General features: G+C 71.0%; 55 protein-coding genes (1 of these 55 only partly in view). 31 read left to right on the top strand and 24 right to left on the bottom strand.

What is annotated here, in order from left to right; translation table 11 throughout:
- On the top strand, nucleotides 1-564 hold the 3' portion of the coding sequence (locus ACILSK_RS17110; RefSeq protein WP_395728388.1) for a DNA polymerase domain-containing protein. It extends 519 nt beyond the left edge of the window; the window shows 564 of its 1,083 coding nt (coding positions 520-1,083); its start codon lies off the left edge, out of view; the stop codon is at nucleotides 562-564.
- A gap of 25 nt (nucleotides 565-589) precedes the next feature.
- On the opposite strand, the gene ACILSK_RS17105 is transcribed toward ACILSK_RS17110, so the two are convergent.
- Nucleotides 590-1,441, bottom strand: coding sequence for a DUF1206 domain-containing protein (locus tag ACILSK_RS17105; protein ID WP_395728387.1), 852 nt, complete (start codon nucleotides 1,439-1,441; stop codon nucleotides 590-592).
- 191 nt (nucleotides 1,442-1,632) lie between these two features.
- Between ACILSK_RS17105 and ACILSK_RS17100 the strand changes: the two genes are divergently transcribed.
- The 3 genes from ACILSK_RS17100 to ACILSK_RS17090 all read left to right on the top strand — a co-directional run bounded on the left by ACILSK_RS17100 (nucleotide 1,633) and on the right by ACILSK_RS17090 (nucleotide 3,888).
- Nucleotides 1,633-2,220 (top strand): maleylpyruvate isomerase N-terminal domain-containing protein, encoded by a 588-nt coding sequence (locus ACILSK_RS17100; RefSeq protein ID WP_395728386.1) that lies wholly within the window; start codon nucleotides 1,633-1,635, stop codon nucleotides 2,218-2,220.
- A 100-nt stretch (nucleotides 2,221-2,320) separates the two neighbouring features.
- Nucleotides 2,321-2,917, top strand: a complete 597-nt coding sequence (locus tag ACILSK_RS17095) for a TIGR03086 family metal-binding protein (RefSeq protein ID WP_395728385.1) — start codon at nucleotides 2,321-2,323, stop codon at nucleotides 2,915-2,917.
- Between the two features lie 176 nt (nucleotides 2,918-3,093).
- Nucleotides 3,094-3,888, top strand: a complete 795-nt coding sequence (locus tag ACILSK_RS17090; RefSeq protein WP_395728384.1) for a hypothetical protein — start codon at nucleotides 3,094-3,096, stop codon at nucleotides 3,886-3,888.
- A 37-nt stretch (nucleotides 3,889-3,925) separates the two neighbouring features.
- Here ACILSK_RS17090 and ACILSK_RS17085 read toward each other — a convergent pair whose 3' ends face one another.
- On the bottom strand, nucleotides 3,926-4,990 hold the full coding sequence (locus ACILSK_RS17085) for an ATP-dependent DNA ligase (RefSeq protein ID WP_395728383.1): 1,065 nt from the start codon (nucleotides 4,988-4,990) through the stop codon (nucleotides 3,926-3,928).
- An 80-nt stretch (nucleotides 4,991-5,070) separates the two neighbouring features.
- Between ACILSK_RS17085 and ACILSK_RS17080 the strand changes: the two genes are divergently transcribed.
- Nucleotides 5,071-5,358, top strand: a complete 288-nt coding sequence (locus ACILSK_RS17080) for a hypothetical protein (protein ID WP_395728382.1) — start codon at nucleotides 5,071-5,073, stop codon at nucleotides 5,356-5,358.
- A 194-nt stretch (nucleotides 5,359-5,552) separates the two neighbouring features.
- Here ACILSK_RS17080 and ACILSK_RS17075 read toward each other — a convergent pair whose 3' ends face one another.
- Nucleotides 5,553-6,152 carry a M15 family metallopeptidase gene (locus tag ACILSK_RS17075; protein ID WP_395728381.1) on the bottom strand — a complete coding sequence of 200 codons (600 nt, stop codon included), beginning with the start codon at nucleotides 6,150-6,152 and terminating at the stop codon, nucleotides 5,553-5,555.
- Nucleotides 6,153-6,406: 254 nt separating this feature from the next.
- On the bottom strand, nucleotides 6,407-6,928 hold the full coding sequence (locus ACILSK_RS17070) for an RpiB/LacA/LacB family sugar-phosphate isomerase (RefSeq protein WP_395728380.1): 522 nt from the start codon (nucleotides 6,926-6,928) through the stop codon (nucleotides 6,407-6,409).
- A gap of 587 nt (nucleotides 6,929-7,515) precedes the next feature.
- Between ACILSK_RS17070 and ACILSK_RS17065 the strand changes: the two genes are divergently transcribed.
- A complete protein-coding gene (locus ACILSK_RS17065) occupies nucleotides 7,516-8,058 on the top strand; it encodes a sugar O-acetyltransferase (RefSeq protein WP_395728379.1) in 543 nt (180 codons plus the stop codon).
- Nucleotides 8,059-8,078: 20 nt separating this feature from the next.
- Nucleotides 8,079-8,933, top strand: a complete 855-nt coding sequence (locus ACILSK_RS17060; protein WP_395728378.1) for a metal-dependent hydrolase — start codon at nucleotides 8,079-8,081, stop codon at nucleotides 8,931-8,933.
- 82 nt (nucleotides 8,934-9,015) lie between these two features.
- Here ACILSK_RS17060 and ACILSK_RS17055 read toward each other — a convergent pair whose 3' ends face one another.
- Both ACILSK_RS17055 and ACILSK_RS17050 read right to left on the bottom strand, forming a co-directional pair.
- Nucleotides 9,016-10,197, bottom strand: a complete 1,182-nt coding sequence (locus ACILSK_RS17055; RefSeq protein WP_395728377.1) for a dipeptidase — start codon at nucleotides 10,195-10,197, stop codon at nucleotides 9,016-9,018.
- A complete protein-coding gene (locus ACILSK_RS17050) occupies nucleotides 10,194-11,396 on the bottom strand; it encodes a pyridoxal phosphate-dependent aminotransferase (RefSeq protein WP_395728376.1) in 1,203 nt (400 codons plus the stop codon). The genes ACILSK_RS17055 and ACILSK_RS17050 overlap by 4 nt, the downstream gene beginning before the upstream one ends.
- A 312-nt stretch (nucleotides 11,397-11,708) precedes the next feature.
- On the opposite strand from ACILSK_RS17050, the gene ACILSK_RS17045 reads away from it, so the two are divergent.
- From ACILSK_RS17045 to ACILSK_RS17015, 7 genes are all read left to right on the top strand, one after another.
- On the top strand, nucleotides 11,709-13,064 hold the full coding sequence (locus ACILSK_RS17045; protein ID WP_395728375.1) for a DUF445 domain-containing protein: 1,356 nt from the start codon (nucleotides 11,709-11,711) through the stop codon (nucleotides 13,062-13,064).
- Nucleotides 13,065-13,220: 156 nt separating this feature from the next.
- Nucleotides 13,221-13,604, top strand: coding sequence for a VOC family protein (locus ACILSK_RS17040; RefSeq protein ID WP_395728374.1), 384 nt, complete (start codon nucleotides 13,221-13,223; stop codon nucleotides 13,602-13,604).
- 74 nt (nucleotides 13,605-13,678) lie between these two features.
- Nucleotides 13,679-14,665 carry a GNAT family N-acetyltransferase gene (locus tag ACILSK_RS17035; protein WP_395728373.1) on the top strand — a complete coding sequence of 329 codons (987 nt, stop codon included), beginning with the start codon at nucleotides 13,679-13,681 and terminating at the stop codon, nucleotides 14,663-14,665.
- Nucleotides 14,666-14,765: 100 nt separating this feature from the next.
- Nucleotides 14,766-15,401, top strand: a complete 636-nt coding sequence (locus ACILSK_RS17030) for a uridine kinase (protein ID WP_395728372.1) — start codon at nucleotides 14,766-14,768, stop codon at nucleotides 15,399-15,401.
- A gap of 144 nt (nucleotides 15,402-15,545) precedes the next feature.
- The gene (locus ACILSK_RS17025; protein WP_395728371.1) at nucleotides 15,546-16,025 is read left to right on the top strand and encodes a helix-turn-helix domain-containing protein; all 480 of its coding nucleotides are present in this window, start codon (nucleotides 15,546-15,548) and stop codon (nucleotides 16,023-16,025) included.
- Nucleotides 16,012-17,352 (top strand): hypothetical protein, encoded by a 1,341-nt coding sequence (locus ACILSK_RS17020; RefSeq protein WP_395728370.1) that lies wholly within the window; start codon nucleotides 16,012-16,014, stop codon nucleotides 17,350-17,352. Before ACILSK_RS17025 ends, ACILSK_RS17020 begins: the two co-directional genes overlap by 14 nt.
- Nucleotides 17,353-17,496: 144 nt before the next feature.
- Nucleotides 17,497-17,808, top strand: coding sequence for a DUF2516 family protein (locus ACILSK_RS17015; protein ID WP_395728369.1), 312 nt, complete (start codon nucleotides 17,497-17,499; stop codon nucleotides 17,806-17,808).
- A 138-nt stretch (nucleotides 17,809-17,946) separates the two neighbouring features.
- Here the strand turns inward: ACILSK_RS17015 and ACILSK_RS17010 are convergent, their stop codons facing one another.
- Nucleotides 17,947-18,483: an inorganic diphosphatase gene (locus ACILSK_RS17010; protein WP_395728368.1), complete on the bottom strand. Its 537-nt coding sequence runs from the start codon at nucleotides 18,481-18,483 to the stop codon at nucleotides 17,947-17,949.
- Between the two features lie 256 nt (nucleotides 18,484-18,739).
- Between ACILSK_RS17010 and dacB the strand changes: the two genes are divergently transcribed.
- From dacB to ACILSK_RS16960, 10 genes are all read left to right on the top strand, one after another.
- Nucleotides 18,740-20,131: a D-alanyl-D-alanine carboxypeptidase/D-alanyl-D-alanine-endopeptidase gene (dacB, locus tag ACILSK_RS17005; RefSeq protein WP_395728367.1), complete on the top strand. Its 1,392-nt coding sequence runs from the start codon at nucleotides 18,740-18,742 to the stop codon at nucleotides 20,129-20,131.
- Between the two features lie 49 nt (nucleotides 20,132-20,180).
- Nucleotides 20,181-21,173 (top strand): zinc-dependent metalloprotease, encoded by a 993-nt coding sequence (locus tag ACILSK_RS17000; protein WP_395728366.1) that lies wholly within the window; start codon nucleotides 20,181-20,183, stop codon nucleotides 21,171-21,173.
- Complete coding sequence (gene tilS, locus ACILSK_RS16995) at nucleotides 21,152-22,135, top strand: tRNA lysidine(34) synthetase TilS (RefSeq protein WP_395728453.1); 984 nt, start codon at nucleotides 21,152-21,154, stop codon at nucleotides 22,133-22,135. Before ACILSK_RS17000 ends, tilS begins: the two co-directional genes overlap by 22 nt.
- Nucleotides 22,136-22,413: 278 nt before the next feature.
- Complete coding sequence (gene hpt / locus ACILSK_RS16990) at nucleotides 22,414-22,962, top strand: hypoxanthine phosphoribosyltransferase (RefSeq protein WP_395728452.1); 549 nt, start codon at nucleotides 22,414-22,416, stop codon at nucleotides 22,960-22,962.
- Nucleotides 22,963-23,217: 255 nt separating this feature from the next.
- Entirely contained in the window at nucleotides 23,218-25,515 is a 2,298-nt protein-coding gene (ftsH, locus tag ACILSK_RS16985; RefSeq protein WP_395728365.1) for an ATP-dependent zinc metalloprotease FtsH, read from the top strand.
- A 5-nt stretch (nucleotides 25,516-25,520) separates the two neighbouring features.
- A complete protein-coding gene (gene folE / locus ACILSK_RS16980; RefSeq protein ID WP_407077049.1) occupies nucleotides 25,521-26,174 on the top strand; it encodes a GTP cyclohydrolase I FolE in 654 nt (217 codons plus the stop codon).
- Between the two features lie 55 nt (nucleotides 26,175-26,229).
- Nucleotides 26,230-27,132 carry a dihydropteroate synthase gene (gene folP / locus ACILSK_RS16975; protein ID WP_395728364.1) on the top strand — a complete coding sequence of 301 codons (903 nt, stop codon included), beginning with the start codon at nucleotides 26,230-26,232 and terminating at the stop codon, nucleotides 27,130-27,132.
- Between the two features lie 3 nt (nucleotides 27,133-27,135).
- Entirely contained in the window at nucleotides 27,136-27,549 is a 414-nt protein-coding gene (gene folB, locus ACILSK_RS16970) for a dihydroneopterin aldolase (RefSeq protein WP_395728363.1), read from the top strand.
- Between the two features lie 91 nt (nucleotides 27,550-27,640).
- A complete protein-coding gene (folK, locus tag ACILSK_RS16965) occupies nucleotides 27,641-28,132 on the top strand; it encodes a 2-amino-4-hydroxy-6-hydroxymethyldihydropteridine diphosphokinase (RefSeq protein WP_395728362.1) in 492 nt (163 codons plus the stop codon).
- 42 nt (nucleotides 28,133-28,174) lie between these two features.
- Complete coding sequence (locus ACILSK_RS16960; protein ID WP_395728361.1) at nucleotides 28,175-28,654, top strand: DUF3180 domain-containing protein; 480 nt, start codon at nucleotides 28,175-28,177, stop codon at nucleotides 28,652-28,654.
- Nucleotides 28,655-28,704: 50 nt separating this feature from the next.
- Here the strand turns inward: ACILSK_RS16960 and ACILSK_RS16955 are convergent, their stop codons facing one another.
- Both ACILSK_RS16955 and ACILSK_RS16950 read right to left on the bottom strand, forming a co-directional pair.
- A complete protein-coding gene (locus tag ACILSK_RS16955) occupies nucleotides 28,705-29,139 on the bottom strand; it encodes a hypothetical protein (RefSeq protein ID WP_395728360.1) in 435 nt (144 codons plus the stop codon).
- A 6-nt stretch (nucleotides 29,140-29,145) separates the two neighbouring features.
- A complete protein-coding gene (locus ACILSK_RS16950; RefSeq protein WP_395728359.1) occupies nucleotides 29,146-30,780 on the bottom strand; it encodes a glycoside hydrolase family 13 protein in 1,635 nt (544 codons plus the stop codon).
- Nucleotides 30,781-30,957: 177 nt separating this feature from the next.
- Between ACILSK_RS16950 and ACILSK_RS16945 the strand changes: the two genes are divergently transcribed.
- Complete coding sequence (locus ACILSK_RS16945; RefSeq protein WP_395728358.1) at nucleotides 30,958-31,989, top strand: LacI family DNA-binding transcriptional regulator; 1,032 nt, start codon at nucleotides 30,958-30,960, stop codon at nucleotides 31,987-31,989.
- Between the two features lie 74 nt (nucleotides 31,990-32,063).
- Here the strand turns inward: ACILSK_RS16945 and ACILSK_RS16940 are convergent, their stop codons facing one another.
- On the bottom strand, nucleotides 32,064-32,954 hold the full coding sequence (locus ACILSK_RS16940; RefSeq protein WP_395728357.1) for a 3-methyladenine DNA glycosylase: 891 nt from the start codon (nucleotides 32,952-32,954) through the stop codon (nucleotides 32,064-32,066).
- A gap of 64 nt (nucleotides 32,955-33,018) precedes the next feature.
- Here ACILSK_RS16940 and lysS point away from each other — a divergent pair, with 64 nt between their 5' ends.
- The 3 genes from lysS (at nucleotide 33,019) to ACILSK_RS16925 (ending at nucleotide 38,147) form a co-directional block, all read left to right on the top strand.
- A complete protein-coding gene (gene lysS / locus ACILSK_RS16935) occupies nucleotides 33,019-34,533 on the top strand; it encodes a lysine--tRNA ligase (protein WP_395728356.1) in 1,515 nt (504 codons plus the stop codon).
- A gap of 234 nt (nucleotides 34,534-34,767) precedes the next feature.
- Nucleotides 34,768-35,127 carry an Lsr2 family protein gene (locus ACILSK_RS16930; RefSeq protein ID WP_395728355.1) on the top strand — a complete coding sequence of 120 codons (360 nt, stop codon included), beginning with the start codon at nucleotides 34,768-34,770 and terminating at the stop codon, nucleotides 35,125-35,127.
- A gap of 479 nt (nucleotides 35,128-35,606) precedes the next feature.
- Nucleotides 35,607-38,147, top strand: a complete 2,541-nt coding sequence (locus ACILSK_RS16925) for an ATP-dependent Clp protease ATP-binding subunit (protein WP_395728354.1) — start codon at nucleotides 35,607-35,609, stop codon at nucleotides 38,145-38,147.
- 445 nt (nucleotides 38,148-38,592) lie between these two features.
- Here ACILSK_RS16925 and ACILSK_RS16920 read toward each other — a convergent pair whose 3' ends face one another.
- Together ACILSK_RS16920 and ACILSK_RS16915 are read right to left on the bottom strand one after the other, a co-directional pair.
- On the bottom strand, nucleotides 38,593-39,489 hold the full coding sequence (locus ACILSK_RS16920; protein WP_395728353.1) for an A/G-specific adenine glycosylase: 897 nt from the start codon (nucleotides 39,487-39,489) through the stop codon (nucleotides 38,593-38,595).
- On the bottom strand, nucleotides 39,473-40,018 hold the full coding sequence (locus ACILSK_RS16915) for a beta-class carbonic anhydrase (protein ID WP_395728352.1): 546 nt from the start codon (nucleotides 40,016-40,018) through the stop codon (nucleotides 39,473-39,475). The genes ACILSK_RS16920 and ACILSK_RS16915 overlap by 17 nt, the downstream gene beginning before the upstream one ends.
- A 59-nt stretch (nucleotides 40,019-40,077) precedes the next feature.
- Between ACILSK_RS16915 and ACILSK_RS16910 the strand changes: the two genes are divergently transcribed.
- Nucleotides 40,078-40,926: a hypothetical protein gene (locus tag ACILSK_RS16910; protein ID WP_395728351.1), complete on the top strand. Its 849-nt coding sequence runs from the start codon at nucleotides 40,078-40,080 to the stop codon at nucleotides 40,924-40,926.
- A 33-nt stretch (nucleotides 40,927-40,959) separates the two neighbouring features.
- Here ACILSK_RS16910 and disA read toward each other — a convergent pair whose 3' ends face one another.
- From disA to ACILSK_RS16895, 3 genes are all read right to left on the bottom strand, one after another.
- Nucleotides 40,960-42,048: a DNA integrity scanning diadenylate cyclase DisA gene (disA, locus tag ACILSK_RS16905; RefSeq protein ID WP_395728350.1), complete on the bottom strand. Its 1,089-nt coding sequence runs from the start codon at nucleotides 42,046-42,048 to the stop codon at nucleotides 40,960-40,962.
- A 268-nt stretch (nucleotides 42,049-42,316) separates the two neighbouring features.
- Nucleotides 42,317-43,741: a DNA repair protein RadA gene (gene radA / locus ACILSK_RS16900; protein ID WP_395728349.1), complete on the bottom strand. Its 1,425-nt coding sequence runs from the start codon at nucleotides 43,739-43,741 to the stop codon at nucleotides 42,317-42,319.
- Between the two features lie 93 nt (nucleotides 43,742-43,834).
- The gene (locus ACILSK_RS16895; RefSeq protein WP_395728348.1) at nucleotides 43,835-44,434 is read right to left on the bottom strand and encodes a hypothetical protein; all 600 of its coding nucleotides are present in this window, start codon (nucleotides 44,432-44,434) and stop codon (nucleotides 43,835-43,837) included.
- A gap of 331 nt (nucleotides 44,435-44,765) precedes the next feature.
- Between ACILSK_RS16895 and ACILSK_RS16890 the strand changes: the two genes are divergently transcribed.
- Together ACILSK_RS16890 and ispF are read left to right on the top strand one after the other, a co-directional pair.
- A complete protein-coding gene (locus ACILSK_RS16890) occupies nucleotides 44,766-45,248 on the top strand; it encodes a CarD family transcriptional regulator (RefSeq protein WP_395728347.1) in 483 nt (160 codons plus the stop codon).
- Nucleotides 45,249-45,288: 40 nt separating this feature from the next.
- The gene (ispF, locus tag ACILSK_RS16885) at nucleotides 45,289-46,497 is read left to right on the top strand and encodes a 2-C-methyl-D-erythritol 2,4-cyclodiphosphate synthase (RefSeq protein WP_395728346.1); all 1,209 of its coding nucleotides are present in this window, start codon (nucleotides 45,289-45,291) and stop codon (nucleotides 46,495-46,497) included.
- 51 nt (nucleotides 46,498-46,548) lie between these two features.
- Here the strand turns inward: ispF and ACILSK_RS16880 are convergent, their stop codons facing one another.
- The 9 genes from ACILSK_RS16880 to ACILSK_RS16840 form a co-directional block, all read right to left on the bottom strand.
- Nucleotides 46,549-47,760, bottom strand: a complete 1,212-nt coding sequence (locus ACILSK_RS16880) for an MFS transporter (protein WP_395728345.1) — start codon at nucleotides 47,758-47,760, stop codon at nucleotides 46,549-46,551.
- An 81-nt stretch (nucleotides 47,761-47,841) separates the two neighbouring features.
- The gene (locus ACILSK_RS16875; protein ID WP_395728344.1) at nucleotides 47,842-48,774 is read right to left on the bottom strand and encodes a hypothetical protein; all 933 of its coding nucleotides are present in this window, start codon (nucleotides 48,772-48,774) and stop codon (nucleotides 47,842-47,844) included.
- Between the two features lie 102 nt (nucleotides 48,775-48,876).
- Nucleotides 48,877-49,845 (bottom strand): NADPH:quinone oxidoreductase family protein, encoded by a 969-nt coding sequence (locus tag ACILSK_RS16870; RefSeq protein ID WP_395728343.1) that lies wholly within the window; start codon nucleotides 49,843-49,845, stop codon nucleotides 48,877-48,879.
- Nucleotides 49,846-49,875: 30 nt separating this feature from the next.
- Entirely contained in the window at nucleotides 49,876-51,105 is a 1,230-nt protein-coding gene (locus tag ACILSK_RS16865; protein ID WP_395728342.1) for an acyl-CoA dehydrogenase family protein, read from the bottom strand.
- Complete coding sequence (locus ACILSK_RS16860; RefSeq protein WP_395728341.1) at nucleotides 51,102-52,010, bottom strand: 3-hydroxyacyl-CoA dehydrogenase family protein; 909 nt, start codon at nucleotides 52,008-52,010, stop codon at nucleotides 51,102-51,104. The genes ACILSK_RS16865 and ACILSK_RS16860 overlap by 4 nt, the downstream gene beginning before the upstream one ends.
- A 1-nt stretch (nucleotide 52,011) precedes the next feature.
- A complete protein-coding gene (locus tag ACILSK_RS16855) occupies nucleotides 52,012-52,815 on the bottom strand; it encodes an enoyl-CoA hydratase/isomerase family protein (protein ID WP_395728340.1) in 804 nt (267 codons plus the stop codon).
- A gap of 5 nt (nucleotides 52,816-52,820) precedes the next feature.
- Nucleotides 52,821-54,065 (bottom strand): acyl-CoA dehydrogenase family protein, encoded by a 1,245-nt coding sequence (locus ACILSK_RS16850; protein ID WP_395728339.1) that lies wholly within the window; start codon nucleotides 54,063-54,065, stop codon nucleotides 52,821-52,823.
- 125 nt (nucleotides 54,066-54,190) lie between these two features.
- Complete coding sequence (gene pcaF, locus ACILSK_RS16845) at nucleotides 54,191-55,390, bottom strand: 3-oxoadipyl-CoA thiolase (RefSeq protein ID WP_395728338.1); 1,200 nt, start codon at nucleotides 55,388-55,390, stop codon at nucleotides 54,191-54,193.
- A partial coding sequence (locus tag ACILSK_RS16840) for an AMP-binding protein (protein WP_395728337.1) occupies nucleotides 55,387-56,418 on the bottom strand: 1,032 nt, incomplete at its 5' end. The genes pcaF and ACILSK_RS16840, both read right to left, overlap by 4 nt.

The raw sequence follows: 56,418 nt of genomic DNA, 5'->3' as shown, positions 1-56,418 counted from the left end.
CGGGAATTGCTCGCGGAACTGGGCCTGCGCGGCTACCCGAAGACCAGTGGCAACCGAGGCGTGCACATCTACGTGCGGATCCAGCCGCGTTGGTCCTTCGACGCGGTGCGGCACGCGGCGATCGGCCTGGGCCGGGAACTGGAACGGCGGGACGGCGGAGTGACCACGGCATGGTGGAAGGAGGAACGGGGCACCCGGCTGTTCCTCGACTACAACCAGAACCTGCGGGACCGGACCATCGCGAGCGCCTGGAGCCTGCGGGCGCGGCCCGGCGCCCCGGTCAGCACCCCCATGTCGTGGGCCGGGTTGGCCGCCGTCACCGATCCCCGCGAGTTCAACCTGACGACGGTGCCGGACCTCCTGGCCGACGGGGACCCGTGGGCGGACATGGACGACGAGTCCTACTCGCTCGAACCCCTGCTGGACCTGTGGCACGACCTGCCCGGCGGGGAGTTGAACTGGCCGCCGGACTACCCCAAACAGCCCGGTGAGCCGCCGAGGGTCCAGCCGAGCAAGAAGGTCGCCGACCACTGGGACGACGCGGGCAACCGGATCGAGAAGTAAGCACCGGCCGCGGTCCGGCTGGTGGTCAGCGCCGGCGGTTGGCCGCCCAGGCGAAGCAGTAGACGCCGAAGAGAGCCAGCCCCACAGCCTTGAGGAAGAGCAGCACGCCGCCCGCGGGCGACAGGTTGAGCAGCCGGAAGACCGTCTGCAGGCCCGGTGGGCCGGTCCGGCCGTCGATCGCCGTCCAGATCATCATCCCGCCGACGATCGCATACGTGATGCCCTTGCCGACGTACCCGGCCTGCCCGAGGATCACGACGCCGGGATGGGTGCCGTCCTTCAGATCACCGACGAAGCGCCGGCGGATCCCTCGGTAGACCGACCGGACGGCGAGCACCAGCAGCACGATGCCGGCGATCGCCACCGCCACCCGCACCAGGGCCTCCTCGAAGGGGGTGGGGGTGCTGTCCGGCACCGCGCGGCCCTCGCGAGCGGCGCGGCCGGCCAGCGCGACCCGCACGGCACTGACGCCCAGGGTCAGGTAGCCGATGGCGCTGAACAGCGAGCCGGTGCGGCCGAAGGCCTTGCCGATCGGGTTCTCGTCCGGGTTCCGCCGCCAGACCGTCTCGAAGATCTGCCACAGGGTCAGCGCAGCCAGGCCGAACGCGGTGACCCACAGGACGGCCTCGCCGACCTGGGTCTGCGCCATCGCGTCGAGCGCGGAGTATTCGGAGTCGCTGCCATGCCGCCCGGTCACGGCCAGCCGGATCGCGATCCCGGCGATCAGCAGATAGACGAACCCGTAGGTGACCAGGCCGATGCCGACGGTGACGTCGAAGGTGGCGCTCTTGTGCACCCGGCGTCCGCGTTCCCCGGCGACCCGGAGCATCGCCGATCGGCGGCTGTCCGCGGGGCCTGCCTCGCTCGCCTCGCCCATACCTCGCTCCCATCGGGGCGCTCGCCGGCTCCGCGCCCGCGGGGAGGCGATGGGCACCGTGTCCAGGATTTCGCTCGGCCGACCGCACTCAGTTCCCCCGAGTCCGGTGCCCGTCGGCGGGCGTACGTCTGGCGCCACAATAGTTCGCGGCAGGCGCGCCCGACCGGCGAACGATGGTCGACAATCGGGTCGTGGACGGAACCAGCATCGGCCAGGCAATTCGATCCGGCACGGCCTTCCTGGCCGGCACCGTCGACATGGACTGGGACCGACCGATCCCCGAGATGACCTGGTCGGTCCGCGAGGTGGTCGCCCACGTCGGCGACACCCTGCTCTGGTATGCGACCGACCTGGCCGGGGGGCCGCGCGAGCTGTCGACCATGGATCTGCGGGTCCGACCGACCGAGGACCCGGCGCGGCTGATCGACACGCTCACCGTCTTCGGCTCCGTCCTGGCCCACGTGGTGGACGGCGTCACCCCCGGTCAGCGGGGATTTCACCCCGACGGGGCCGCCGACAGCACCGGCTTTGCCGCCATGGGGTGCGACGAGATCCTGGTCCATACCGCCGACGCCGCCCGGGGCCTCGGGCTGGACTACGAACCGTCCGAGGTGCTCAGCCGCGCGGTCGTCCGCCGGCTGTTCCCGTGGGCCCCGCCGGACGAGGACCCCTGGGCGTCGTTGCTCTGGGCGAACGGCCGGATCGCTCTGCCGGGCCGGCCCCGGCAGGTGGGCTGGCACCGGCATTCGGCGCCCCTGGGGGAGTCGCCGGCGCCGTGACGGTGCCGACGGCGCGGCCGGGGACCAGGTCTTGGACAGGGCGCTGTCGGACCCTCGGCGTACGGTCCGGTCAACAGTGGTCGGATGCACGGAGGCGGACATGACGGAGCCGGGGTCATCGGCGGTGGGGGCGTTGCGGCGAGCCCTCGACGGGATGGGCGAGCTGGTCGCCGGGGTGCGGCCGGAGCAGTGGGCGTATCCGTCGAATTGCCCGGATTGGGACGTTCGCGCCCTGGTCAACCATGTGGTGTTCGGCAACCGGACGTTCACCGGGATCCTGGCCGGCGACGCCGGACCCCCGCAGGAGCAGATCCGCGCGATGCGCGATCAGGATCAACTCGGCGACGACCCGGTGGCGGCCTGGCGGGGCAGCGCGGCCGGTCTGCTGGCCGCCTTCGAGGTGCCCGGCGTGCTGGAGCAAACTTTCCGGTCGCCGCTCGGGTCGATGCCCGGTGCCGGCCTGGCAGGCCTGCGGATCACCGAGACCCTGGTGCACGGTTGGGATCTGGCCCGGTCCACCGGCCAGCCGGTGCCCTTCGACGACGACGTCGCACAGACTGCATTGGATTTCACGCAGAACCAGTTGCCGGCCGGGGCCGATCGGTCGTCGTTCCCGTTCGCTCCCGAGCAGCCAGCGCCGGCGGACGCGCCGGCCATCGATCGGCTGGCCGCGCATCTGGGTCGCCAGGTCGGCTGACGCGGTCGACCGGAGCCGAGCCGCTGAGCCCGAGGCCGGCCAAAGACCACGACCGACCCCGGAACCCCGACTCCAGAACCCCGACTCCAGAACCCCGACCCCGGAACCCCGCCTCCGGGACCGGCCCTTGGGACGGAACCTCCGGGACGGAGTCCCGGCCGGTAGCGTGAGCCGGCGTGACGACCCCGACCGCCGAGGACTTCCGGGCACTGGCCCGGTCATCGCCGTGGCTGTGGCGCACGGTGCGGTTCAGACTGCGGACGCCGACCCCCGAGCCGCACGGCGTCGACCGGCTCCGGGCCTGGGTGAGCCGTCCGCACGGGCTGCGGGCGGAGGACCTCGACGGCCGGCTGATCGAGGCCGGTTGGTGGCCTCGGCCGGATGAGGGCCTGCCGGAGCTGACCGGCGGGCCGATGCGGCGGCCGGACGGCCTGGTGGCCCGCCGTCCCGATGACTGGACCGGGCCCCACCGGTTCGACGACCCGATGCTGAGCAACTACCGGTGGGTGGCCATGTTGCACCCGTTCGAGCTGGCCGACGGCGTGGAGCGGGACGAGGACGGCTCGCCGAGCGGCGACTGGTCGCCGGGGCGTCCGCCGATCGAGGTTGTCGACGGCCCGCGGGCGGTCGAGCACGCCGGCCGCCTCGCCTGGGAGGCGGAGGTCGTCACGACGCCGGCCTACGCCGCCCGCTGCTCGTGCTGCCCCGTGCTGGCCGGGGACGAGGCGGCGGGGCAGCTCGCCCGGGAGGGCTGGGCCCGGTCGGAGGTCGGCCGTCCGAGGTCCTGGATGCTACGGCTGGACCGGGGGACCGGCGTGCTCGTGCAGCTCATCGAACTCGGCGGGACCAGTTTCTCCGGTGGGTGGACGATGGAGATCGAGGCCGTCGACGAGCCGATGCCGCGGGAGCTGTTCGGCCCGGACCGCGGTGGCGGCCCCAGGTCGGTCACTCTCTTCGGCGTCGGCCCCTGATCGGCCGCGCGACCGGGCCCGCCCACGGCCGCGGCGTTCACGCCCCCAGGATGTCGGCCAGGTCGTACCTCACCGGCTCCTCGAGCTGCGCGTAGGTGCACGAGCTGGGGTCCCGGTCCGGCCGCCAGCGGTTGAACTGGGCGGTGTGCCGGAACCGGGTGCCCTCCATGTGCTCGTAGCGCACCTCGACCACGCGCTCGGGGCGGAGCGGCACGAACGACAGATCCTTGCCGACGTTCCACCGGCTGTACTCGGAGCTGCGTGGGGTCCGGGCGGTTGACTCGTCCGGTTTGGCCCAGTTCCACGGGTGGTCGTCGAACGTCGTGACCAGCGGCTGCAACTCGGTGAACAGTGCCTTGCGGCGGGCGGCCGGGAAGGCGCCGATGACGCCGACCGACGCCAGCGCGCCGTCGTCGTTGTACAGCCCGAGCAGCAGCGAGCCGATGCTGTCCGGGCCGCTCTTGTGCACCCGATACCCGGCGACGACGCAGTCCGCCGTGCGCTGATGCTTGATCTTGAACATCGTCCGCTTGTCCGGCTGGTAGGTGCCGGCGAGCGGCTTGGCCACCACCCCGTCCAGGCCGGCCCCCTCGAACTGGGCGAACCACTGCGCGGCCAGCGCAGGGTCGCGGGTGGCCGGGGTCAGGTGGATCGGTGCCGCCGCCGAGGCCAGCGCGCCCTCCAACGCGGCCCGCCGCTGCTCGAACGGGCGCCCGGTGAAATCGTCGTCGCCCAGGGCCAGCAGGTCGAACCCGATGAAGCTGGCCGGGGTCTGCCCGGCCAGCAGCCGCACCCGGCTCGCCGCCGGGTGGATGCGCTGCTGCAGGACCTCGAACTCCAGTCGCTCGCCCATCACGACCACGATCTCGCCGTCGATCACGCAGCGTTCCGGCAGGTTCGCCTTGATCGCCTCGACCAGCTCCGGGAAGTACCGCGTCATCGGCTTCTCGTTGCGGGAGCCGATCTCGACGTCGTCGCCGTCCCGGAACACGATCGAACGGAACCCGTCCCACTTCGGTTCGTAGGACAGGTCGCCGATCGGGATGTCGGGCACCGACTTGGCCAGCATGGGCGCGACGGGTGGCATCACCGGAAGCTGCATGCGGCCCATTCTGACCTGCTCGGTGTTCCGGTGAGTGGATCACGATGCCGCGGGAGCAGTCGGGTCCGGATACTGGGCGGGTGACCTCGAAGAAGAAGCGGTACGCGCAGCCGGCCCCGGCCGCCCCGGCGCAGCCGGCCGGCCCGACCCGGCGGGACTGGATGATCCGGTCGGTCGCCGTGCTCGCCATCGCCGTCGGGGCCTCCATGACGCTGATCGGGGCCACTCCGGACATCGCCGGCGGCTGGGGCAAGCTCGTCCTGATGGTGCCCGGGATGGTGATCGCGGCGGCCGGTCTCGTCGCATTCGTCGAGACGACCGGCATGGCCCGCAGCCAGCGCGGGACCCGGCGCCGGATGCTCCGGTAGGAGGGCACCGGCAGCAATCCGGCTCCCGCAGTCCGGGTCGCGGCTGCTGCCCCTCCGCCGCAGCGCGTGCCCGCGCCGGCTCGGCCGGCAGCGTGAGCGGGCGTCCTGAACGATCCGGCTCCTCCGTCGCCGAATCGTCTCGAGGGTGCCCCTCCGGTATTCGATGATGGCCCTCGCGAGCTCGGCCGACCGCGCTACCGGCCCGACACGGAGAAGTGCTGGTAGTCGACCGGGCCGGTCCAGTCGCCGCCCCAGGAGAACCCGTGAGCGGCGAAGGCCGTCACCACCGCATCGCCGTGATGGATCACCCCCGGCGCGTCCGGTCGGTCGACGTACTGCCGGCCCGCGGCCGGGAGCACGGTCGAACCGCTCAGATAGGGATTCTGCACCGGGTTGACGTCGATCGCGGTGCCGTAGGAGTGCTCGGAGAACCCGCCGCCGCCGGTCACCGGCCGGCAGTTGAACGCGGAGGTGTTGTTCGCGTCCATCGACGCATCGTCGTCGCCGCCGAAGTCGTCGACCAGTCGCATCGATGCGATCGGGTAGCCGTCCTCGTACAGCTGCCGGAAGGTTGCCACCGCCGCGTCGGCTACCGAGGCGGCGACGACCAACTCGCCGTCGTGGTCGGCCCCGTCGAAACCGCGGTAGGTCAGCGTCAGGTAGCGCAGGTCGGCCAACGGCACCGGACAGCCCGCGCGCCAGCTGGACGTCATCCGCGCGGCCGTCGCGGGATCGATCGCGGCGACGGAGCCGGTGAAGCCGCCGGTGGGGGTGGTCGGCTCGGCGGCCGTCACCGGTTCGGTGTCCGGTGCCGGGTCGGTCGCCGACCCGGGCGGGGCGACCTCGGGTTGTTCGGTCGGGACGGTCGATGGGGTCGGGCCGACCGACGGCCCCGGGGAGCTCGCCGGCGTCGATCCGGTGCCGGTTGCGGTGGCGCCGGAGGGGACCGGGCCGGACTGCTCCGGCGGGCCGGCCGACGGCGACGGTCCGCCGCAGGCGGCGGCGAGCACGAGCGCCGCCGCGGTCAGGACGACTGAAATCCGGCGGGTCAGCGTGGCGGGACCGCCGCCGGGGCGCCGTCGGCCGCCTCGTCGAGTTCGCGCAGCCCCTGGGCGTCGATCGCGACGACCTTCTCCACCCGGCGCCGGTACTTCTCGTCGCCGCCCGGCGCCCCCGGTTCGCCGAGCCAGCCGGTCGTCATCCAGACCCGGACGATCTCCATGGCCAGCACCGGGCCGATGATCTTGCCGCCGAGGCAGAGCGCGTTCGTGTCCGAGTGCGATCGCGCCAGCTCCGCGCAGAACGGGTCCTGGCAGACCGCGGCGAACACCCCGCGGACCTTGTTGGCGATCATCGCGCTGCCGTAACCGACGCCGTCGACCAGGATGGCCCGGTCGACCTCGCCGCGACCCAGCGCCACCGCCGCGGGATAGGCGAAATCGGGCAGGTCGCAGGCGGCCTCGTCGTGGGTGCCGAAGTCGACCACCTCGTGACCCTGCTCGGTCAACCATTGCTTGATCTGGGACTTCATCGGGTACCCGGCGTGGTCGTTGGCCATCGCGATACGCATCGGTCGCACTTCCTGTTCCGGCTGGCTCGGTGGGCGCTGTACCTCCCACTGTGCTCGATCGCGGCACCGCCCGCGCGCCGGCCCCGCCTCGATCCCCCCACCCCGAGTTGATCATGGCGTTCTCTGCGCGACACGCCGACGACACGCCGACAATCGAACAGAGAACGCCATGATCAACTTCTGGGAAGGGCGGGGGGCCGGAGCGGGGCCCGGCGCAGCTGAGCTGCGGGGCCCCGCCGGTGCGGTGGGGGACCCGGGCGACGATCGTGCCCGGACGCCGGTGTGACCGCCGGGTCGGTCGCGGCGGGCCGGGAATCCGGCCGCGCGACATCCACCACCGCGCCGAGAAAGGACCCGGACCCGCGTCCGATGTCACCTCGGGGGAGCGCCGGTTGCCCGTCGCCGCACCGTCCGGTCCATTCCTCGGCCGCGCCCGGCGTCGCGGACCGGTCCGGTTCGAGACCTTCCGGCGCAACGGCCTGGCGCGCAGAACGTGTCTACTCCGGGTGCGGCCCGCTGGCAAGTGACTTGGCGCCGGATGGAGGTCGCGCGAGTGAGTGACCAGCGGCCGGCGGGAGGATCAGGGGATGCCGAACGAGTTGCTGATGCGCATCCACGGACCCGAGTTCCAGGCGATGGCGGCCCGGGTGCGGCGGGCCACCGAGTTGACCTCGCGGCTGAACGTGCTGCCGTTCGACGACGAGACGGCCAAGGCGGAGCTGTTCGAGCTGATCCTGGGTCGTCCGCTGCCCGCCCGGGTGACGATCTATCCGCCCTTCTTCACCGATCACGGGCTCAATCTGACGCTGGCCGACGGAGTGTTCATCAATCAGAACTGCACGTTCCTGGACTACGCCGGTGTCTCGCTCGCATCGCGAGTGATGATCGCGCCGAAGGTCACGTTCATCACCGTCGGCCATCCGGTGGACACCGCCGACCGGCGGGTGTGGTTGACCGGCGGTCCCATCGACGTCGAGGAGAACGTGTGGGTCGGCGCCGGCGCGACGATCCTGCCCGGGGTGCGGATCGGGCGGGACTCGGTGATCGCCGCCGGCGCGGTCGTCGCCGATGACGTGCCCGAGCGCAGTCTGGTGATGGGCACCAAGGCCGCCGTCCGGCGCACCTGGTGAGGCGCCTGACAATGACGGGCATGACGGACACCCTGGTCACCTTCCCGAGCGGCTCGCTCACCGAGCGGGCGACGGTCCGGTTCGTGGACGTCGATAGCGGGCGGCAGCGGGTGTTGACCGACCGGACCCCGTTCCATCCGGTCGATCACGGCTGGCCCGACCAGGGACCGGACCGCGGCACGCTCGACCGGGGCGGCCGATCGGCGGCGGTGCTCGACTGCGTCGTGGGGGCGACCGACGGCACCGATCTGTTCGTCGGAGCGGACGTCCCGGTGCGGCGCGGTGAACCCGGGTGGTCATTCGTCGTCGTGCACACCGTCGACGCCGGTGTGCTCGAGCTCGCCGCCGGTGACGAGGTGACCCTGACGGTCGACGGCGAGTACCGAGCTGCGTTGTCGGCCGGTCACACCGGGTGCCACCTGGCTGCGCTCGCGCTCAACGCCGCGCTGGCCGGGCGCTGGCGCAAGACGCCCCGGACCGACGGCCTGGGCCGGCCCGACTTCGACGGAGCCGCGATCGTGTCCTCCCGGATCGAGCCGTTCGGGTCGGTGGACGAGTACCGGCTCGGACGCAGCCTGCGCAAGAGCGGCTTCGACGCGGCCGGGCTGGCCGACGAGCTGCCCGCGCTGACGGCTGCGGTGAACGCGACCCTGGCCGGCTGGGTCGGCACCGGCGGTGCGGTGCGGGTCGAGACGGCCGGGCCGGCGCTGATCGACCGGCGGGAGTGGGTATGCGAGTTGCCCGACGGCACCGCCCGCATCGCGTGCGGCGGCACCCACGTCACCGGGCTGACCGAACTCGGCGCCGTCGGGGTTTCGCTTGAACTCGGTGACGAGGGTCAGCGGCTGACCATGCGCACCGCCACCGGCGGCTGAGCCGGGCCCCGATCGAGGAAAAGCAGCGAACGGTGGGCCCCGCCCGCAACGGCCGACGGCCCCCCGTCGACGCCGGACGCAGTCAGGCGCCGAACCCCGGATCGGCGACGTCGTGCGCGGTGTCCAGCGCGCGCAGAATGTTCCCGCAGGTCAGGGCGGCCAGCTCGGCATCGGACCAGCCGCGGTCGACCAGCTCGGCCAGCAGCGCCGGGTAGGTGGAGACGTCCTCCAGGCCGACCGGCAGGCTCGACACGCCGTCGTAGTCACCGCCCAGGCCGATGTGCGCCGCACCGGCCACCTCCCGGGCGTGCTCGACGTGATCGGCCACCTGGCTCAGCGTCGCGACCGGCGCCGGGTTTGCCGCCCGCCACCGCTCCAGCTCGGCGACGGCGGCGGGGTCCAGATGCTCGCCCTCGTGTTCGGTGTAGACCGTCACCTGATCCAGACCGAGCTCGTGCCGGCGGGCATCCTCGGCCGCGTCGTGGTCGGCGCACGCCTGGGAGACGAAGTACGGCACGAACGTCACCATCTGCACGCCGCCGTTGCCGGCCAGCCGGGCCAGCACGTCGTCCGGGACGTCCCGCGGATGATCGGTCAACGCCCGGCAGGACGAGTGCGAGAAGATCACCGGCGCCGACGAGACGTCCAGCGCGGCGTGCATGGTGGCCGGCGCGACGTGCGACAGGTCGACCAGCATGCCGATCCGGTTCATCTCCCGGACCACGTCCCGGCCGAAGTCGCTCAACCCGCCGACCGCAGGCTCGTCCGTCGCCGAATCGGCCCACGGCACGTTCTGGTTGTGGGTGAGCGTCATGTACGCCACGCCCAGCCGGCGCAGCATCCGCAGCACGCCCAGCGAGCAGTCGATGCTGTGGCCGCCCTCGGCCCCCAGCAGGGCGGCGATGCGGCCCGAGGCGATGATCCGACGGACGTCGGCGGCGGTGCGGGCGGCGGCGAAGGTGTCCGGGTAGCGGGCGACGATCCGGTTGACGCAGTCGATCTGCTCCAGGGTCGCGGTGACCGCGGCACCCCCGGTCATCGTGCCGGGCACGTACACGGAGAAGAACTGGGCGCCGACCCCGCCGGCCCGCAGCCGCGGAATGTCGGTGTGCAGGGTGGGCTGGGGCCCGGCGATGTCGCGTCGGTCGAGGTCGTAGGCGACCTGCCGGCGCAGCGCCCAGGCGAGGTCGTTGTGCCCGTCGAACACCGGGGCGTCGGCCAGCACGGCCGTCACCCGCTCGGCTGCCTGATCGCTTGCGGTCACGCCATCCCCGCCAATCGCTGCACGGCCGCGTCGATGACCTCGTCGCGCTTGCAGAACGCGAACCGGACGAACGGCTTCCCGTCGGCCGGATCGTCGTGGAACACCTCGTCCGGGATCGCGACGACCCCGGCCCGCGCCGGCAGGTCCAGGCAGAACCGCATGCCGTCGGTGGCGCCGAGCGGCCGGATGTCGGTCATCACGAAGTACGTGCCCTGCGGCCGCAGGACGCCGAAGCCGGCCGCGGCCAGCCCGGCGCACAGCCGATCCCGCTTGCGCTGCAGGCTGTCCCGCAGGCCGGCGACCCACGCCATCTCATGGCGCAGCGCGTACGCCACCGCCGGCTGGAACGGCGCGCCGCCGACGTAGGTCAGGAACTGTTTGGCGGCCCGCACCGCGGCGATCAGGGGTGCCGGGCCGCAGGCCCACCCGATCTTCCAGCCGGTGGTGCTGAACGACTTTCCGGCACTGGAAATGGTGACGGTCCGGTCCGCCATCCCGTCGAACGTGGCCAGCGGCCGGTGCCGCACCCCATCGAAGACCAGGTACTCGTACACCTCGTCGGTGAGCACGACGAGGTCGTGCTCGACGGCGAGCCGGGCCAACCCGGCCAACTCGTCGACGGTGAGGACGGTGCCGGTCGGGTTGTGCGGGGAATTGACGATCATCATCCGGGTCGCCGGGGTGATCGCCGCCGCCACCTCGTCGACGTCGAGGCCGAACCGGCCGGTCCCGTCCGGTCGCAGCGGCACCGACCGGTGCCGGGCCCCGGCCATCGCCACGATCGGCGGGTACGAGTCGTAGTGCGGCTCGATCAGCAGCACCTCGTCCCCGGGACCGACCAGCCCCAGGACCGCGGCCCCCAGTGCCTCGGTCGCCCCGACCGTGACCAGCACCTGGGTGTCCGGGTCGAACGATTGCCCGTGGTCCCGTTCCCGGGCGAACGCGATCGCCTGCCGCAGTTCGGGAATGCCCGGCCCGGGCGGGTACTGATTGACGCCGTCGGCGATCGCCTGCCGGGCGGCCTCGAGGACGGCGGGCGGACCGTCGGTGTCCGGGAAGCCCTGGCCGAGGTTGATCGCCCCGGTGCGGACCGCGAGCGCGGACATCTCGGCGAAGATCGTCGTCGTGTACGGGCGCAGCCGGTCCACCAGGGGGTCCGCCCAGCGGCCAGGCGGGGCGGGATGCGGGGCGACCGTCATGGCTCTATTCCTACCGTCTGCGGGATTCCTCCCGTGTGCAGGCCCGGCGCACATCACGGACTCCTGGCCGCGGCCGTCCGGACGGCGCTCACCCGGGCGAGGTCGGGGAACAATGACGACCATGAGCGAGGCTTGCCGAGCGACGAATAGGCATTCTCATCGGGGCGACCGATCCGGGGCGGCCGAGCGTGCGAGGCGCTCCGGAAGGGCGGCATGGGTGAGCGAGGCTTGCCGAGCGACGAATAGGCATTCTCATCGGGGCGACCGATCCGGGGCGGCCGAGCGTGCGAGGCGCTCCGGAAGGGCGGCACGATGAGCACCACCGAATCGACGTCGACCGGCCCGGCCCCGTCGAGCCCGCCGGGCCGGCCGAGGCCGTCGAGGACCGGTCCGGTCCCGGCGACGCCCGCCGATCAGGTGCTGAGCGCGTCCGACGAGATCAAGCGCCGCGGCCTGCGGAAGATGAAGACGATCGCCACCGGCGCGCTGGTGCTGATGGCGGTCATCTTCGTGGTCGCGTTCTCGCTGGAGGATCGCTACCCGTGGTTGGGCTACGTCCGGGCGATGGCCGAGGCCGGCATGGTCGGCGCGCTGGCCGACTGGTTCGCCGTGACCGCACTGTTCCGGCGTCCGCTGGGGCTGCCCATCCCGCACACCGCGATCATTCCGAATCGGAAGGACGCGATCGGCTCGTCGCTGTCGGAGTTCGTGGCGACCAACTTCCTGTCCGAATCGGTGGTGCGGGAGAAGCTCGCCGCCTTCTCGGTGGCCCAGCGGGTCGGTGAGTTCCTGGCCCGGCCGGAGGCGGCGAAGCGGGTGACGGCCGAGCTGGCGTCGGCGGTGCGCGGCATCAGCAACGTGTTGTCCGACGACCAGGTCGCCGACCTGCTCGAGAAGATGGCCCGGCGGAAGATCGACGAGACCAAGATCGGCCCGCCGCTCGGCCGGATCGCCGCCGAGGTCTTCGCCCGCGGGGACCACCGTCCGTTCGTCGACATGGTGGCCGACCGCTGCTACGAGTGGATCCGGGACAACTACACCTCGGTGTCGCGGGTGGTGTCGCAGCGCGCGCCGTCCTGGTCGCCCCGCTTCCTGGACGACATCGTCGCCGATCGGATCTACAACGAGGTGCTCAATTTCGCCCGGGCGGTCAAGGACGATCCGCAACACCAGTTGCGGTTGTCGCTGGACGTCTTCCTGGGCGAGTTCGCCCAGGACCTGCAGCACGACGAGGCCACCATCGAGCGGGCCGAGTCGATCAAGGACCAGGTCGTGGGCAACGCCGAGGTGCGCTCGCTGGCGACCAGCTTCTGGCAGTCGGTCAAGGACTCGCTGTTGCGCGCCGCGGAGGATCCGGACTCGCCGCTGCGCCGGTCGGTGACCGACGGGCTGATCGGCTTCGGTCGCCGGCTCCAGGACGACCCCGAGCTGACCGCCAAGGTCAACGGCTGGGTCGCCGACGTGGCCGGGTACATCGCCCGCAACCACGCCCGCAACATCACCGGGATCATCGACGACACCATCGCCCGGTGGGACGGGGAGGCGACCAGCCGCAAGATCGAGCTGCAGGTCGGCCGCGACCTGCAGTTCATCCGGATCAACGGCACCGTGGTCGGCGCCCTGGCCGGCCTGGTGATCTACACCCTGGCCCAGCTCCTGCTCACCTGACCCGCGCGGATCATCTGCGCCGGCGCGGCGCAAGTCGCACACTTCCGTCCCGCCCGTCACATTCGGCGTCCGTTCCTCCGCGCACCGATCATCTGGTATCGGCGATCGGGCCGGACGCCGACGGGCACTGTCACAGCATCATGCTGGGATGCGGGCATGACATCGACACAGACGGACGGATCGATCGCCCGGTTCGACCTCGTCGTCCTGGACACGCCCGAGCCGCGCCGGATGGCCGACTTCTACTGCTCCTTGCTGGGCTGGCGCATCGTGCAGGAGGACGACGACTGGATCACCATCCGACCGGACCAGTCGTCGCCGTACGGCATGGCGTTCCAGCTGGCGCCCGACCTCGTCGCACCGACCTGGCCCGATCCGGCGGTGCCGCAGCAGTCGCACCTGGACGTCACGGTGGACGATCTGGACGTGGGCGAGGCCCGGGTGTTGGGTATCGGCGCCCGACCGACCGGAATCGCCGGATCGGGTTTCCGGGCCTACCTGGATCCGTCCGGCCACCCGTTCTGCTTGTGCCTGCCCTGATCGGACCCGATCGCCCGACCGGCCGGTCCGGAATTCGGCTGCGGACGGGGTCGCGGTCTGGTTACCGTGCGCCGATGACGACCTCATCGGCGATCGCACTGCCCCGTGGCTTCACGGCCCGCCCGCTGGTGATGGACGACGCGCCCGCCGTGACCGAACTGCTGGCCGCGTGGGAACGGGCCGATCCCACCGACCACGGGTACTCCGAGGCCGATATCAGGGAGGAGTTCACCGCTCCGGTCGCCGCGCTCGACGCGGGCGGGGTGGCGGTCCTGCTCGGTGACCGGTTGGTCGGATACGGATTGCTCTACGTCATCGCCCGGCGGCCGAGTTGGCTCGCGTACGCCGGCGGCGGGGTGCATCCGGATGTGCACCGCCACGGCGTCGGCGGGTGGTTGCTCGAGCGGCAGGCCGAGCAGCTGCGACGAATGCGGGACGAGCAGGCCCCGGACCGCCCCGCCGAGCTGCGGGTCGGGGTGGCCGAGAGCCGAACCGGTGCCATCGCCGCGCTCCTCGCGGCCGGGTTCCGGCCACGCCGGTACTTCTTCCGGATGCGGGCCGACGTGCGCGAGCAGGCTTCGGCGCCGGTGGTCGATCCCCCGGGGATTCGGATCCGCCGCTTCCGGGAGGCGGACGACGAGACCGTTCGCCTCGCCTCCAATGCCGCGTTCGCCGACCATTGGGGCTCGGTCCCGCGCGAGCCCGCGGCCTGGCGGTCCGAATATCTGGAATCCGCCGGCTTCCGGCCCGGAACGTCGTTCGTCGCCGAGGATCCGAGCGGGATCCTGGGGTTCGTGCTCGCCGCCGAGTACGACGCCGACACCGCGATGAGGGGGTATCGAACTGGCTATGTCGCCCGGGTGGGCACGCTGCGGGCCGCCCGCGGCCGCGGGGTCGGCTCCGCTCTGGTGGCGCGGTCGATGGCGGCCATGCGGGAGTCGGGTTGCGCCGAGGCGGAACTTGACGTCGACGCCGATTCGCCGACCGGGGCCGGTCGGCTGTACGAGCGACTCGGATTCTCCGTCTTCGCCCGCGAACAGTTGTACAGCCGGGCACTATAATTGTTGGGAAGTGTCGTTCCTCTGCGGTCGGTGCCCGACCGCACCCGCGGAAGTGCGATCCGATCGCGGTGCCCGAGGGTGCCATGCCAGGCTGGAGCAGGTGCGCTACCGCCCGTTGACCCCGGCTCTGCTCGTCCGCGACCTGGCCGTGCACGTGGATCGGCGTCCGGAGACGCGACCACGGGTCGGCTTCGACGGATTCGCCGAGGCCGGGGCGGCCCACCTGGCCGACGCGGTGGCCGAGCAGTTGCGGGAGTTCGGCCGCCCGGTGATCCGGGCGTCGACCCGCTGGTGGTGGCGGGCCGCGTCGCTGCGGCTGGAACTCGGTCGAACCGATGCCGACATGTTGCTCTACGGCTGGGTGGACGGCCCCGCGCTGCGCCGCGAACTGCTCGACCCGGTCCGCGCCGGCCGGGTGGACGGGTACCTCCCGCGGCTGCGGGACCCGGGGACCGACCGGGCGGTCCGGGATGATCGGTTGGCCATTCCGGACCGCGTCGTGGTGCTCCTCGACGGGCCCTTCCTGCTGGCCGACCCGGCCGGCCTCGACGCCGTCATTCACCTGCAGCTTTCCCCGGCCGCGCTGGCCCGGGCGATGCCGGACGAGCATCAATGGTGGGTCACCGGTTACCGGAGGTACCTGACCGACGAGCACCCCGTCGACCGGGCCGACGCCGTGATCGCCTACGACCACCCGACGACGCCGGCGATCGCCTGGCGGGCCGGCTCGTCCTGACCGGGTCGCGCCGACGTTGCCGGCAACAAAGCGGCCGTTGTCCCTCGTGTGAATCGCACCACCTGCGCTAACAGCCTGCTTGCAATTGCAAGCAGGGCTGCTAGCGTGGATTCGGAGCAGCACGACCACGCCGGAGGAGGGCATATGGACCTCGATCTGAACCCCGTCCTCGCCCCGGTCCGCGACCTCGGTGAGTTCATCCGCGAGCAGCGGCTCGCCGCTCAGATCTCGCTGCGGGGGCTCGCGGTCAAGGCGGGGGTGTCCAATCCCTACCTCTCCCAGGTGGAGCGGGGCCTGCGTCGCCCCAGCGCGGAGATCCTGGCGCAGATCGCGCGCGGGTTGTCCATCTCGGTCGAGACGATGCTGGCCAAGGCCGGCATTCTCGAGGCGGCCGAGGCGCCGGAGGTGGTGACGGCGATCCATGCCGACCCGGTCCTGACCGAGCGGCAGAAGGCCGTACTCGTGGACATCTACGCGGCACTGCGCAAGGAGGCCGAGGCCGGAGCGGATGCGATCGCCCCCCGCCCGCCGGACACCACCGCGCCCGCCGCCGAATTGCCGTCGACCTCAACACCCACAGGCATCACGCCGATGCCGGAAGGAGAACATCATGCAGCTCACTGATATCCGGAGCGTGTCCGACACGGTCGTGGATCAGCTCGCCGACCGCTTCAACGACCTGCCCCGGCCGCTGCTGGCCGCCATCGGCGCCGGCGACATGGCCGTCGAGCAGTTGGCCGCCCTGCGGGAATCGCTGATCGAATACCTGTCCGACCCGGCGAATCTCCCCGACGCCGATGCGGTCGCCGGCCTACAGGGCAAGGCCCAGCAGGCCGCCACCGACTACGTCGGCAAGGTGCAGCAGACGGCCGGTGACTACCTGAACAAGGCCGGCGAATACGTCGGCCGGGTCCAGCACACCGCTGGTGTCTACGCCGGGCTGGCCCAGCAGGCCGCGCAGGACTATGCGCAGAAGGCCCAGCAGGCCGCGGCCGAGTACGTCGGCAAGGTGCAGGAGGCGGCGAGTGACTTGCCCGGCAAGGCGCAGCAGGCCGCGGCTGAGTTCCCGGCCCAGGCCCAGCAGACGCTCGCCGATCTGCCGGGGAAGGCCCAGCAGGCAGCCGCCGAATTCCCGGGCAAGGCCCAGCAGGTGATCGCCGACTGGACCGATGCCACCGGCACGTTCGTCGCGACCGGCACCGAGCTGCCGCAGCGGGCGGCCAAGATCGCCGCGGAGGTCGCCGATGAGATCCAGTCCCTCGCCGCCCAGATTCCGGACAAGGCCAACGACCTGGTCGGCCAGTTGCCCGGGAAAGTCGCCGAGTTCACCCCGGACCTCACCCCCGAGACGGTCCGCGACACCCTCGACGCCTACGTCGAGCTGGTCGGATCGATCTACGGAAGCCTGGTGGAGCGCGGCGACAAGACCTGGTCGAAGGTCCGGTCGGCATCCTCGCGCCCGGGCACCGTCGTGGACGCCGATCCGACGTCCACGCCCGAGCGTCCCAGCACGCCGGCCAAGGTTGCGAAGGCGGCCGCGAAGTCCGCTGCTTCGGACACCACGACCGTGACCAAGTCGGCGACCAAGACCGCGACCAAGACCGCGACCAGGACGCCGACCAAGACCGCGACCAAGACCGCGACCAAGACCGCGACCAAGACCGCGACCAGGACGGCAGCCCGGGCGACCGGCCGGCCGAGCACCAAGGCCGGCAGCAGCAAGGCCGGCACGGCGCACAAGACGGGCACCAAGCTGACCACTGCCGGCCCGGAAACGGCGCGCGCGGCCAAGTCGGCGAGCCCGCGGGCCGCGGCCAAGCCGCGGACGAACGCGAATCGCGCCAACGCCGCGGCCGCCACCCGGGGTGCCGAGGCGACGACGCCCGCCGGGTCCGCCAAGCCGACCACGCCCGCCGGGTCCGCCGAGCCGACGACTCCCGCCGAGCACTGACCGGACGGTAGCCGGGCATCGGTCAACACTCGGTGCTCGACACCCGTCGCCCCACGACGCCGAACGAGGCGGCCGGCCGTGCCGGTCGTCTCGTTTTGCGCCCGACGGTGTCGGCCGACGACCGATCCCACGTACCCTGGACACGTGGATTTGGTTGCGCCGGTCATCTATATCGTGAACCTAGTCCTGGCCGTCGGGGGCGCGGGCCTGGGCATCTTCGCCGCGGTTGACGCCGTCAGTCGGCGGTCGGACGCGTTCGCCGCAGCCGACAAGCAGACCAAGGGGACCTGGGCGGGCATCACCGTCGGGTGCGCGGTCGCGCTGGGACTCGGCTTCTTCGGTGGTGCGTTCGCCCCGCAGAGCCTGCTGTGGCTGGCCGGCCTCACCGGCAGCCTGGTCTACCTGCTCGACGTGCGCCCTCGGCTCCGCGAGGTCCAGCGCGGCGGCCGCTGGTAGAGCGCGCCGATCGGTCCGGCCGAGCCGGACCGATGGGATCGGGCCGATCAGACCGGACAGATCAGAAGTGCCGTGCGTCACAAAAGCGGGGCCCGAGTTGCTCGGGCCCCGCTTCTGACCGCCGAGTCGGCGGGTGCCTCAGCCCTCGCGGTGCGTGTGCCCGTCGCCGGTCGCCAGCGCATGCTCAGCGGCCAGTCGCTTGGTCTCGCGGTCGAAGGAGACGCGGATCTCCTCCTCGGCCTCCTTGCGGCCGACCCAGTTGGCGCCCTCGACGCTCTTGCCCGGCTCCAGGTCCTTGTAGACCTCAAAGAAATGCTGGATTTCCAGCTTCTCGAAGATGCTCAGATCGCCGATGTCCTGCAGGTGCGACTGCCGCGGGTCGTTCGCGGACACGCAGAGCACCTTGTCGTCCGGACCCTTCTCATCGGTCATCCGGAACATTCCGATCGCCCGAGCGCTGATCAGGCAGCCCGGGAACGTCGATTCCGAGAGCAGGACGAGCGCATCCAACGGATCACCGTCCTGACCGAGGGTGTCGTCGATGAAGCCGTAGTCGGCGGGGTACTGGGTCGCCGTGAACAAGGTCCGGTCCAGCCGGATACGGCCGGAATGATGATCGACCTCGTACTTGTTGCGGCTTCCCTTGGGGATTTCGATGGTCACGTCGAATTCCACGTGCTGTCACCTTTCAACCGGAAGGACGGCAGCGGCAGCCCTCACCTGAACTGAACGCCATTACCGCCTGATCCGCATGGGTCGCGGCGCATGATCTGGATCAGGACCCAACAGACTCTAGTCTGGACCCGGTACAAGGGCTCGCGATGCGTCACCGGATGCGAGTGTGGCCCTCCCGACAGTGACAGGTGACGCGGCCGCCCGGACCTCCGGATGGCTCGGCACCAGCGGCGCAGGAGGAAGTGCAGTGGCCCCAGTGACCAGATCCCGGCGGGTCGGGATCATCGCTGCCGCCGTCGTCGTGGCGTTGGTCGCGGTCGGTGTCGTCGTCTTTCTCGGCACCCGGGGATCCAGCAGCGCGTCCTCGAGCACCCAGAGCACCGCCGAGGTGGTGGACCCGCCGGTCACGGCGCCGCCGCCGCGGATCGCCCCGCTGGCAATTTCGGACAAGGTGCCCAGCACGACCGGCATCGAGGCCCAGCTCGCCGCCCAGTTGGGGAACCCCGATCTCGCGCAGTTCAGCGGCGTGATCATCGACCCGGAGAGCGGGACGGTGCTGTGGAACAAGGATTCGACCGCGCCGCAGCTCCCGGCATCGACGGCCAAGCTGCTCACCGGAACCGCACTGCTCACCTCGGTCGATCCGACCAGTCGATTCGTTACCAAGGTCGTCAAGGGGGACCAGGAGGGCGACATCGTGCTCGTCGGCGGCGGTGACGTCACTCTGTCGGCCCGTGGCGAGGGCGTCGACACCGTTTACAAGGGTGCCCCGCTCATGTCCGACCTGGCCGCGCAGGTGCGGGCCAGCGGGGTCGACGTCAAGCGCATCGTGCTGGACACCGACTACTGGTCGGGGCCCGAACTTGCCGACGGTTGGCAGACCGGCGACATCCGGGGCACCCCCGCGGTGGCCCAGGGGTACATCACGCGGATGTCTGCGTTGATGGTCGACGGTGACCGGGAGGACCCGGCCAACGAGAACTCCATTCGCACCGGTGACCCGGCGAACACAGCCGGCAAGGCGCTGGCCCGGTTGATCGGCCAGCCGGATGTCACCCTCGTCGACGGCACCGCCCCCGAGGGCGGTGAGGTGCTCGGCCAGGTCTCGTCCCAGCCGATGTCGGTGCTGCTGGCCCAAGCCCTGGAGAACTCGGACAACGTGCTGGCCGAGGCGTTGGCCCGGCAGGTGGCGATCGCCCGGGGTGCGCCGCCCAGCTTCGACGGCGCGTCCGCCGCCACGCTCGAGGCCCTCGAGGACCTCAAGATCGACACCATCGGCATCGAGCTCAAGGACGGGTCCGGCCTGTCCACCAACGATCGGGTCCCGCCGGCGGTGATGGGCCAGGTCGTCGCGCTCGCCGTCAAGGGTGATCCGCCCGCCCTGCGCAACCTGCTGACCGGCCTGCCGGTGGGTGGCGTGTCGGGCAGCCTCGCAGATCGCTTCCAGGACGACGCGTCCAAGGCGGGCGCCGGCTGGGTCCGGGCCAAGACGGGATCGATCGAGGTCACCTACGCATTGGCCGGGTACGTGCCCGACGTGGACAACCGCATCCTGGTGTTCGCGTTCGTCTCCAACGGGGTCGGCTCGGGGACCCGGCCCGCCCTGGATGCGCTCGCGGCCGGCCTGCGTGGCTGTGGTTGTGCCTGAATCGGCCGGTCCGATCGACTGGGCGTCGGCGGTTCGATCCGGGCGCCGGATGGCGCCGATCGGTCCGACGATCAGCCCCGCCGAGGCCGCCCGGGCGGTCGCCGACCTGCGCGAGTTCTCCGGTCGGGCGGAACTGATCGTCCGGGATACCACCGAGTTGGGCCACGGGCTTGCGGTGGACGACGCCGAGGTGCTGGACCGGCCCGGCTGGATCGCGGCGACCGCCGAGGGCATGGAGCGGTTGGCCGCGCCGGCCGTGGCCAAGCTGGCGGCGGCTGCCGATGGCCGGATGGCCGGCCAGTTGACCCGGAGCGTCGCCGGGCAGCAGGTCGGGTTCATCTTGGGATTCCTGTCCGGCAAGGTGCTCGGTCAGTTCGATCCGCTCGGTGGGGACCCGGCCCGGCCCGGCCGCCTGCTGCTGGTCGCACCGAACATCGTCAAGGTCGAACGCGAACTCGGGGCCGATCCCACCGACTTCCGGCTGTGGGTCTGCCTGCACGAGAGCACTCATCGGCTGCAGTTCACCGCGGTGCCGTGGTTGCGTGACTATTTCACCTCGCTCGTCGCCGAGTTCGCCGACAAGGCGGACACGGACCCGACCCAGATGGTGCGACGGGCGGTGGCGGCCATCAAGGGCGAGGCGACCGCCGGCCAGGGCCGGACATCCTGGGTGGAGGGCATCCAGTCACCCGAGCAACGCGAAGTGTTCGACCGGGTGATGGCGCTGATGAGCGTGCTGGAAGGGCACGCGGACTTCGTCATGGACGCGGTCGGCCCTGCGGTGGTGCCGTCGGTGGCCACCATCCGGACGTCCTTCACCGAGCGCCGGCGCAAGGGGGCCGGCCCGATCGATCGGTTGATCCGGGCCCTGTTGGGAATGGAGATGAAGCTCGCCCAGTACGTCAACGGCGGCGCCTTCGTCCGGGAGGCGGTGAATGCGGTCGGGATGACGCGGTTCAACGCCATCTGGCAATCGCCGGAAACGCTGCCGACCCGCGCCGAGATCGCCGATCCGGCGGCCTGGATCCGGCGGGTGCACTGACCGGCCACCTTCGCGGACCCGACGCGGTCCGGGCGGCGTGCCGGTCCTGGCTGGCCCGGCACTCCACGGCGGGTCCGCTGATCGTGGCCTGTTCGGGCGGGGCCGACTCCCTCGCCCTCGCCCTGGCGCTGCGGGCGGTCGACCCCGACCGGCCGCTGGTCGGCGCCACCGTCGACCACGGACTGCAGGACGGGTCCGCCGCCCACGCCCGGACCACGGCCGACCTGCTGCGCCGCATCGGGTGCGACCAGGTCGAGATCCTGACGGTGACGGTCGGCCGGGCCGGCGGCCCGGAAGCGGCGGCTCGGCACGCGCGCTACGCGGCCCTGACCGAACTGTCGTCCGGCTGGCCGGGGGCCCCGGTGCTGCTCGGTCACACGGCCGACGATCAGGCCGAGACCGTGCTGCTCGGGTTGGCCCGCGGCTCGGGGCCCCGGTCGGTCGCCGGCATGCGTCCGTGGCGGGCGCCGTGGGGTCGCCCGTTGCTCGGAGTCACCCGGGCGGACACCGAGGCAACCTGCGCCGAAGCCGGTGTGCAGCCGTGGCGCGATCCGCACAACGCCGACCCGGCGTTCACCCGGGTGCGGCTGCGGACCGAGGTGCTACCGCTGCTGGAGGAGGTGTTGGGCGGGGGAGTGCGGCCCGCGCTCGCCCGGACCGCCGAGTTGATGAGCGACGACCTGGACGCCCTGGACCGGATCGCCCAGGATGCGCTGGATCGGGCTCGGACCGGGGACGCGCTGTCCCGGTCCGCGCTCGCCGACCGCCCGGCCGCCGTCCGCCGGCGGGTGCTGCGCCGGTGGCTCGCCTCGACCGGGGCGGGCGCCCTGACCCACGATCACCTGGTTCGGTTGGATGCCCAGCTGGTCGACCGGCGCGGTCCGGCCCAGGTCCGGCTGCCCGGTGGGTTGGACGTGTGGCGCCGCGGCGACCTGCTCCGGGCCGAGCGGAACCCCGGTTGATCATGGGCGGGGGGCCGCTTGGATCGCCTCAGAACGGCCCCCAGCCCATGATCAACCGGAGGGGAAGGGCGGGGCACCCGAAGAGACGGGGGGCCGCGAGGGGTGGCAGGCTTTGCAGCAGACCGTGAGGACCCGCCACCGCCCAGCTGGGAGAGCCCGTGAACGGCAGTAGCCACGCACAGACGCCGACCGGACCCGGCGCCGCCGTCGCGTCGCTGACGACCGTGGTGACCAGCACAGATGCCGCCGCCGCCGGCGAGGGGTGGGACCCCGGGGCGGTGCACGGGTACCCGGGAGAGCTCGCCGCGGTGCTGATCGGCGAGCAGGCGCTGCAGGCCAAGATTGCCGAGTTGGCTCGGGCGGTGGCCGCTGACCATACGGTCGACACCCCGCCGCTACTGATCTGCGTGCTGAAGGGGGCGGTGATGTTCGTCACCGACTTCGCGCGGGCCATGCCGATCCCGTCCGAGCTCGAGTTCATGGCAGTGACCTCGTACGGCTCGGCGACGTCGTCCTCCGGTGTGGTGCGCATCCTCAAGGACCTGGACCGGGACATCACCGGGCGCCGCGTGGTGATCGTCGAGGACATCATCGACTCGGGACTGACGCTGTCCTGGCTGGTGAAGAACCTCGCCACCCGAGGTCCGTCGGCGATCGACGTGGTCGCGCTGCTGCGCAAGCCTGAGGCGGTCAAGGTCGAGGTCGAGGTGCGGTACGTCGGGTTCGACATCCCCACCGAATTCGTGGTCGGGTACGGGCTGGATTACGCCGAGCGGTACCGGGACCTGCCCTTCGTCGGGTTGCTGGGCGAGCACATGTACCGCTGAACCACCCCGATCGGGTGGACCGTTCCGGTTCGCCGACGTCCGGGGGAACCACCGGGCGTCACCGGGCGTTCAATCGGGCGGCCGGCGACGAATCGGGACTGTCCGGGTGCGGCGGTAGGCTGAAACGCACTGGTCGTGCCGTTGCGCCGCCCGGATGTGCGAGGCCGCCCGACTCCGACGGGTGAACCGTCGGTTCGCCGGCCCCGTACCCGAGAACCGTCAGGGAGGTCGAGGCCGATTCCGGCCCGGAGCGATATGGACAAGAAGCGACTTCTCCGCTCGCCGCTGGTGTGGATCGCACTGGTGCTGGTGCTGTACCTGACGTACAGCTACTTCGCCGACGACACCCGCGGCTATGTACAGCAGGACACCTCCGTCGCATTGGCGCAGCTCAAGGACGGCAAGGTCACCGAGGCCACGATCGACGACAAGGAGCAGCGGCTCCGGCTGACGCTCAGCGAGCCGATCGACGGGTCCACCCAGATCTACACCAACTACCCGGCGTCGGCCGGTGAACAGATCTTCGACGACGTACAGACCGCCAACGTCTCGGGCGGCTACAACACCGTCGTGACCAGCGAGTCGACCCTGTTCTCGCTGCTGATCTACCTGATCCCGGTGGGCCTGATCATCCTGTTCCTGCTGTGGATGATGAACAACGCGCAGGGCGGCGGGAACCGGGTCCTCTCGTTCGGCAAGTCCAAGGCCAAGCTGCTGACCAAGGACATGCCGCAGACGAAGTTCACCGACGTCGCCGGCGCGGACGAGGCGGTCCAGGAGCTCGATGAGATCCGGGACTTCCTGCAGAACCCGGCGCGGTACCAGGCGCTCGGCGCCAAGATCCCCAAGGGCGTGCTGCTCTACGGCCCGCCGGGCACCGGCAAGACGCTGCTGGCCCGGGCCGTCGCCGGTGAGGCCGGGGTGCCGTTCTACACGATCTCCGGCTCGGACTTCGTCGAGATGTTCGTCGGCGTCGGCGCCAGCCGGGTGCGGGATCTGTTCGAGCAGGCCAAGGCCAACGCGCCGGCCATCATCTTCGTCGACGAGATCGACGCCGTCGGCCGGCACCGCGGCGCCGGCATGGGCGGCGGTCACGACGAGCGCGAGCAGACCCTGAACCAGCTGCTGGTGGAGATGGACGGCTTCGAGGCCAAGGGCGGCATCATCCTCATCGCCGCGACCAACCGGCCGGACATCCTGGACCCGGCGCTGCTGCGGCCCGGCCGGTTCGACCGGCAGATCCCGGTCGGCCAGCCCGACCTGAAGGGCCGGCAGGCGATCCTGGCCGTGCACGCCAAGGGCAAGCCGTTCGCCCCGGACGTGGAGTTCCTCCCGCTGGCCAAGCGGACCGTCGGCATGTCCGGCGCGGATCTGGCCAACGTGATCAACGAGGCGGCGTTGCTGACCGCCCGCGAGCACGGCACGGTGATCACCAACGCGGCCCTGGAGGAGTCGGTGGACCGGGTGGTCGGCGGCCCGGCGCGGCGCGGCAAGGTCATCTCCGAGAAGGAGAAGAAGATCACCGCCTACCACGAGGGCGGGCACGCTCTCGCGGCCTGGGCGATGCCCGGACTCGAGCCCGTCTACAAGGTGACCATCCTGCCCCGCGGCCGCACCGGCGGGCATGCCCTGGTGGTGCCCGAAGACGACAAGTCGCTGATGACGCGGTCGGAGATGATCGCCCGCCTGGTGATGGCCATGGGCGGACGCGCCGCCGAGGAACTGGTCTTCGCCGAGCCCACCACCGGCGCCTCGTCGGACATCGCGCAGGCCACCAAGATCGCCCGGGCGATGGTCACCGAGTACGGCATGTCGGCCAAGCTCGGCGCGGTCAAGTACGGCCACGGCGACGACGAGCCCTTCCTGGGCCGGACCTACGGCAGCGGCCCCGAGTACTCCATCGAGGTCGGCAGCGAGATCGACGGCGAGGTGCGGGCCCTGATCGAGACAGCGCACACCGAGGCCTGGGCGGTCCTCAACACGTATCGAGACGTGCTGGATTCGTTGGCCAGCGCCCTGCTGGAGAAGGAGACTCTGGAGCGCAAGGACCTCGAGGTGATCTTCGCCGAGGTCGAGAAGCGCCCGCGGATCACCGCCTTCGACGAGTTCGGGACCCGGCTGCCGTCCGATCGGCCGCCCATCAAGACCCCCGGTGAGTTGGCCATCGAGCGGGGTGAGCCATGGCCCCCGCCGGCGCCGGACGAGCCCAAGCGTCAGCCGGAGCCGGTGTCGGTCGGGGTGGCCGCTGACCATCCTGGACAGGGCGGATACACCACGACCAAGCCCGAAGCGCAGCTCGGCGCATCGACCGGACCGAACTGGACCGGTGGCGTCCTGCCGGGTCCGCTCGGCCCCTACGATCCGGGTCCGCACCAGCGGCCGCCGAACGGAAATAGCGCCGGCCCGCAGAACGGCGCCCACGGCGGCCCGCCGGGCGGTCAGCCGAACGGCCACCACGGGTGGGGACAGAACCCGCCGCCCCCGCCGGCCGGGCCGATCGATCCGCAGGATCCCTGGGCACCGCCGAAAGATCAGCGGGACCGCACGTCGTGACGTCCGTGCAGACCGGGTCGATCGGCCGGACCGACGCCGCCGAGGACGGTTCGGCCAACGGATCGGCCGATCGGCCGGCGGGGTCCGCGCCGCCCTTCGACGCCGCCCGGGCCGAGGCGGCCGTGCGCGAATTGCTCATCGCCGTGGGCGAGGACCCGGATCGGGACGGCCTGCAGCAGACGCCGGCCCGGGTCGCCCGCGCGTTCGCCGAGCAGTTCTCCGGCCTGCACATCGATCCGAGCACGGTGTTGCAGACCTCGTTCGACGAGAATCACAACGAGATGATTCTGATGCGGGACATCGATCTGTACTCGACCTGCGAGCACCACCTGGTGCCGTTCTTCGGTAAGGCCCACGTCGGGTACATCCCCGGCGCGGACGGCCGGGTCACCGGTCTGTCTAAGCTCGCCCGCCTGGTGGACGGTTTCGCGAGGCGGCCTCAGGTGCAGGAGCGGCTCACCACCCAGATCGCCGACGCGCTCGTCCGCCGGCTGCAGCCGGCCGGTGCGATCGTGGTCATCGAGGCCGAGCACCTGTGCATGGCGATGCGGGGAATCCGCAAGCCGGGCGCGGTCACCACGACGTCCGCGGTCCGCGGCATCTTCCAGTCCCAGGACCGGACCCGCGCGGAGGCGATGAGCCTGATCACGGGCCGATGAGCGCCGGGGTGGCGGTGGCGGAGGCCACCGACGCGGGCCCCGGTCGGGTCCGCTCATGACGACCTCCGCCGTCGACCGGCCGATGGGCCGGGCCATGATCATGGGCGTGGTCAACGTGACCGCGGATTCCTTCTCGGACGGCGGCCGGTACATCGACGCGGTCGCCGCGGTGCGTCGGGGTCGCGCGCTGGTCGCGGCCGGCGCCGACATCGTCGATGTCGGGGGCGAGTCGACCCGTCCCGGCGCCCACCGGATCCCGGCCGAGGTCGAGGCCGACCGGGTGGTTCCGGTGATCGCCGAGCTGGCCGCGGCCGGGGTGGTCTGCAGCGTGGACACCACGCGCGCGACCGTCGCCCGCGCCGCGTTGGACGTGGGCGGGCAGGTCGTGAACGACGTCTCCGGCGGCTTGGCCGACCCCGAGATGGCCGGGATGGTCGCCGACGCCGGTGTCCCCTGGATCCTGATGCACTGGCGGGGCCACAGCGCCGACATGGACGCGCTGGCCGTTTACGACGACGTGGTCGCCGATGTGCGGGCCGAGCTGGCCGCCCGGGTGGACGCGGCGCTCGCGGCCGGGGTCGACGAGCGGGCCATCGTGCTGGACCCCGGCCTCGGGTTCGCCAAGACCGCCGAGCACAACTGGGCGTTGCTCCGGGCGCTGCCGTCGATGACCGGACTCGACGGCCCGGGTTGGGGTTTCCCGATCCTGGTCGGCGCCTCCCGCAAGCGATTCCTGGGGGCACTGCTGGATGACGGGTCCGGCCCCCGGCCGCCCGACGGCCGGGAAGCGGCAACCACCGCCATCTCGGCCCTCGCCGCGGCCGCCGGCGCCTGGGGGGTCCGGGTCCACGAGGCCGCCGATTCCCTGGACGCGGTGCGGGTCGCCGCCGCGGTCACCGGTCGGGGGCCGACCCGGACCCTGCCGCACCGTCCGGTCGACCGTTCCGGAATGGTATGAGTCGTGGCTGACCGGATTACCTTGACCGGGTTGGAGCTGTACGGGTACCACGGCGTCTTCCCGGACGAGAAGCGGGACGGGCAGCTGTTCGTCGTCGACATCACGGTGTGGCTGGATCTCACCGCGGCGGCCGCCTCCGACGACCTGACCAGGACGGTGCACTACGGCGAACTCGCCGAGCTGGCCGCCGGCATTGTCACCGGGCCGCCCCGGGATCTGATCGAGACGGTCGCCGCCGAGATCGCCGACACCATCATGAGCCGGTATCCGGTGCACGCGGCGGAGGTCACCGTGCACAAACCGTCCGCGCCGATTCCGTTGACCTTCGCCGACGTCGCCGTGACCATCCGGCGGTCCATCCGCCGCGAGGGTGGGGCTCGCCCGGGCCGAGCGATTGAGGGGGCGACGCCATCATGAGCGAGGCTTGCCGAGCGAGTCTTCGTGGTGCGAAGGGTGTCGGTCGCGTCGGGGTGTCCGAGCGGGCGAGGAGCCCCGAGGGGGCGACGCCATGAGCCGGGCGGTGCTGTCCCTCGGGTCGAACGTCGGCGACCGGACCGCGCATCTGCAGACTGCCGTCCGCAGCCTGGGGCGGGTCGTCCGGGCCGTGTCGTCGATCTACCGGACCCCGCCCTGGGGCGGGGTCGAGCAGCAGGACTTCTACAACATCGTGGTGATCGCGGAGGACGACGGCGCCGATCCGCACGCCTGGTGGCGGCGGTGCCAGGCCCTGGAACAGGAGGCCGGGCGGGAACGGACCGTCCGCTGGGGGCCGCGCACCCTGGACGCCGACGTCATCCTCGTCGAGGTGCACGGCCACGCGGTGATCAGCGACGAGCCCGACCTGATCCTGCCGCACCCGCGGGCCGCCGAGCGGGCGTTCGTGCTGATGCCATGGGCCGAAGTCGATCCCGGTGCCGAGCTGCCGGGCGGTGGACCGATCGCCGACCTGCTGGACGGCCTCGACACCGCCGGCATCACCCGGGTGGGCCATGTGCACTGAAATCGTTGCCCGCACCGATCGTCGGCCGTCGCGACGGCCGCGGTGACCACCGACGACGGCCGGCTGGGACTGACCAGGTGGCGGGACATTGCCGTGGTCTGCCTGATCGCCGGGGTGGCCGGCTACCTGTTGGTGCGGGTCAGTTACTCGCGGATTCCGCCGGTGCCCCGGTTGGCGGGTCTGCTCGCGGCCTTGCTCGGCATCGGGGAGGCGGTGGTCGGGTTCGGCCTCCGCCGGCGGATCCGGCCGCCCGCGCAGACGGCCGGGGCGCCCGCCCGGCGGCCGGTGGACGCGCTGACCGCCGCGCGTGCTGTCATGGTGGCCAAGGCCACCGCGTTGGCCGGGGCCGCCCTCGGGGGATTGTGGCTGGGCCTGCTCGGCTATGTGCTCCCGTCCTGGTCGGAGTTCGCGGCCGCGCAGTCCGACGGCATCACCGGGTTCATCGGCGTGGCCGGCGCGGTCGTCATGGTGGCGGGTGCGCTGTTCCTGGAACGCAGCTGCCTGGTGCCCGAGGACAAGTAGCGGACGACGGTGTCGTCGGTGCCCACGGTCGGGTCACGGCCGGCTCCGCGTCACCCGCTCGCCTGCACCAGCTTCCGCAACGCCGGCGATTGGTACGGGCTGGCCCGGTCGGCGCGCAGCATCGTTCGTCGGACGTGCGGCTCGCCGAACCTGCGGCGCGCCGGTTCGTAGAAGGGAACGTGCAGCCGCCGGATCAGGTCGACGAACTCGTCGACGTCGGCAACCGTCAGCCCCGGCTCGGGGCGCCGGCCCGGGCCGGCGCTGAGAAAGCCCAGCAGCAAACTGAGCCCATCCCGGTCCAGGCAGGCTTCCAGCCGGACGGTGGCGAGCTCGGCATCGTCCGGCTCCCGGCACGACACGTGCAGGATCCGGAACCCGCCGGCCGCGTACGGAGCGTGCGGCTGCGTCCGGAAGGCCAGCAGACCCCCGTCGGCGGCCACCGCTGCCGCGCACTCGTCGCACCGCCATGAGGTCGGTCCGGACACGCCCGATCAGCTCGCCGACAGCCACACGGTGCAGTTCGCCGCGAGTCGACCGGCATCGTCGACGGCGCCAGGAGTGCTGGTGATCAGCCGGCGATGATCGGCGACCTCCTCGGGCAACGGCAACGGCCGGTCGGTGAAGTTCACGGCGCAGACCAGATCGCGCCCGCGTCGGAAGGCCAGCATGCCCTCCGGGGCCGGCAGCCAGACCAGGCCGTCCGCGTGGAGCTCCGGGCGATCCCGGCGGGCGGCCAGCGCGGTGCGGTAGAAGTGCAGGGTCGAGGCCTCGTCGGCCAATTCGCCGTCGACGGTTCGGTCGGCCCAGCTGGCCGGCTGCGGCAACCACGGCTCGCCCGCCGGCCCGAAGCCGAACGGCGTTCGGGTCCCGGACCACGGTAGGGGCACCCGGCAGCCGTCGCGACCGACCCGCTCGCCACCGGTCCGGAAGTAGATCGGGTCCTGACGCAGTTCGGCGGGAATGTCCCACACCTCCTCAAGTCCCAGTTCCTCACCCTGGTAGAGGTAGGCACCGCCGGGGAGGGCCAGCATCATCAGGGTGGCCGCCCGCGCCCGGCGCAGGCCGAGCTCACCGCCGCCCAGCCGCGTGGGATGCCGGGTGACGTCGTGGTTGGACAGCACCCAGGTGGCCGGCGCGCCGACCGCACCGAGGGTGGTCAGGGTGGTGTCGATCGCGGCTCGCTGCGCGGCGGCGTCCCACTCGGCGTTGAGGTAGTCGAAGTTGAAGGCGGTGTGCAGCTCGTCCGGCCGCAGGTACTGGGCGAACCGATCCGGGTTCGGCACCCACGCCTCCGCGCAGAACACCCTGTCGCCGCCCACCTCGTCGACGACGGCCCGCCAGCCGCGGTACACCTCGTGAATCTCGTCGCGATCCCAGTGCGGATGGTCGTTGGTGTTGGCCGTGGTCAACAGGTGACCCTCCGCGCCGCCCGGCAGGTCGGCCAGGTCCGGGTCCTTGGCCAGGCCGTGCGCGACGTCGATCCGGAAGCCGTCGACCCCCACCTTCATCCAGAACCGGAGGATGTCCTGGAACTCGGCGACGACCTCGGGGTTCGTCCAGTCCAGGTCGGGCTGTTCCGGCGCGAAGATGTGCAGGTACCACTGGCCGTCCGGCACCCGGGTCCAGGCGGGTCCGCCGAAATTCGACACCCAGTTGTTGGGTGGGAGCTCGCCATGGGCTCCGCGGCCCTCGCGGAAGATGTACCGGCCCCGCTCGGCACTGCCCGGCCCCGCGGCCAGCGCGGCCTGGAACCAGGCGTGCCGATCGGACGTGTGGTTCGGCACGAGGTCGATGATGACGCGCAGGCCTCGGGCGTGGCTGTCCCCGACCAGGCCGTGGAAGTCGGCCAGGGTGCCGAAGATCGGATCGACATCCCGGTAGTCGGCGACGTCGTACCCGGCGTCGGCCTGCGGGGACGGGTAGAAGGGGCTCAACCAGATCGCGTCGATGCCCAGCGCGGCGAGGTAGGGCAGCCGGGATCGGATGCCGGCGAGATCGCCGATTCCGTCGCCGTTGGCGTCGGCGAAGCTGCGCGGGTAGATCTGATAGATCACCGCGCTGCGCCACCAGGGATGGGGCGATTCGGCCGGGCCCGCCGTCGACGATTCGTGCAGCGAGGGTGACATGGCAGCTCCTGGAAGATCGTCGTCGGTCGGCGGTGGAAGTAGTTAAACGCTTCACCTGAGTGGCTGTCAAGACCGATTTCCGCATTTCACGGACCTCCTCCACAGCCCGCGTCAAGTTAACGATTAACCGACAGGTAGGTTGGACGGGTGCCCAGCCGCGACTCGCAGCGACCGACCATGAGCTCGATCGCGCGTGCCCTCGGGGTCTCCGTGGCCACCGTTTCCTACGCGTTCACCCGACCGAACAAGCTCTCGCCGCCGGTCCGCGCGCGGGTCCTGGCCGAAGCTGCCCGGCAGGGGTACGGCGGCCCCGATCCGGCGGCCCGCCAGCTCAGCCGCGGTCGCTCGGACACCCTGGGCCTGCTGTTCACCGACGAGCTCGCGCACGCCTTCGCCGATCCGGCGGCCGTGCGGTTCCTGCAGGGGTTGTCGGAGAGCTGCCAGAGCGCCGGCTTGAACCTGCTGCTGATCTCGTCGGAATCGTCCGGCGGGCGGCCGGATGCCGTCGCCAACGCGGTCGTCGACGGATTCGTGGTCTACAGCGTCCCGCCCGAGGACCCGCATCTGGCCCGGATCCGGCAACGCCGACTCCCGACGGTGGTGGTGGACTCACCCCCGGACGTGCCCGAATTCGACTGGATCGGGTCGGACGACCGAGCCGGTGGCCGCCTGGTGGGCGAGTTGGTGGCCGGTCTGGGGCACCGCCGGATCGGTGTGATCACCGACGGCGGGCGCGGCGGCCGGGCGGGTCCGGCCGATCTGGCCGCGCTGCGAGGATCACCCTCATCGGTGCACGGCAACCGGATCCTGGGTCTGGCCGAGGCTTTGGCCGCGCTCGGCGTGGGCGAACCGGCGATCGAGGTGTGCTCGGGGCTGACCCGGGCCGCGGGCGCCACCGCCCTGAACGCGATGCTCGACCGCGAGCCGGGGTTGACCGCCGTCTGCTTGATGATGGACGTTCTCGCGCTCGGTGCCCTGGACGCGGCCAGGGAGCGCGGCCTGTCGGTCCCCGACGATCTGACGATCACCGGCTACGACGGCATTCCGGAGGCGTCGGCCGCCGGCCTCACCACGGTCTGTCAGCCACTGGTGGACAAGGGCCGGCTGGCCGGCGATCTGTACCTGAGCCACCGCCCGGGTGAGCCCCCCCGCCGGCGCGTGTTGCCCGTCCATGTCCAGGTCAGGTCGAGCACCGGGCCGGCCCGGTGACCCGAGAACTCCGACCGCCCCTCAGGACCCGTCCGGCCCGCGGGCGTCACCGCGTCGATCGCCACCGGCGAGAATTACCCGGATACGGTCGGTAGCGGGCCGGCAATGGCACCGAGTAGCCGTTGCCGCAGCTGCGACCCCCGGTGCGCGAAGTCCCGTTGCCGCGCGACGTACTCCGCTTTACCAGCGGCCGTCTCGATCGCAATCGGCGGGTAGCCCAGGTCGGCCAGGTCGTAGGGGGAGGCGCGCATATCGATCTCGCGGACCGCCCGGGCCAGTTCGAACGCATCGGCCACCAGGTCGCTGGACGTCACCGGCAGCAGCCGATACGCCCATTTGTACAGATCCATCGAGGCGTGCAGGCAGCCCGGCTGCTCCATGCCGATCCGGCCGTCCAGGGTGGGCTGCAATTGGTTGCGCGGCCGGGCGGCGTCGGTGAAGAACCGGAACGCGTCGTAATGGCCGCAGCGGATCTGATGCTCCCGGACGACCTGATCGGTACCGGCCGGGCCCAGGCGTAGCCGCCGGCCGCGGTGGCGCAGGTCGGATTCAGGCAGCTGGAACACCATCGCCCACTCGTGCAGCCCGAAGCACCCGAACTGGGCCGGTGCCGCCGCAGTCGCGGTCAGCAGCCGCGTGACGAACCGCACTTGTTCGCCGCGCGCGAGCAGGAATGCGGGCAGGTCCACCCCCACCACCGACCCCGGCCCGTCCACAGTGTGATGGAACCGCCAGTCGGCCCGTTCCGCGGCGTCGGCCAGCGCGTAGCCGAGGCCGGGATGCCAACGCCGGAGTTGGCCGGGCCGGAACGGGTAATAGGTGAACAGGAAATCCTCGACCGGATGCGGGAGCTGGCGCCTCGCCCGTTCCTGATGGCCTCGGGTGAGGGTGTCCACCCGGTCGGCGTGTGCGGATTCCAGGGGACGCCAGCGCGACGCGGCGAGCACTATGGGTCCGGTCGTCACCGCGCCATTGTCCGTCCCGGTGGGCGGTCGGTGGGACCGTCCCGGCAAAGTAGGCTGATCCGTCGTGAGTGCACCGACCCCCACGGATGACGAGGACCTGCCCGAACAGCTGCGGGTGCGCCGGGAGAAGCGCCAACGGCTGCTCGATTCCGGTATCGAACCGTATCCGGTCGCGGTGCCGCGGACGACCGGCCTGGCCCAGCTGCGTGAACGGTTCCCCGATCTCCCGCCGGACGCCGACACGGGTGAGACCGTGGGGGTCACCGGACGGGTGATCTTCCTGCGCAACTCCGGAAAGCTGTGCTTCGCCACCGTCCGCGAAGGGGGTGCCGGCGACACGGGCGCCGAATTGCAGATCATGGTGTCGCTGGCCGGCGTCGGAGCCGAATCGCTGGCCGCATTCAAGCGGGACGTCGATCTGGGTGATCATCTCTTCGCGCACGGCCGGGTGATCACCTCGCGCCGGGGTGAACTGTCGGTGCTGGCCGATTCCTGGGCCATTGCCGCGAAGGCGCTGCGACCTTTGCCGGTTGCGCACAAGCCGTTGTCCGAAGAAGCGCGGGTCCGGCAGCGCTATGTCGATTTGATCGTACGGCCGCAGGCCCGGCGGACCGTGGAGATCCGTGCCGCGGTCAATCGCTCGTTGCGGTCGACCCTGCATCGGCGCGGCTATCTGGAAGTCGAAACACCGATGCTGCAGGTGCTGCACGGCGGTGCCGCGGCCCGGCCCTTCTCGACGCACATGAATGCGTTCGACATGGAGCTGTATCTGCGCATCGCGCCCGAGTTGTACCTCAAACGCGCGGCGGTCGGCGGAATCGAGCGGGTCTTCGAGATCAACCGCAACTTTCGCAACGAAGGCGTCGATTCCTCCCATTCGCCGGAATTCGCCATGCTGGAGGCTTACGAGGCGTACTCCGACTACAACGGCATGGCCGAGTTGACCAGATCGTTGATCCAGGACGCGGCGGTGGCCGTGCAAGGTTCCACGACGGTGACGCATGCCGACGGGCAGGAGTTCGACCTCGGCGGGGACTGGCCCTCGATCACCCTGTACGGATCACTGTCCGAGGTGATCGGCCGGGAGATCACGGTCACGACGCCGATGGCCGAGTTGGTCGACCTCGCCGAGAAGTTCGGCGTCGGCGTTGCTCCGCACTACGGGCCGGGGAAACTGGCCGAGGAACTCTTCGACGAGTTGGTGCGGCCGAACCTGATCTCTCCGACATTCGTCCGGGACTATCCGGCCGAGACCTCGCCGCTCACCCGCGACCATCGGGATCGGCCCGGCTTGGCCGAGAAATGGGACCTGTACATCCGGGGCACCGAAATGGGAACCGGATACTCCGAGTTGGTCGATCCGGTGATTCAGCGTGCGCGTTTTGCGGACCAGGCCCGCTTCGCCGGACTCGGTGACGACGAGGCCATGGTCCTGGACGAAGAGTTCCTGCGGGCCATGGAGTACGCAATGCCGCCCTCCGGCGGGATGGGTATGGGTGTCGATCGCCTCATCATGGCGCTCACCGGTCTGGGCATCCGGGAGACCATCCTGTTCCCATTCGTTCGCCCGGGTGATTGAGCGCGTCCCGGCGGCCCGGTTCACCACCCTTTCCGCGTCACCTCGTCGACGCAATGCACACCATCTCAATTCCGGTCACGTGAGCTGCGCCACGGGGTTTGCCTTCGCTCCGTGAATGCTGACCGTCGGCGGCCCGCACGTCGTCGACATTTTCCGTATATGTTTGAAAATGAACCCCGGCGGCCCTATCCTGAGCGCTCGGGGAAGAAATCTGCAGTCGTGGGAGGCACACGCATGGCAACCATCACCACCACCTCATTGGTGGACGACCTGGACGGCTCCGAAGCGGCCGATACCGTGTCATTCGCACTCGACGGGGTCGCCTACGAGATCGACCTGAACGAGGAAAACGCGGAAAAGCTCCGTGACGCACTGGCCGGATATGTCGCCGGCGCTCGCCGGGCGGACGGCGCCCGTCGGGTCGGACGTGCGAAGGTCGCCAAGGCCGCCAAGCCGGCGCGCGGTTCCCGTACCGCGCCGGATCGCGAACAGACCGCGGCCATCCGCGAGTGGGCCCGGGCCAACGGCTACGAGGTGTCCGAGCGCGGGCGCCTGTCGGCCAACGTGCTGGCCGCCTTCGAGGCCGCCCACTGAGATCGACCCGGCCTCCGGCCGGCACAGCGACCCCGTCCGCGGCTGCGGAGCGGGGTCGTTTGCGTTTGGTGCCCTCGAATGCGTTGGTGCCCTCGGATGCGTTGGTGTCCTCGGACCGGTGGGACGCCGAGCCGCGGCGGTGGGGGAGCCCGCTCGGGACAAGGCGGCGGCCGTGGCGGGTGGGGCGTCGAGGGGCAGCGCAGGCGGAGGCCGCTTGGGGCTCGGGCCCGCTCGGGTCGCTCGGGGCCGCTACGGAGAGTGGCGATCGACGGAGTGTTCGCCCACGGCGTAGCCCGCGACGTGGCGGAACGAGAGTCGCTGCGGGAGCGTTGGAGAGCAGTGGCGGCACGGTGTGCGGTGCCGCCATCGGTTGCTCGACTCGAACCAGTGGTTCGGGCTCGCCGACTAGAGTGAGCTATCCGCCTCCGGGCGGGACGAGTGGCAGAACGCCTAACCGCGCACGCCCGTAAGGAGTGCACATGTTCGAACGGTTTACTGACCGAGCCCGTCGTGTGGTGGTGCTGGCCCAGGAAGAGGCCCGCATGCTCAACCACAACTACATCGGCACCGAGCACATCCTGCTCGGCCTCATCCATGAGGGTGAAGGCGTGGCCGCCAAGGCGCTCGAGTCGCTGGGCATCGCACTCGAGGGCGTCCGCGCCCAGGTGGAGGAGATCATCGGGCAGGGGCAGCAGTCCCCGTCCGGTCACATTCCGTTCACCCCGCGGGCCAAGAAGGTGCTGGAGCTCTCGCTGCGCGAGGCGCTGCAGCTGGGCCACAACTACATCGGCACCGAGCACATCCTGCTCGGCCTCATCCGCGAGGGTGAGGGTGTCGCCGCCCAGGTGCTGGTCAAGCTGGGCGCCGACCTGAACCGGGTGCGGCAGCAGGTGCTGCAACTGCTCTCCGGGTACCAGGGCAAGGAGACCGCGGCCGCCGAGGGCGGCCGGTCCGAGGGCACCCCGTCGACCTCGCTGGTCCTTGACCAGTTCGGTCGCAACCTGACCCAGTCCGCCCGCGAGGGCAAGCTCGACCCGGTCATCGGGCGCGAGAAGGAAATCGAGCGGGTCATGCAGGTGCTGTCCCGCCGCACCAAGAACAACCCGGTGCTGATCGGCGAGCCCGGCGTCGGCAAGACCGCGGTCGTCGAGGGCCTGGCCCAGGCGATCATCCGCGGCGACGTCCCGCAGACCCTCAAGGACAAGCACCTCTACACGCTGGACCTCGGCTCGCTGGTCGCCGGCTCCCGGTACCGCGGCGACTTCGAGGAGCGCCTGAAGAAGGTACTCAAGGAGATCCGCACCCGCGGCGACATCATCATGTTCATCGACGAGATCCACACCCTGGTGGGTGCGGGCGCCGCCGAGGGCGCGATCGACGCCGCGTCGATCCTCAAGCCGATGCTGGCCCGGGGCGAGCTGCAGACCATCGGCGCCACCACCCTCGACGAGTACCGCAAGTACGTCGAGAAGGACGCCGCGCTGGAACGCCGCTTCCAGCCGATCCAGGTCGGCGAACCGACCGTCGCGCACACCATCGAGATCCTCAAGGGACTGCGCGACCGGTACGAGGCGCACCACCGGATCACCATCACCGACGACGCGCTGGTGTCGGCGGCCACCCTGGCCGACCGGTACATCAGCGACCGCTTCCTGCCGGACAAGGCGATCGACCTGATCGACGAGGCCGGGGCGCGCATGCGCATCCGCCGGATGACCGCGCCGCCGGACCTGCGCGACTTCGACGAGAAGCTCGCCGGCGTGCGACGGGACAAGGAGTCCGCGATCGACGCGCAGGACTTCGAGAAGGCGGCCGCGCTGCGGGACACCGAGAAGCAGCTGCTGGCCCGCAAGTCCGAGCGCGAGAAGGCTTGGAAGGACGGCGATCTGGACGTCATTTCCGAGGTCGACGACGAGCAGATCGCCGAGGTGCTGGCCAACTGGACCGGCATCCCCGTCTTCAAGCTGACCGAGGAGGAGACGACTCGGCTGCTCAAGATGGAAGAGGAGCTGCACAAGCGGATCATCGGCCAGGATCAGGCGGTCAAGGCCGTCTCGCAGGCGATCCGCCGCACTCGCGCCGGCCTGAAGGACCCCAAGCGGCCGTCCGGCTCGTTCATCTTCGCCGGCCCGTCCGGCGTCGGGAAGACCGAGCTGACCAAGGCGCTGGCCGAGTTCCTGTTCGGGGACGAGGACGCGCTGATCCAGGTGGACATGGGCGAGTTCCACGACCGGTACACCGCGTCGCGGCTCTTCGGTGCCCCTCCCGGATACGTCGGCTACGAAGAGGGTGGGCAGCTCACCGAGAAGGTGCGCCGCAAGCCGTTCTCCGTGGTGCTGTTCGACGAGATCGAGAAGGCGCACCAGGACATCTACAACACGCTGCTGCAGGTGTTGGAGGACGGCCGGCTCACCGATGGCCAGGGGCGCACGGTGGACTTCAAGAACACCGTCATCGTCTTCACCTCGAACCTGGGAACGCAGGACATCTCCAAGGCCGTCGGCATGGGCTTCCAGCAGGGCAACAGCTCGGAGTCGAACTACGAGCGGATGAAGCAGAAGGTCAACGACGAACTCAAACGACACTTCCGTCCGGAGTTCCTCAACCGCATCGATGACGTGGTCGTCTTCCATCAGCTGACCACCGATGAGATCAACCAGATGGTCGATCTCATGCTCAAGCGGGTCGAGGCGGCGCTGCGGAACAAGGACATGTCGCTGGAGCTGACCGACGCGGCCAAGACGCTGCTCGGCGAGCGGGGCTTCGACCCCGTCCTGGGCGCCCGGCCGCTGCGCCGGACGATCCAGCGGGAGATCGAGGACAAGCTGTCCGAGAAGATCCTGTTCGACGAGATCCGCCCGGGCCAGATCGTTCTGGTCGACGTCCAGGACGCGACCGACCTGAACGGCAAGCCGACGAAGGAGTTCACCTTCCGCGGCGAACCGCGGCCGTCGTCGGTGCCGGATTCGGTGCCGGCCGGCCTGGCCATCGACGCCGGCCCCGAGGGCGCCACCGGCTGATCGTTGCCTGTTCCCCGAACGCCCCGCCACCCCCTCGGTGGCGGGGCGTTCGCGTTCCCCGGGCCCCTGCCGCGCGGATCAACTAGGCCGGCGCGGATCAACTGACCCGAAATGGGGCTGGTGTGACAGGAGTCGCCGATTTGTGCCGCGCAGGTCCCTGCACCCGGCGCCGGTCAGCGGCCCGGCGGTGCTGCGCCGCTCGTTGAACGTGCGGCCGGTGTTGCGTTCCGCGGGACCGTCCGCCGAGTCCACTGGCGCGTGACCTGCGCAAGTGAACCGGCCCTGTACCACTGGATGCATGCGCGGCCGGTGCCGCGTTTCTGCGGCAACGTCTCCGGGCTCCACGCGCGCAGCAATTCAAGAAGGGCGCCGACCGGCGCCACCGCCTGGCGGCGGATGACGAAACGCGCCGGCCGAGCCCGGGCACCCGGGATCCTCGAACTGATCAGCCGGCCACCGCGGTGCCCGGCAACACGAACCAGCCGTCGTGGGCGCGCTCGACAAGCCCGTCGGCTAGCAACGAGTCGAGGCAGCGACGCGCCTGGACGGCGTCGTCGGTCGAGCCGAGCAGGTCCAGCATGTCGACCGGGCCCGCCGACCCACGCAACAGCGCCATCATCCGGCCCCGGGCCTGCCGGTCGGTTCCGTGCCAGGCCTGCACCGGGCGGCGGGCCACCCCGGGCACCGCTCCCGATCGGCGCCAGGCACATCGCGCCGGCAGCGGGCAGCGGTCACACGACGGGCTGACGGCGGTACAGACCAGCGCGCCGAGCTCCATCACAGCCACCGAGAAGCGGGCCGCGATCGCCGGGTCGGCGGGCAGCAAGGTGGCCATCTCAGCCCGGTCGGCGGCGGTGGCCGAGGCCCTGGGCTCGTCCACGCCGCGGACCACCCGGGACAGCACGCGGCGCACGTTGGTGTCGACGACCGGAACGCGGGCGCCGAACGCGAACGCGGCCACCGCCCGCGCCGTGTAATCCCCGACTCCGGGTAGCCGGAGCAACTCCTCGACCGTGTGCGGCACCTGCCCGCCGTGCTCCGCGGTGATTCGCACCGCCGCGCCGTGCAGCCGCACCGCCCTTCGCGGGTATCCGAGTCGGCCCCAGGTTCGGATGGCCTCCCCGGCCGGCTCGACGGCCAGGTCGGCCGGGGACGGCCACCGCTGCACCCACTGCTCGTACACCGACAGCACACGCGAAACCGGCGTCTGCTGCAGCATCACTTCGCTGACCAGAACCGCCCACGGCGTCGCGTCGGGCTGCCGCCACGGCAGTTCCCGGGCGTTCCGCTCGTAGAAGTCCAGGATCAGGTCGGCGCCCAGCGGATCAGCTTGTCGCGGCACCGCTCTCCTGGTCGTTCTCCTCCGTGACCTCGTCGAGCTCTTCCGTGACCTCTTCGAGCAGCCCGGTTTCCACGTCGAAGATGAAGCCGCGGACCTTGTCGGTGTGGTGCAGGAACCGGGAGTCCTGCACGCGACGCATCGACTCCCGCACGGAGTCGTGGGGGTCGGTGAAAGCCTGCACGGACCAGGTCGGCCGGTAGCCGGCGAACCGGGCCAGCTCTTCCCGGAACTCGTCTTCCTTGAGCTTGGCCAGGCCGCAGTCCGTGTGGTGGACGATCATCACCTCGCGAGTGCCCAGCGCGTGCTGCGAGATCGCCAGCGAGCGGATCACGTCGTCGGAGATGATGCCGCCGGCGTTGCGCATCAGGTGGATCTCGCCCGGATTCAACCGGAAGGCCACATGCGCGTCGACCCGGCAGTCCATGCACATCACCACCGCCAGGTGCTTCAACGGCGAGGGCCCGAGGCCGGAGGGATGATACATGGCTGCGGTCTTGTTTCGCCGCAACATCTCGTCGATCGCCGTCACAGTGACTCCTTCGGCGTTGCTCCGCGGGATGGTGTTGGAGCGAGACTACCGTCGCACGCGTGATGCACCCGGTCGGACCGTCCAGCCAAACCACGTACTGGTTCCGTCGAGTACTCGTGGTGGTCCTGGCCGTCGCCGTTCTCGTCACGATTGTGTGGTTCCTGGCCAGCCGAACCTCCCGTTCCTCGGCCGGGCAGGACTCGTCCGCGGCCGTCGCCAACACCTCGGCCGCACCCACCATGACCGGCGTGTTGGCCAACTCGACCGCTCCGTCCCGCTCCACGGTGCCCTCGCCGAGCCCGTCGGTCGCGGCGCCGACCGATTCGGCCGCGCCGCCCAGCGGGTCGCCGACCGACGCCGCCCCGGCGACGGACGCCGCGCCGCCGACCGGCACCGACGTGCCCGCCCCGGCCCCCGACGCCGCCGCGGCCAGCCCGGTGCCGCCGACCGAGCAGCCGCCGCCCGCGTCGTCCGACGCCGCCCCGGCTCCGCCACCGCCGTCCTACGACGCCGATGGCAAGCTGCTGTGTCCGGATGCCGCGGTCGGGCTCGCCGCCAAGGTGCCGGGCGAGGTGAAGTCCGGCACCAACGTGATCATCGGGATGGTCGTCACCAATACCGGGGCGGAGGCCTGCCGTCGAGACGTGTCGGGGACGACGCAGGTCTTCACGGTCTTCGGCGCCGACGGGACCCGCCTGTGGTCGACCGCCGACTGCTTCCCCGGGCAGGGCACTGAGGTTCGGGACCTGGCGCCCGGTCAGACACTGGAGTTCACGGTGAAGTGGTCGGGCACCACGTCGGCGCCGGGGTGCACCGGAGATCGTGTCCCGCTCGCTCCCGGCAGCTACACGCTGATCGCCCAGCTCGGCCCCGTATCAAGCCCACCAGCCGCGTTCACGGTCGTCTGATCCAGGAGCCAGCCGGCCGCCCGCGAGCGCGTCCTACAGGGCCGTTCCGTACCGGTCCACGATGGACGACTCGGCCAGCCGCGACAGCCCCTCCCGCACCACCCTGGCCCGGGCCTCGCCGACGCCTTCGACGGCCTGCAGATCGGCGGCGGTGGCGGCCAGCAGGCCCTGCAGGTTGCCGAAGTGCAGGATCAGCCGGTCCAGCACGGCTGGTGGAACCCGCGGGATGCCCGCCAGGAGCCGGTATCCGCGAGGACTGACCGCGGAGTCGAGCGCGTCGCCCATCGTATTGATGCCCAGGACACGGGCGACCGCCGCCAGGTCCAACAGCGCGGCCTCGTCCAGATCGTCCAGGGCTTCGACGATCTCGTCGATCGAATCGGGACTCCGGTCGACGGGCAGGTAATCGCGGATCAGCAGCTCCTGCAGACCCTGGGTGCCGCTCAACATCTCGTCGAGCTGCAGCCCGAGTAGACGACCGTCGGTGCCGAGTTCGATCACGTTGCCCGTGAGCTCGTCGGCGATGCGGCGCACCATGAGCAGGCGCTGCAGCACGGTCATGGCGTCACGAAGGGTTGCGAAGTCCTCGATCTCGAGAGCGGAGAGTGCGCGGGCGACCTCGTCGAGCCGGAATTTGTATCGCTGCAGCGTGGCCAACGCCTGATTCGCTCGGGACAGGATGGTCGGTGGGTCCGCGACCACGTGCCGCCGTCCACCGAAATAGAGGTTGATGATCGACATCGAGTGACTCACGGCGATCACCGGGTGGCCGGTCTGCAGACCGGTACGTTCGGCCGTGCGATGCCGGGTGCCCGACTCGACGGTCGGGATCGTCGGATCCGGGGTCAACTGCACGTTGGCCCGCAGGATGCGGGTGGCGTCGTCGTTGAGCACCACCGCGCCGTCCATCTTGCACAGCTCTCGCACCCGCGTCGACGAGAACTCGACGTCCAGCCGGAACCCGCCGTCGCACAGGTCCTCGACCGCCTGGTCGAAGCCGAGCACGATCAGCGCTCCAGTGCGTCCGCGCAGGATCCGCTCCAGGCCATCGCGCAGCGGCGTACCCGGTGCGACCCGGGCCAACACGGCACGATGGGCGGCGACGCTCGTGCGTTCCTCCACCCAAAGCCCTCCCTTGGCGTTCACCGGACAGTTTAGGAGCCCGCGGGGCAATCCGGCTCCTGCGTCACCGGGTTGCCGGCAGCGTGCTCCTGCGGTGCTTGATGGTGGCCTCGCAGGCTCGGCCAACGACGAGCCCGCGGGGCAATCCGGCTCCTGCGTCACCGGGTTGCCGGCAGCGTGCTCCTGCGGTGCTTGATGGTGGCCTCGCAGGCTCGGCCAACCATCGCCAACGACCCCGGGACAGAAACGACGAATGGGGACCGTTTCGTCAGCCGGTCCGTTCCCCCTTGGGTGGTCGTCGGATCCAGCTGACGCCATCCGCACCGGCGAGACCCAACGCCTCGCCCAGCGTCGAGGCCTCCATGACCCGCATGCCGGGCGGGCGGTCGGCGCCCGCTCCCGGCCCGACGATCGCATGGTCGAACCCGGCCCGTGCCGCCGCCGCCAGGCGCTGCCCCATCCCGGGAACCGGGTGGATGTCGGCGGCCAGGCCGAGTTCGCCGATGGCGACCAGGCCGGCCGGCAGCGGCACGTCGCGGGACGACGACCAGAGGGCCAGGGCCAGCGCCAGATCGGCGGCTGGTTCGGTCATCTTCCACCCCCCGACGGTGGCCGCGAGCACCTCCTTGCCGGCCAGCCCGACTCCCGCCCAGCGCTGCAGGATCGCCACCACCATCGCCGCCCGGGCGGAATCCAGACCCGCCACCGTGCGCCGGCCGGTCTCACCGCCGGCCGGGGTGATCAGGGTCTGTAGCTCGACCGGCAGCGCCCGCCGCCCCTGCAGAGCCACCGTGGTGCATGTGCCGGGTACCGGGGTGGACCGGCGGGTGAGGAAGAGCCCGGACGGGTCGGGCATTTCGGCGATGCCGTCCGGCACCATTCGGAAGCAGCCGACCTCGTCGGACGGTCCGTAGCGGTTCTTGACTCCGCGGACGGTCCGCAGGATCGAGTGCCGGTCGCCCTCGAAGTGCAGCACGACGTCCACCAGGTGTTCCAGGACGCGGGGGCCGGCGATGGCGCCGTCCTTGGTGACGTGCCCGACCAGCACGCAGGCCATGTTGCGTTCCTTGGCCACGGCGGTCAGCGCCGCGGCGACCGCCCGGACCTGGCTGACCCCGCCCGCGGTGCCGTCGACCGCGGTGGACGCGATCGTCTGCACGGAGTCGACGATCAGCAGGCGGGGCTTGACCAGCTCGACCTGGCCGAGCACGGAATCCAGATCGCCTTCGGCGGCCAGGAAGATCGCATCGTGCAGGGCGTTCATCCGCTCGGCCCGCAGCCGGACCTGGGCCGCGGACTCCTCGCCGGTGACGACGAGAACGGGACCGTGTCCCTGACCGGCCCACGCCCGCGCCGCGGCCAGCAACAGGGTGGACTTGCCTACCCCGGGCTCGCCGGCCAGCAGGATCACCGCGCCAGGGGTCAGGCCACCGCCGAGCACGCGGTCGAACTCGGCCACGCCGCTGGCGGTGGGCCGAACCACGTCACCGGATACCTCGCCGATCCGGCGGGCCGGGTGGGCCACCGGCCCCGGACTCATCCGACGGACCACCCCACCGGGCGCGGGCCCCTCGTCCAGGGTGCCCCAGGCGCGGCATTCAGGACATCGGCCGTGCCACTTCGTGGTCTCGTGCCCGCACCCGCTGCACCGGAAGGCCGGCCGGGGGCTGCGTGGGGGAGTGTGCGACCTCATGCCCGGCACGTTAGGCCAGGTGTCCGACAGTCAGCCTCGACCGTGGTGCGTGTCCGTCCGCCGGGTCGGCGGAGCGAGGATCGGCCGAGCGGCTCAGTGCCCGCCGGGTCCGACGTCACCCTCGGCCAGTTCGTCCTGCTCCCACAGCGGCGTCGGATGGGGCGGCAGGATGTTGACCGTCTCGCGATTGGTCGATCGTTCCGGCGGCAGCTGGATCGGCACGTTGAGGTCGATGGTGCCGGCGTTGGCGAAGGAGAAGGTCATCGGGATCGAGACCCCGTAGGGCTGCTCCTGCAGAAAGCCGGTGAGGGTGACCTCGGTGCCGGTCTCGCTGGCGAAGTCGGCCAAAGTCTGCGGCGGCAGCGTGGCGTCACCGCTGATCTTCACGGACGTCGCGGCGCTGCTGGACACGCTTTCCAGGGTGTCGGCGGTGAATCCGCCGTTCGAGACGTACAGCAACACTCGGGCATTCGACCCGGCCGGGTAGCTCTCCCGAGCGGTCGGGGCGAGTCGCGCGTTGAGCACGGAGATGGTGCCGACGGTGCCGTTGGCGCCGTCGATGGCGGCGACCTGATCGGCCGTCTGCGAGTACTGACCGGCCGCGCATCCGCTCACCGCCAGCGTCATTGCGGCGAACAGCGCCAAACCGGCAGGAGCGAGCACTCGGCGCGGCAACCGGGCGGTGCGGGTCACGGCGGTTCCCCTCTTCTGGTCCGTCCCCGGTGCGCAGGGTGCGGAGGCGGCGATGGCAACTGGTGAAGAGCGACGTTCGGTAGAAGGTTAGTCGGCGGGGCATCGGCTCTGCTCGGTGGGAGGCGGTACCGGCCCGTGTCGTGTCCCGGCGCAGGTCCCGCCCGTCGGTGACGGGGCCCGCGAACAGGCCCGAAAAACCCGGACAGGGCCGCGACATGCACGCGGCGCAATGGTTTGTCAAGTGACCGGATAGCCCCTGACCTGCGACAACGGCCATGGGCGCGGCCAGGACGTGGTAGGATGGTGGGAGCGAAAGGGGTCTTGAACTCTCATGGTTTTCAACGTTGGCGAAACCGTTGTCTACCCGCATCACGGTGCGGCCCTCATTCAGGCCACCGAAACCAGGACCGTCAAGGGTGTCGAGAAACTCTATCTCGTCCTCAAGGTCGCCCAGGGCGACCTGACGGTAAAGGTGCCGGCGGACAACGCAGAGATCGTCGGTGTTCGGGACGTGGTCGACCGGACCGGTCTGGATCACGTTTTCGAGGTGCTCCGGGCGCCGCACACCGAGGAGCCGACCAACTGGTCGCGGCGGTACAAGGCAAACCTGGAGAAGCTGGCCTCCGGCGACGTGAACAAGGTCGCCGAGGTGGTCCGCGACCTGTGGCGGCGTGACCGCGAACGGGGTCTGTCGGCCGGCGAGAAGCGGATGCTGGCCAAGGCCCGGCAGATTCTGGTCTCCGAACTCGCGCTCGCCGAGGGCACGAACGAGGTCAAGGCCGAGGGCATCCTCGACGAGGTCCTGGCCTCCTGACCGCTCTTGCGGTGGTGGCGCAGGTCTGTCGGCATCTTCGGTGACGACGATCGCCGCGGTTGTCAGGGCCGCGGGTCCCGGTGAGTTGTGCGGGGGCCCGGTGGCCTTTGCGCGCGTCGGCGGTCGCGAACTGTTGGTTCATTCGGTCGATCACCTGCGCCGGGCCGGCGTAGGCACTGTCCTGGTGCTGGTCCCGTTCGGCTTCGACGAGCGGGCACGCCGGCTGCTGGGTGACCGGGCCATCGTGCTTGCCGACTCGGGCGACCGAGCCAGCCCGATGAGGCATGCGCTGGACGCGATCACGGAACGGGTTGGCATCGTGCTGGTGCATGACGTCGACCGCGCGTTCGCTCCCGTGTCGCTGATCGAGCGGGTGATCAACCGGGTCCGGTCCGGCGCCGAGGCCGTGGTTCCGGTGCTGCCCGTCGTCGACACGATTCGCGAGATCGGCGCCGGCCAGGCGCTCTCCACGACCGTGGACCGGGACGGTCTTCGGACGGTCCAGACCCCGCAAGGTTTCCGGGCGGATGTGCTGCGGCGCGCGTGCGCGACGGCGACCACGGGGGACTCGACCATTGACGAGGCCGGCCTGGTCGCCTCGATGGGGTTCGCTGTGACGGCCGTGGACGGTGACCGGGCCGCGTTCCGGATCAGCTCGGTGGACGACCTTCAGGCGGTGGAACGAATGATTGCGGCATCCGGCGAAGTAGTTGCCGAGAACGCTGCCGGTGCCCCGGCCGACGTTGATGCCCGAGCCGATCGGCTGAGCTTCGCGGCGGCCGACATGCGGGTCGGCACCGGGGTGGACGTGCACCCGATCGAACCAGGTCGCGACTGTTGGGTCGCCGGCGTGTTGTTTCCCGGGGTGGACGGCTGCGCCGGTCATTCCGACGGGGACATCGCCGCCCATGCGCTCTGCGACGCTCTGCTGTCCGCCGCCGGCCTGGGCGACCTGGGTGCGGTGTTCGGCACGTCGGACCCGCGCTGGGCCGGTGCCTCCGGAGTGACCCTGCTCGCCGAGGTGGTGTCCCGGGTCGGCCGCGAGGGTCATCGGGTGCTGAACGCGTCGGTTCAGGTGATCGCCAACACCCCCAAGCTCGCCCCGCACCGGGCGCAGGCGCAGCAGACCCTGTCGGATGTGGTCGGGGCGCCGGTGTCGGTCGCCGGCACCACGACCGACGGGCTGGGGCTCACCGGCCGGGGCGAGGGGCGCGCCGCCATCGCCACGGCGCTGCTCGGCCCGGCCTGAAGGCGTCCGGCGCCGACGGGGGAGAGGCGCCGACGCGTGGACCGGTCGGCGTCACGACCCGACGCCGTGGCCCGGAGGTAGTTCGTCCTCCACGTACCGGGGCCGAACGGCCAGCAGACCCGCGCCTATCTGGATCAGCACGATCGCCGACAAGGCGATCAGCGGCACGTCCCAGTCACCGGACAGGTCGAACAGCAGCCCGAAGCCCAGCGGTCCGATGGAGGCGAACAGGTACCCTGCGCACTGCGTGAACGCCGACAGTGACGTGGTCGCCAGGCCGGTCCGGGCTCGCAGCGCGATCAGCGTCAGGGCGAGCGGGAAGGCACCGGTGCCCACCCCGATGAGCACGGACCACAGCACGACCGGGCCGGTGGGCGCGACGATCAGGCCGGCGAACGCGAGCAGGTAGCAACCGGCGAGGGCGACGACGATGACGGCCGGGTGACGGGATCGGCCGAGCAAGGGCGGTACCGCCGCGGCCAGGGGGATGCCGACCGCGATCGAGATCGACACCTGCGCGGCTGCAGCGGTGTCCGTCATGCCGTTGGAGACCAGGATCTGGGCGAGCCAGCCGAACACCACGTAGGCGACCATCGACTGGCAGCCGAAGTACAGGGCCAGCGCCCAGGCGACCCGGGTGCGGGCGAGGGTTCGGAGCTGCAGCCGTTTTCCCGCACCGGCGGGGCCGGCAGAGCCGACATCGGTTTCCCGGATCAGCAGCAGCCAGGGAATCAGCGCAATGGCCGCGGTGCCCGCCCACAGTCCCAGGCCGAGCCGCCAGTCGCCGCCGAGGCCGCGCTCCAACGGAATGGTCAGCCCGGCCGCCGCCGCCCCGCCGATGGTCAGCAGCGTGGTGTAGGCCGCGGTGATCGTCGGGATCCGGTCGGGGAAGTGCAGCCGGACCAGACCCGGCATCAGCACGTTGGCCACCGCGATCCCGGCCAGGGCCAGCAGCGAGCCGGCGAACAGGGCCGGCAACCCGGGCACCGCCGCGCGGACCAGCTGACCGACCAGCAGCGCAACCAGCGCGATCACCACCGTACGGTGGACGCCGACCCGCGCGGCCAGGGTCGGCGCGAGCAGGCCCATCACCGCGAACGCCAGCGTCGGCAGGGACAGCAGCAGCCCGGTCGTCGCCGCCGGCAGCCCGGTCGCGGCCCGTAGCTCCGGGACCACGGCACCCAGGGCGTTCACCACCGGCCGCAGGTTGATCGCCAGCAGCAGGATGGCGATCGTCACCAGGGTCCGGCCGGGCTTCGTCACCCGGGGGACGGTAGTCGGCCGCTTCCCAGAACCGATCAACCCGTTCCGGTCGGCCGGCGAACGCTCGGGCAGGTCCGGACGTCAGCGGGCGAGTTCGGTCGGGAACCGGGTCGCGAACACCCGCGGTGGCGCCGTGTTCGGGACCGGCACGAGGAGCCCGGGGATCCGGAACAGCTGCTCCATCGGCACCTGGGTGACCTGTCCGCCGACCCGGACCAGGCCGACGAGGTCGGCGAGCGGCAGAAGGGTCGGCACCCCCTCGGTCAACGACGTCACCGTGATCGTCTCGCCGTCCTTCGCGAACAGTCCCAGCTCGGGCACGAAGTACGGCGGCCCCACCCGTTCGAAGTGCTGGTTCAGCAGGGGCTGCTGGGCGGCGTAGTGCAGGCCGTCCCAGCGGCGGCGGAGAGCGTTGGCGTACGGTCGTGCCGCCGCCGGCCATTCGAACGGCGTCCAGCCGGAACCTCGGAGGATCAGGGGTTGGATCGAGACCGGAATCGCGTCCGACTGCACGACCCGCTCGGCCATCCGGACTATGAAGGTCAGCCCGGCCGGGTCGTTCGCCCCGCCCACCAGCAGGTCCCCGACGGTGGGAAGCAGGATCACCGGATCGCCGTCGACCGGGAGACCACGCAGGAGTTCCGGCCGGAGGAGCGCGGTGCCCGCGAACCGGACGTCCCGGTACAGATGAACGGACTCGACCCGCTGGGCCTGCGGGACCGGCCGATCGAATGCGGCGGCGACCGCCGCGTCCAGCGCCTGCGGCAGGCCGACCCCCCATCGCGCCAGCTGGGCCGCCGAGACGGCCGCGTCCACGTCCGGCAGATCCAGGACCATCCCGACGCTCAGGTCCGCCACGATCGGCTGCACGACGTCCAGGCCGTCGAGCGCTCCCTGCAACGCCAGCCGGAGGTGTCGCAGCTGCAAGGGCAGCGCGCCCACCGGGCGGACCGACAACATGCACCGGGCCTCGTCGAACGTCGCGGGGATCGGCCCGAAGCGCGGCATGTGCATCGCCGAACGGTACCGGGAGGCAGGCGCCGACTTGAGCCATCCGCGCCTTCGGCGGCCGCGGGAACATGCCGATGGCTCAGGTCGGCGGTGGTGGAATGCGGGTCAACGCAGGCGTAGCACCGCCTTACCGATGACCTGCCGGTTCTCCAGATCCGCGAAGGCCTGGGCGCCGTCGGCGAAGTCGTATTCCAGGACCGCCGGTCCCGGCATCCCGGCGGCCAGCAGGGCAGCGAGCGACGAGGCCGTGGACCGGAACAGGCCGGGATGGGCGGCGATCAGGGCGAGCCAGTTGACGCCGCGGACGTCGGAGTTGCGCAACAGCAATCGGTTTGCCGGGGCCGACGGGATCCGCCCGGACACGTACCCGAGGGTGAGCAGCCGGCCCTCCGGGGCCAACGCCCGCAAGGAGGCGTCGAACACGTCGCCGCCGATCGGGTCGACGATCACGTCGACGCCGCCGGCAGCCCGCACCGCGTCCAGCCACTCGTCCGGGCCGAAGGTCTGTTCCGCGCCGGCCGCCTTCGCCGCGGCGCGCCGGTCGGCGGTGCTGGCCACCGCGATCACCCGGGCGCCCAACGCGGCGGCGATCCGCACCGTCGCCGACCCCAGCCCGCCGGCCGCGCCGTGCACCAGCACCGACTCACCCGGCCGCAGGCCGGCCCGGCGGACGAGCGCGACATGCGCGGTGTGGTCGTTGACCACCAGCGCCGCGCCCTGCGCGAAGCCGAGCGGGGCCGGCAGTGGGGCAACCAGATGCTCATCGGCCCAGATGATCTCCGCGCAGCCGCCGACCGGGAGCGACGCGTACACCCGGTCTCCCACGTTCAGCCCGGAGTGCGCCGGTGCGAATTCGACGACCCCGGCGACCTCCATGCCCGGGGTGAACGGCGGCTGCTGGCGCACCTGGTAGAGCCCGCGGGTGACCAGGGTGTCGACGAAGCCGACCCCGGCCGCGTGCACCCCGATCCGCACGGAATGGTCCAACCCGTCGGCCGCCGCGGCCGGCTCGGGAACCTCGTCCAGGGTCAGCCCGGCCGGACCGTCCAGCGAATGTGCCTGCAGGGCCAGCATCGTCGAACTCCTCCGCGTGGTCGAGAATGGTCAGTCGAAGGCCGAGATGCCGGTGACATCCCGCCCGATGATGAGCGACTGAATGCTGTCCGTGCCCTCGTAGGTGTGCACGACCTCCATGTCCGTCATATGCCGGGCGACATGGAAGTCCAGCAGCAAACCGTTGCCGCCCAAGATGTCCCGCGCCTCGGCGCAGATCGATCGCGCCGTCTTGGCCGTGTACATCTTGGCCAGCGACGCCATCGGGCCGGTCAGCTTGCCCTGCTCCTGCAGCTGGGCCATCCGGAAGCACATCAGCTGGATGGTGGTGGTCTCGGCCAGCATGTTCGCCAGCTTGTTCTGGACCAACTGGTAGGACGCGATCGGCTTGCCGAACTGCTGACGGTTGGTGGCGTAGGTCAGCGCGGCCTCGTACGCGGCAATGGCATGACCGGCCGCCTCCCAGGACGCCCCGCCGCGGGTCGCGGTGAGCACCCGGCTGACGTCCCGGAACCCGTTGGCGTTGGCCAGCCGGTTGGCTTCGGGCACCCGCACGTCGTCCAGCACGATGTCCGGCTGCCAGATCGCCCGCTTGCCGATCTTGCCGGTGATCAGCTCGGCCGTGTACCCCTCCGGGTAGGCGCCCGCTTCGTCTTTCTCGACCACGAAACCCTTGACCTTGCCGTCGGCCTCGTCCCGGGCCCAGACGATGACGACATGACCGATGCTGCCGTTGCCGATCCACCGCTTGGTGCCGTTGAGCACCCAGTGGTCACCGTCGCGGCGCGCGGTGGTCTCCAGCGCGACCGAGTCGGAACCGTGGTTCGGCTCGGTGAGCGCGAATGCGCCGATGAGGTCGAGCGTGGCCATCCCCGGCAGCCAGTGCTGCTTCTGTTCGTCGGAGCCGAGCATGTTGATCGAGCCCATGGCCAGGCCGTTCTGGACGCCGACGAACGTGTTGACGCTGCCGTCGCCGCGGGACAGCTCGAGCGTGACCAGGCCCTGGGCGAGCCGGGACAGGCCGGGGCAGCCGTAGCCCTGGATCGCGCCGCCCACAATGCCCAGCTGAGCCAGCTTGGGCACCAGCTCGAAGGGGAACTCGGCCCGCTCCCAGTAGTCGTTGATGATCGGCAGGACCTCGGCGTCGACGAAGGCTCGGACCCGGTCGCGGATCTCGCGTTCCTCGTCGTTGAGCAGGTCGTTGAGCAAGTAGTAGTCGGTGCTGCGGGCCGTGGTGAGATCCTTGGTGAACTCGGCCGCGAGGTTCAGTGTGCTGCTCACGATGTCACTCTCACTTCGCCGGTGGGTCGGGGCGTCTTGATCCCGGCCTGGTCGTATGAATACCAACCCTTTCCGGTCTTGCGGCCGAGTTCGCCGCGCTCGACCAGGGCCGTGACACTGCTGCTCGGTCGGTCGGAGGGGTCACCGGTCTGCGCGAACCGGTCCTGCTTGGTCAGGTACCCGATGTCGATGCCGGTCAGATCCATCAGCTCGAACGGCCCCATCGGGTAGCCCAACGCGGTGCGGCAGGCCGTGTCGATGTCGGCGACCGACGCGATCTCGTTCTCCAGCAGGTAGATCGCCTCGTCACGCACGGCATTGAGAATCCGGTTGGCGACGAATCCGGGGATCTCCCGGTTCAACACCACCGGGGTCTTGCCCAACCGCTCGACGAACGCGATGGATGTCTCGACCGTGAGATCGGAGGTCGCCGGCCCGCGCACCACCTCGACGCACGTCATGATCAACGCCGGGTTGAAGAAGTGCAGGTTGCAGACCTTTTCGGGTCGGCCGGTGGCGTCGGCGATCCGGGACGAGACGATGCTGGACGAGTTCGTCGCCAGAATCGCGTGCGGCGGGGCGTACCTGTCCAGGTCGGCGAACAGCGCCCGCTTGACGTCCAGCTTCTCCACCGCCGCCTCGATGACGTAGTCGGCGGTGGACGCGGCGGCGGCCAGGTCGGTGCTGAAGGTCAGCCGTCCGAAGGCCGCTGCCACCTCGGCCGCCGTCCGGCGCCCCTTCTCGATGTCCCGGGACAGGCGCGACCGCAGGCCGGTCTCCGCCCGGGCCAGCGCCGGTGCAGCGATGTCGGTGACGGTCGCCGACAGGCCGGCCAGGGCGCAGACCATGCCGATCTGCGACCCCATCGCGCCGGCCCCGACCACGACCACGTGATTGAGCGTCATGTCATCGCCCCGTGAACCGAGCCGGGCGCTTGTTCAGGAACGCCTCGGTGCCCTCGTTCTTGTCCTCGGTCGTGTACAGCAGCGCCTGCGCGAGCCGCTCGACAACCAGGCCGGTCCGTTGGTCGGCGTCCATGCCGGAGCGGATGACCAGCTTGGCCAGCCGGATCGCCAGCGGACCCTTGGCGGTGATCTGCCCGGCGACCTCGCGGGCCGTGGCCAGCAACTCGACACCGGGAACGACGGAGGTGACCAACCCGATCCGGTGCGCCTCGTCGGCGGTGATCAGCCGGCCGGTCAGGATCAGCTCGATGGCCCGGCCGGTGCCGACCAGGCGGGCCAGCCGCTGGGTCCCGCCGGCCGCCGGCAGCACCGACAGGTTCGTCTCGGGCAGGCCGAAGCGCGCGGTGTCGGCCGCGATCCGGATGTCGCAGGCCATCGCGAGCTCGCAGCCGCCGCCCAGCGCGAACCCGTTGACGGCGGCGATCGTCGGCTTCTCGAACGCCTCGACGTCGTCGTAGAGCCGCTGCAAATCGGACGCGAGCGCGGTGTGCAGGGTGTAGCCGCGGACCTGGGAGATGTCCGCGCCGGCCACGAACGCCTTCTCGCCGGCGCCCGTGACGATCACCACCTGCACGTCGTCGTCGATGCGGAAGGCGTCCAGGGCGGCGCGGATGTCCAGCTGCACCTGCCGGTTGACCGCGTTGCGGACCTCCGGCCGGTTGATGGTGAGTGTGGCGATGCCGTCGGACACCTCGGTGGTGAGAGTCTCGAAGTCCACCCGGGTCACGGGAGCAACGGTGGTCATGGCCGTCACCGGTACGCGGCGAGGCCGGTGATGGCCTGCCCCATGATCAGGGTGTGCACCTCGTCCGTGCCCTCGTAGGTGCGGACCGACTCCAGGTTGTTGGCATGCCGCAGCGGCGAGTAGTCCAGCGTGATGCCGTTGCCGCCCAGCATCTCCCGGGCCTCCCGGCAGATCTCGATGGCCTCGCGCACGTTGTTCAACTTGCCGAACGAGATCTGCTGCGGGTGCAGCGTTCCGGCGTCCTTCAGGCGTCCGGTCTGCAGGGCGACGAGGATGCCCTTCTGGATCTCCAGCACCATGTCGGCCAGCTTGCGTTGGGTCAGCTGAAAGCTCGCCAGCGGCACGTCGAACTGCTTGCGGTCCAGCATGTATCGCAGCGCCGTCTCGTACGAGTCCCGGGCCGCGCCCATCGCGCCCCAGATGATCCCGTAGCGGGCCTCGTTCAGGCAGGCGAACGGTCCCTTGAGCCCGACGACGTTCGGCAGCACCGCATCGGCGGGCAGCCGCACGTCGGTCAGGGTGATGTCGCACTGAATGGAGGCGCGCATTGACAGTTTCGGCTCGATCGGCGTCGCGGTGAACCCGGGCGTCTCGGTGGGGACGATGAAGCCGCGGATACCCTCCTCGGTCTTCGCCCAGATGATGGCGACCTGAGCGACCGACGCCAGGCCGATCCACCGCTTGGCACCGTTGAGCACCCAGTCGCTCCCGTCGCGGACGGCGGTGGTGACCATGCCGGCCGGGTCGGACCCGGCGGTGGGCTCGGTCAGCCCGAAGCAGCCGATCACCGCACCTTTGGCCATGCCCGGCAGCCATTGCTGCTTCTGCTCCTCGGAGCCGTGCTTGTGGATGGCGCTCATGGCCAGGGATCCCTGGACGGAGACGAAGGTGCGCAGGCCGGAGTCGCCGGCCTCCAGTTCCAGTGCGGTCAGGCCGTACTCGACCGAACTGCGGCCGGGGCAGCCGTAGCCCGTCAGGTGCATCCCCAGCAGGCCCAGATCGCCGAACTCCGTGGCGATCTCCACCGGGAAGTGCGCGTCCTCGTACCACGTGGCGATGTTCGGGCGGATGCGGGCGTCGACGAACGCGCGCACCTTGTCCCGCTGCGCGAGTTCCTCGGCGGTGAACAGCGAGTCCAGGTTCAGGTAGTCGCGGGCCCGATCGGAGATCGGGGTCGGCGGCTGGGTGACGGCTCCGGCGTAGATGCCGACGGGCCGGTCATCCACGCCGACGGCCTCGGTGATGGTCATGGTGTGCTCCAGGTGTCGGGTGCGGGTGGGGACAGTCGCGCGGATCAACTGCGGTGAAATGTGGCGGATGGGACGGAAGTCGACTACTTCGGCCGCGCCGGGGTAGTTGATCCGCGCGGGCAGGGTCAGGGGGCCTCCAGCAGGACGGAGATGCCTTGGCCGACGCCGATGCACATGGTGGCCAAGGCGCGGCGGGCGCCGCGGTCGTGCAGTTCGATCGCCGCGGACAGCGCGATCCGGGCCCCGCTGGCGCCCAGCGGGTGACCGAGCGCGATGGCCCCGCCGTTCGGGTTGACGTAGTCGGCGTCGTCCGGAATGCCGAGCTGCCGCAGCACTCCGAGAGACTGCGCGGCGAACGCCTCGTTGAGCTCGATCAGATCGAGGTCGGAGATGGTCAGACCGTTGCGGGACAACAGCTTGCGGGTGGCCGGCACCGGCCCGGTGCCCATGATGCGCGGCGGCACCCCGGCCGCCGCGGCCGAGGTGACCCGGGCCAGCGGCGTCAGCCCGAACCGCTGCACGGCCGATTCCGACGCGATCAGCACGGCGGCGGCGCCGTCGTTCACGCCGGACGCCGTGCCGGCGGTGACGGTCCCACCCGGGTTGATCGGCTTGAGCTTCGCCAGGGCCTCCAGCGAGGTCGCCCGCGGGTGCTCGTCGGTGTCCACGACCACCGGCTCACCCCGGCGCTGCGGGATCGAGACCGGCAGGATCTCGCGGGCCAGCCGCCCCGAGCCGATGGCCGTGGCCGCCCGGTCCTGGGAACGCAGGGCGAACGCGTCCTGGTCGGCCCGGCTGATGTCGAAATCCGCGGCCACGTTGTCCGCGGTCTCCGGCATCGAGTCCGTGCCGAACCGCGCCCGCATGACCGGGTTGACGAACCGCCAGCCGATCGTGGTGTCGTGGATCTCGGTCGTCCGGGAGAACGCCGACGTCGCCTTGGGCATGACGAACGGCGCGCGGCTCATGCTCTCCACACCGCCCGCGAGCACCAGGTCGGCGTCACCGGAGCGGACCGCCCGGGACGCGATCGCGATCGCGTCCAGGCTGGACCCGCAGAGCCGGTTGACCGTCGAACCGGGGGCGGTGACCGGTAGGCCGGCCAGCAGGGCCGCCATCCGGGCGACGTTGCGGTTGTCCTCGCCGGCCTGGTTCGCGCAGCCCAGCACCACGTCGTCCAGGGTGTCCCAGTCGACCGACGGGAGCCGGGCGGCCAGGCCCCGCAACACGTGCGCGGCCAGGTCGTCCGGACGGACCGACGACAGGGCGCCCCCGTACCGGCCGAACGGGGTGCGGACCCCGTCGATCAGGTAGGCGGTACTCATGCGTTCTCCTTGTCCGGCTGAACCTGCTGCCGCAGCTTGTACTTCTGGATCTTGCCGCTCGCCGTCGAGGGGAGGGCCGGCAGCACCTCCAGCCGCTCCGGCCAGTACTGCTTGGCGACGCCCCGCTCGTTCAGGAATGCCTTCATCTCCTCGAAGGTGAACCCCTCGACGCCCGGCCGCAACACGACACAGGCGCAGGCCCGTTCCTGCAGCCGCGGATCGGGGATACCGACCACCGCGACGGAGCCGATCTTCGGGTTCTCATACAGGGCGTTCTCCACGTAGGCGACCGGGATGTTCTCGCCGCCGCGGATGATCACGTCCTTGGTCCGTCCGGAGAGCTTGAGGTAGCCCTGCTCATCCAGGTAGGCCAGGTCGCCGGTGTCGAAGAATCCGTCGCGGAACAGTTCCCGGGTCATCTCCAGTCGCCGGGCGTACCCCACGAACAGGAACGGTCCGCGCACCTGCAGTCGGCCCGACGCCCCGGCCGGCAGCACACTGCCGTCGATGTCGACGATGCGTAGCTCCATTCCCGGCCACGGGAACCCGTCCCGCTCGGCGATGATCGCCGGCGGATCGCCGGGGATGCCGAGGGTGACCAGGCCGTTCTCGGTCTGCCCCCAGCCGCCGAGCACCGTCATGGTGGGGAACCGGGCCTGCGCCGCGCGGACGATCGCCGGTGGGATCGGCGCACCCATGCAACAGAACCGCCGCAGGCTGGACAGGTCGTGCGCATCCAGGTTGGGCGCGTTCAGGGTGTCGTGCAGGAACGGTGTCGCGGCCGAGGTGTAGGTGATGCGGTGCCGGTCGACGAGTTCGACGAACGTCTCGTTGCTCCACACGTCCTGGTACACGCCGGTGGCGCCGAGCTGGGTGGGCAACCGGACTCCGTAGAGCATGCCGGTCAGATGGGCGAACGTCGACGCCATGTGAATGACGCTGTCCCGGCCCACGCCGAGCCGCTCGGGCAACGGCTGGTTGGCCGCGACCAGCGTGTTGTGGGTGTGCATGACCCCCTTGGGTTCGCC

Source organism: Nakamurella sp. (assembly GCF_044224575.1).
Taxonomy (GTDB): domain Bacteria; phylum Actinomycetota; class Actinomycetes; order Mycobacteriales; family Nakamurellaceae; genus Nakamurella.
Note: the sequence above shows the minus strand (reverse complement) of the source record. Positions and strands in the feature narration are given on the sequence as shown.

Excerpts from the sequence above, each read along its gene's own strand:
- ACILSK_RS17040 (WP_395728374.1), top strand. The coding sequence starts at position 13,221 with ATGACATCGACACAGACGGACGGATCGATCGCCCGGTTCGACCTCGTC.
- ACILSK_RS16855 (WP_395728340.1), bottom strand. The coding sequence starts at position 52,815 with ATGACCACCGTTGCTCCCGTGACCCGGGTGGACTTCGAGACTCTCACC.
- ACILSK_RS16875 (WP_395728344.1), bottom strand. The coding sequence starts at position 48,774 with ATGCACATGCCGCGCTTCGGGCCGATCCCCGCGACGTTCGACGAGGCC.
- ACILSK_RS16850 (WP_395728339.1), bottom strand. The coding sequence starts at position 54,065 with ATGACCATCACCGAGGCCGTCGGCGTGGATGACCGGCCCGTCGGCATC.
- ACILSK_RS17070 (WP_395728380.1), bottom strand. The coding sequence starts at position 6,928 with ATGCGTATCGCGATGGCCAACGACCACGCCGGGTACCCGATGAAGTCC.
- ACILSK_RS16950 (WP_395728359.1), bottom strand. The coding sequence starts at position 30,780 with ATGTCACCCTCGCTGCACGAATCGTCGACGGCGGGCCCGGCCGAATCG.
- ACILSK_RS16930 (WP_395728355.1), top strand. The coding sequence starts at position 34,768 with ATGGCAACCATCACCACCACCTCATTGGTGGACGACCTGGACGGCTCC.
- ACILSK_RS16925 (WP_395728354.1), top strand. The coding sequence starts at position 35,607 with ATGTTCGAACGGTTTACTGACCGAGCCCGTCGTGTGGTGGTGCTGGCC.
- ACILSK_RS17035 (WP_395728373.1), top strand. The coding sequence starts at position 13,679 with ATGACGACCTCATCGGCGATCGCACTGCCCCGTGGCTTCACGGCCCGC.
- folK (WP_395728362.1), top strand. The coding sequence starts at position 27,641 with ATGAGCCGGGCGGTGCTGTCCCTCGGGTCGAACGTCGGCGACCGGACC.
- radA (WP_395728349.1), bottom strand. The coding sequence starts at position 43,741 with ATGAGGTCGCACACTCCCCCACGCAGCCCCCGGCCGGCCTTCCGGTGC.
- ACILSK_RS17095 (WP_395728385.1), top strand. The coding sequence starts at position 2,321 with ATGACGGAGCCGGGGTCATCGGCGGTGGGGGCGTTGCGGCGAGCCCTC.
- ftsH (WP_395728365.1), top strand. The coding sequence starts at position 23,218 with ATGGACAAGAAGCGACTTCTCCGCTCGCCGCTGGTGTGGATCGCACTG.
- ACILSK_RS17025 (WP_395728371.1), top strand. The coding sequence starts at position 15,546 with ATGGACCTCGATCTGAACCCCGTCCTCGCCCCGGTCCGCGACCTCGGT.
- ACILSK_RS17020 (WP_395728370.1), top strand. The coding sequence starts at position 16,012 with ATGCAGCTCACTGATATCCGGAGCGTGTCCGACACGGTCGTGGATCAG.
- ACILSK_RS17105 (WP_395728387.1), bottom strand. The coding sequence starts at position 1,441 with ATGGGCGAGGCGAGCGAGGCAGGCCCCGCGGACAGCCGCCGATCGGCG.
- ACILSK_RS16890 (WP_395728347.1), top strand. The coding sequence starts at position 44,766 with ATGGTTTTCAACGTTGGCGAAACCGTTGTCTACCCGCATCACGGTGCG.
- ACILSK_RS16945 (WP_395728358.1), top strand. The coding sequence starts at position 30,958 with ATGAGCTCGATCGCGCGTGCCCTCGGGGTCTCCGTGGCCACCGTTTCC.
- ACILSK_RS17050 (WP_395728376.1), bottom strand. The coding sequence starts at position 11,396 with ATGACGGTCGCCCCGCATCCCGCCCCGCCTGGCCGCTGGGCGGACCCC.
- ACILSK_RS16860 (WP_395728341.1), bottom strand. The coding sequence starts at position 52,010 with ATGACGCTCAATCACGTGGTCGTGGTCGGGGCCGGCGCGATGGGGTCG.
- ACILSK_RS17045 (WP_395728375.1), top strand. The coding sequence starts at position 11,709 with ATGAGCACCACCGAATCGACGTCGACCGGCCCGGCCCCGTCGAGCCCG.
- folP (WP_395728364.1), top strand. The coding sequence starts at position 26,230 with ATGACGACCTCCGCCGTCGACCGGCCGATGGGCCGGGCCATGATCATG.
- ACILSK_RS16870 (WP_395728343.1), bottom strand. The coding sequence starts at position 49,845 with ATGCTGGCCCTGCAGGCACATTCGCTGGACGGTCCGGCCGGGCTGACC.
- pcaF (WP_395728338.1), bottom strand. The coding sequence starts at position 55,390 with ATGAGTACCGCCTACCTGATCGACGGGGTCCGCACCCCGTTCGGCCGG.
- ACILSK_RS17065 (WP_395728379.1), top strand. The coding sequence starts at position 7,516 with ATGCCGAACGAGTTGCTGATGCGCATCCACGGACCCGAGTTCCAGGCG.
- ACILSK_RS17000 (WP_395728366.1), top strand. The coding sequence starts at position 20,181 with ATGGCGCCGATCGGTCCGACGATCAGCCCCGCCGAGGCCGCCCGGGCG.
- ACILSK_RS17085 (WP_395728383.1), bottom strand. The coding sequence starts at position 4,990 with ATGCAGCTTCCGGTGATGCCACCCGTCGCGCCCATGCTGGCCAAGTCG.
- ACILSK_RS17060 (WP_395728378.1), top strand. The coding sequence starts at position 8,079 with ATGACGGACACCCTGGTCACCTTCCCGAGCGGCTCGCTCACCGAGCGG.